Origin of the sequence: Pseudonocardia yuanmonensis (assembly GCF_039542425.1) — a bacterium.
Taxonomy (GTDB): domain Bacteria; phylum Actinomycetota; class Actinomycetes; order Mycobacteriales; family Pseudonocardiaceae; genus Pseudonocardia; species Pseudonocardia yuanmonensis.
On sequence record NZ_BAABIC010000005.1, the window covers coordinates 171,691 to 227,518 of the forward strand.

Here is a 55,828-nt window from a genome sequence, read left to right on the forward strand (position 1 = left end):
GTCGCCTCGTCGAGGGCCGGACCGTCGAACCCGGTCCGCTTCGCCCACCGGGCCACCCGCCGCCCGATCGTCTCCTGCATCGCGGTGTCGAGCTCCAGCTCCGCACCCACGAACGCGGCGACGATCTCGACGGTGATGTCGTCGGCGGTGGGCCCGAGCCCGCCGCTCGTCACGACCAGGTCGACCCCGCCCTCGGTCACCTGCCGTAGCGCGGCGGCCAGGTCCTCCGGCCGGTCCCCGACGATCACGACCTGCGCGACCTCGAACCCGAGCTCGCCGAGCTCGCGGGAGACCCACGGCCCGTTGGCGTCCCGGACGGCCCCGGTGAGCAGCTCGCTCCCGGTCACGACGATGCCGGCACGCGGCCGGCGGACCCTTGATCCCTCACCCACGCGAGGACCCTACCCCGGCCCGGGCGTGTCCTCACGGAATCGACACGGAGCGTGACCGCGAGGAGTCGACCCACCCCGTGCTGCCCCCTGGAGGACGTCACCGACCTGGGGAAGTGGCCGTTCTCAGGGTGGTCACAGCGCGCGCAAGGAGACTCGTGGTCGTCCCTCCCGTGACACCCGAACGCCGGGTGCAGGGCGGGGACGGAAGGGACGCGAGATGACGGACGAGCACGGGCCCACGTGGGTCGGTGAGACCGACGTCGACGACGTCGCGGGCCTGCACGTCGACCCCCGCTACACCGCCGCGCGGCTGCTGGTGACCGCAGGCGGCGACGCCGTCGGGCAGGTCACCGTGCCGCTGCACGCGGGCGTGGCCGACGCGGTGACCGTCGCCGAGGCGGTCCGCGCGCAGCTCGGCACGCTGCCGGCGCCGCGGCGGGTGCCGACCTCCGTCGAGCCGGTCACCGTCGTGATCGCCACCCGCGGACGTGCCGAGAGCCTGGGTCGCGCGGTGCGCGCGGTGCTGGCCGGCGACCACCCCGCCGTGACCGTGCTGGTGGTCGACAACGACCCGGCCGACGACGCGACCGAGCGGGTCGTCGCCCGTCTCGGCGACCCCCGCGTCCGCTACCTGCGCGAGGCGCGCCGCGGCACCTCCGCCGGCCGCAACCGGGGCCTGGCCGAGGCGGAGACCCGGCTCGTCCTCTTCACCGACGACGACACCGAGGTCGACACGGCCTGGGCCCGCCGGCTGGCCGGGGCCTTCGCCGCGGATCCCGCGGTCGTCTGCGTCAGCGGGCCGGTCCTGGCCGCCCGCCTCGACACCGAGCAGGAGCTCGTCGCCGACGCGACGCTGGGCTGGGCCAAGGGCTTCCGCCCGCGGACCTTCTCGCTCGCCGCGCCGCCCGAGGACTCGGCGATCTTCCCCTTCGCGCCCGGCCTGCTGGGCATCGGCGCGAACCTGGGCGTGCGGGTGGACATCGCACGCGGGATCGGCGGGTTCGACGAGGCCTTCGGCCCCGGCTCCCCCACCCGCAGCGGCGAGGACTGCGAGTTCCTGGTGCGGCTCGTGCTCGCCGGGCACGTGCTGGCCTACGAGCCGGCGGCCTGGGTGCGCCACCACCACCGCAGCGACCTCGCCGGGCTGCAGGAGCAGGTCGAGGGCTACGCCGTCGGCCTGGCCGGGTTCCTGACCAAGGTCGCGCTCTCGCCGCGCGGCCGGGCCGCGGCGCTGCGCCGCATCCCGGCGGCCGTCCGCCGGCTGGGTGCGATCGCCGACCGCGACGCCGGGGTGACCGCCGCCGAGACCGCCGGCCCGGGCGCCGGGCGACGGCACCGAGCCCTGCTCTCCGGCCCCTGGCTCTACCTGCGGTCCCGCCGGCGGGCGATGCGGTCCGGCGGCCGGGTGCCCCCGCTGGTCGTCGACGCCGTGCCGCCGGCCCGCGCGGCGGAGCGCCCGCGCGAGGCGGTCCTCGGCGTGCACTGAGCGCGTGCACCGAGCCACTCGCGAGTGGTGCTATCGGGCCTCACGGGAGCCCGTGGCCCACTCGCGGTCGCTTATCCGCAGCGCGCGGACCCCGACGACCACCATGAACAGGCCCAGCAGCGCGCCGCCCGCGATGTTCGCCGAGGCGAGGTACCGCAGCCCGGGCACCATGATCAGGCCGACGGAGGCCACGACCGTGAGCGCGAGGGTCCAGTGCAGGAAGCGGGCCCGCCACGCGGCGACCGTGCCCAGGCCGAGGAACACGAGCATGACCGCCGGCCCGCCGAGGAAGGCCGCGAGCGGCAGGTTCTGCGCGGCCTCGGACACCCGGACGGCCGTCCCCGGATCGAGCTGCTGACGGATCGCCAGGTCGTAGAAGTCGGTGACCAGCAGCCGGGCAGGGCGAGCGTGCCGATCCAGGACAGCGCCAGGCCACGTCGCCGAGCACCCGGCCGCGGCGGCGGGTCATCGCGGCGAGGGTCAGCAGCGTCGGTGTGATCCCCATGTAGCCGAAGAACAGCAGGACCGCGGCGACCTGGCTGCGCAGCGGGTCCACCGTCAGGGAGTCCAGGTAGGCGAGCGTGCCCTCGCCGGTCTCCCAGACCGTCGTCGCGAAGCCCGCGGCGACGAGCAGCCCGCCGACCGCGGCCGAGACGCCGACGACGCGGCGCCGGAAGCCGGCCGCGGGCGGGACGGCGGCCGGGGTGAGGGTGTGGCCGGCGTAGTCGTCGGCCGTGAGCGGGAGGGTCATCGTCGGCTCCTCGGGCGCGGGACGGATGCCCGGAACCCTCGTCCGACGACGCCGCCGGGACACCGGTGTCAGCCTGCGTCCCGCGCGGGTCACCGCCCGGCAACGGTGTGGTCAGCACACCCCCACACCGCCGGGGCGCCCCTCTAGGCTGGGCGCGTGAAGATCCGAGTGGTCCTGGCGGAGGACAACGCCCTGCTCCGGCACGGACTGGTGCGCCTGATCGACGGCGCCGAGGACCTCTCGCTGGTCGGGGCGGCCCCCGACCTGCCCACGCTGACCGCGTTGATCGACGAGCACGACCCGGACGTCGTCGTCACGGACATCCGGATGCCCCCGACGAACTCGGACGAGGGTCTCTCCGTGGCCGCGGACCTGCGCGTCCGCAAGCCGGGGACGGGCGTGATCCTGCTGTCGCAGTACGCCGAGGCGCAGTACGCGCTGACCCTGCTCGCCGACGGCACCGCGCGGCGCGGTTACCTGCTCAAGGAGCGGGTGGCCGACGGCGACGAGCTGGCCGAGGCGGTCCGCCGGGTGGCCGAGGGCGGCTCGGTGATCGACCCGACGGTGATCGAGGGCCTGGTCGCGGCCCAGCGGGCCAAGCCCTCGGAGCTCGACGCGCTCACCCCCCGCGAGCTCGAGGTGCTCGGCGAGATGGCACAGGGCAAGAGCAACGCCTCGATCGCGGCCTCGCTCGTGCTGTCCGAGCGGGCGATCGAGAAGCACACCAACTCGATCTTCTCCAAGCTCGGGCTGTCCGAGGAGCGGGACCTCAACCGCCGCGTCTCTGCGGTGCTGGTGTACCTGCAGAACAGCTGAGCGGCGTCACGCGGGAGCGGTCGGGGGCCGGGCAGACGCAGGTTCCTTCGGCCCTGCCCGGGGGTGCGGTCCGGCCACTAGCGTCCCGCCCCCGTCCGCCGGATCTCGGGGAGAGGTCCGACACTGCCGAAGGGGTGGTGCCGATGCCATCGGCGACGTCCGTCGACGGGGCGCTGCACGCCGACCTCGCCGAGCTGTACCGGGACTTGCACCGCCATCCCGAACTGTCGTTCCAGGAGACGCGCACCGCCCGGATCGTGGCCGAGCGGTTGCGGCGGACGGGCTTCGAGACGACGACGGAGGTCGGCCGGACCGGGGTGGTCGGCGTTCTGCGCAACGGGGACGGGCCGACCGCTCTGCTGCGCGCCGACATGGACGCGCTCCCGGTGCCGGAGGCGACCGGACTGCCGTACGCCAGCGCCGCACGCGGGCGGAACCGGGACGGGCAGGAGGTGCCGGTCATGCACGCCTGCGGCCACGACATGCACATGACGTGCCTGCTCGGAGCAGCGAGCGTCCTGGCCGGCGACCGGGCGTCGTGGTCGGGGACGGTGCTGCTGGTGTTCCAGCCCGCCGAGGAGATCTGGGCCGGGGCGCGGGCGATGGTCGACGACGGGCTGTTCGACCGGTTCGGACGTCCCGACATCGTCCTCGGGCAGCACGTCGCGCCGATGCCGGCCGGCACCCTGGGCCTGCACGCCGGCCCCGCCCTGGCCGCGGCCGACTCGGTGCGGATCACGCTGTTCGGACGCGGTGGCCACGCGGCGGTCCCGCAGGCGACGGTCGATCCGGTCGTGATGGCCGCCTCGGCCGTGCTGCGCCTGCAGACCCTCGTGTCCCGCGAGGTGGCGGGGACCGACTTCGCGATCGTCACGGTCGGGGCGCTGCACGCGGGGACGAAGGAGAACATCATCCCCGACCACGCCGACCTCCTGGTGAGCGTGCGCAGCGCCGATCCCGCCGTCCGCCGACGCCTCCACGAGGGGATCGACCGGATCGTCCGGGCCGAGGCCTCCGCGTCCGGCGCGCCCCGTGATCCTGAGGTGGTCCTGTTCGACCACTCCCCGGTCCTGGTCAACGACGAGCAGGCGACCGCCCGGACCCGCGCGGCCTTCGCGGAGCTGATCGCGCCGCGCCCGGTGCTGGATCCCGGCCTGGTCGGCGTCACGGAGGACTTCGGCCTGTACGCGACCGAAGCCGGCGTCCCGGGGGTCTTCTGGTGGCTGGGAGGAGCGGACCCGGCCGCCTTCGAGGAGGCGAGCGGTCCGGAGGAGGTCCTCCGGCTGATGACTCGGCTCCCGACCAACCACTCCCCGCTCTTCGCCCCGGTGATCGAACCGACACTGGCCACGGGCGTGGCCGCGCTGGTGTGCGCGGCGAGGACCTGGCTCCCACCCGGAGGAGCGCAGGAGGCTCGCTGAGCGCCGGCCGGGTCGACCCGTGTCCTGCGTCGCCGGCCGGGAGCCCGTGTCCCGACCTGGTGGGCGGCGCCCCGCCAGTAGCCGCAGAACATGATCCGGTTCTTGGGCACGCCGTTGCGCACCCAGTGCCGGCGCATGCCCGTCGGCAGCGCCTGCTCGCCCACCGTCCAGCCGTAGAAGGGCTCGGTCGGCACGGGCAGGGCGGTGCCGGCGGCGAGGGCGGCGCGGCCGGGCGTGGCCGCGGGGTCCTGCCGGACGACCCACGTGACCTCGACGCCGGACGGGGCCGGGAGCTCCTGCCGGTCCTGCGCCGCCGGTACCTCGATCACCGCCCGGCCGCGGGTGCCGACGGGCAGCGAGGCGAGGATCCCGGCCGCCGCCGGCATCCCGCTCTCCTCCGCCACGAGCACGACGCCCTCATGTTCGTGCGGGCCATGCCACCCCCTCTTGGGCGGTGAACCAACCACAGGGGGAGGGGTGGTCAACGGTCACCGCCGCGGGCGGTAGGTGGACTCGACCACGCGGCCGTCGAACACCCGGGTACCGACCAGGTCGAAGCCCAGCCGGGTACCGCCGGTCTCCAGCACGGCGTGCGGTCCGCCGAGGACGACCGGATGCACACAGATCCGCACCTCGTCGACCAGTCCCGCCGCGGCCAGCGAACCCGCGAGGGCGGCCCCGCCCATCAGCACGATGTCCTTGCCGGGGCGCTCCTTGAGCGCGGCGACGCGGGCGGGCACGTCGTCCCGGATCAGGGTGGTGTTCCCGGCGTCGACCCGCTCGAGGGTGCGGGACACCACGACCTTCTCCGTGGCCCGCCACCGGGGCGCGTACGCCCGGTCGTGCGGGTGGTCGGAGACCTGGTCGGCGGTCGGCCAGTAGGCGGCCATCATCTCCCAGACGCGGCGGCCGTAGAGCAGGGTGTCCAGCTGGTCGTTCAGCTCGAGGGAGTAGGCCGACAGCTCCGGGCCCATCTCGGGCCAGTCGAACTCGCCGTGCGGGCCCTGGATGCGGCCGTCGAGCGAGGTGTGGACGAAGTGGATCAGGGTGCGCACGATGGTCCTCCTGCGTCAGGGCGCCCTCGTCGGCGCCGCTCGCGGGGTGGTCGGAGCGGCACCCACATCCTCGACGCGGCTGCGGGAGATTTCTTCCGCGGAACGGCCGAGGGCCGGCCCGGACGTCCGGGCCGGCCCTCGGGTCGGTCGTGCGGATCGGTGGTGGCGTCAGCTCTGGCGGGTTCCGCAGGTGGGGCAGAAGATCGCGCCTGGGGTGACGGTGGAGCCGCAGTTCGCGCAGCTCCCGGCCTTCGGGATGGAGACGACCGCGGTGGGCGCGGCGGCCTCCTCACCCGACCCGTTGACCGGCTGGGGGGCCGGGGCCGGCGGCGGCGTGGGCGCCGTCGGGGGCTGCGGAGCGATCGGGGGGACCGGCACGCCCGGGTTCACGAACGGGGCGGCCGGCGCGGGGCGCTGCGAGGCCATGATGTCGGCCGGGGTGACGACCGTGGTCGGGCCGTCGGCGGGACCGGCCGGCGCGGTGGGCCGGACCGGCTGCTGCCACGCCGGCGCCTGCGGGGCCGGCCGGGCCGGCTGGGGCATCGGCGTGCTCCCCCACGGCGCCTGCGGCATCCGCGGCGCCTGCGCCCCGGGCGTCCAGTCCGCGTAGCCGTCGAGGCGCGGGTCGCGCGGGGCCGGGATGTCCGCGGCGACCCGACCCTCGTCGCCCTTGCGCCGGCGCAGCACCGCGACCAGCAGCGCGATCCCGCCGATCACCAGCGCGGCGGCGCCGCCGACGATCGTCCAGAACAGCCACGGGGCGAGACCCCAGATGCCGGTGTCGTCGCTCTGCTGCGCGGCGGGCACGACCGGCGTGTCGCCGAAGCGCTCCTTGGCCTTGGCGGCCTCGGTCTTGAACTGCTGCGCCTGCCCGTGGTCGGGGTCGACGAGCAACAGCCGGTCGAAGCCGGCGATGGCGTCCGTGTAGTGGCCGGCGTAGTAGTCGGCCAGCGCGTCCCGGTAGAGGGTGTCGTTGGGGCCCAGCTGGTTCTGCACGCCGTTGCGCGCGAGCAGCTCGGTCAGCCCGTTCGCCGGGGCGATGAAGTTGAAGGCCTGGTCGTTGGGCAGGTGCGCGCTGTTGATCCCGAGGACGTCGCCCTGCATGTCCACGGTCGGGCCGCCGCTCATACCGGGCGAGAGGGAGGCGGAGGTCTCGTAGTAGGGGACGCTGCCCATCGTGCGCTTGGTGCTGATCTGACCGTCCTTGTTGGACGGTTCCAGCGTCGGGTCGGTGACGGCGTCGGCCGCGGCCGGGTAGCCGATCGACAGGACCGGCGTGCCGATGGCCGCGTCGGTGTCGGTGCCGAGCTGGACGGACGGCAGGTCGGTGCTCTCGATCTTCAGCAGCGCGACGTCGCCCTGGGCGGGCGGGCGGAAGTCGACCAGCCGGGCCGGGACGGCCTGGCCCTTGGCGCCGTTCCCGGTGCCCGAGCCGATGACGGCCGAGTACTGCGCCTCGATCGGCGAGTTCTTCGCCTGGCCCTCGACGGTCCAGTTGGCGAGGCCGTAGGCCACGACGTCCTGCAGCGCGAGCCGCGGGTCCGCGGTCACGACCTCCTGCGCCGCCATCGCGATGAACGTGGCCCGCACGCCGTCCGGGCTGGTGGTGTCGACGCAGTGGCCGGCGGTGGCGATGTAGCCTTGCGGGTTCACGCCGAAGCCGGTGCACGTGGCGTCCACGGTGTACGGCTGGCCGTTGTTGAAGTACAGGCCGGTGCCGTCCCCGACGTAGGCGCTGAACGTCTCGGTCAGGTACACGATCGCCGGGCGTACCTCGGCGGCCGCCTGCTCGGTGGGCGAGGCCTGCTGGGGCGACGTCCCGGGGCCGGGTGGGGCGCCGGGCTCGGCGGCGAGGGCGGTGCCACCGGTCGCGACGGTCGCCAGGGTGACCGAGGCGGCGACGGCGACTGCGGCGGCGGCTCGGGCGATGGTGCCGGTCATGGAGGGTCCTCTCGGGTGTTGGCGGTCCGGGCCGTCGGCCCTCGCCCGGGGCCGTCGCTCGGCACGGCCCGTGGATGACGAGGAGAACTGTGCCGCCGGGGGCGCCGTGGCCACGAGGGGTTCAACCCGCGAGTGGGGGTGGGGTCAGCACCACCATCGGATCAGGAGGTGGGCCCCGGCGGGGTCACGGGGCCGCATCCTCGGCGGATCGGGCGCCGGCGGGGCAGACTGTCCCGCATGGAGGAACGAGTCGCGTCGACGGCGCAGGTGCGCGTGCTGGTGGTGGACGACCACCGGCCGTTCCGGTTCGCCGCCGCCGCGGTCATCGGGCGGATGCCCGGCTGGGAGGTCGCCGGCGTCGCGGAGACCGGCGAGGACGCCGTCGACGCGGTCGCCGAGGTCCATCCGGATCTCGTGCTGATGGACGTCAACCTGCCCGGCATCGACGGCGCCGAGGCGGCCGCGCGGGTCTCCGCCGCCGTGCCCGGCACCCGCACGGTGCTGTGCTCGACCTACCGCCTCGAGGACCTGCGGATCGACCCGCACGGCCCCGGCATCGCCGGCTACCTGCACAAGGAGGAGCTCGGCGCCCCCGTGCTGCGGGCCCTCTGGGACAGGATCAGCACCGCGGCGTAGCCGCGCATTGGCACCGCGGCGTAGCCGCGCATCGGCACCGCGGCGTAGCCGCGGGGAGCGCTACCCCGTGCGCAGCGAGGCCGCGACCGGCTCCCGGGCCATCCGCACCGCCGGCACCGCGCCGAGCACCAGCGAGCCGACGAGCACCGCGGGGATGATCAGCGCGATCGGCCACACCGGCACCGCCACGTCCGGCGCCACGCCGGTCTGGCTCGCCACCTGCCACCACAGCAGCCGGCCGCCGCCCAGCCCGAGCAGGACCCCGAAGGCGACGCCGGGCAGCACCGTCGTCCCCGCGAGGACACCCAACGCCGCGCGCACCTGCGCGGGCGTCGCGCCCAGCACGGACAGCAGCGCCGCGTCCCGGGTGTGCCTGCGGACCGCGCTGATCAGCGTGTGGACCAGCCCCGCGACGGCGACGGCGGCCAGCAGCATCGCCAGGATCTCCGGCAGCCGCAGCAGCCCGGCAAGGGTGTCGATCTCCGGCGGCATCCCCGGCAGGTGCACCTCCAGCCGTCGCGCGAGGTCGGCGTAGAGCGCGCCCGCCTGCCCCGGCGCGGCCAGGACGTGCGCCGACGCGAGGGGCTGCCGGAAGAGTTCGGACAGCTGGTCCGGCGTCATGAGCAGGCCCTCGCCGAGGGGCGCGCCGCGCTCGGGCTGCGGGACGGCCACGCCGGTCACGGTGAGCCGGGCGGTGTGGCCGTCGGACGAGGTGACCTCGACGGAGTCGCCGATGCCCAGCTGCTCGCGCACGGCGACCCGCGCGCCGACGGCCACCTCCCCCGGCACCGCCGGCAACCGCCCCGAGACCAGCGAGACCGGGATCTCGCCCTTGCGCTCGACGTGGGCGTAGGCGTCGATCTGCCGGGAGCGGGCCGGGTCGATCGTCACCCGCCCGGTCTCGACCTCGGTCAGCCCGGCGACGCGGGGGTCCGCGACGAGCGCGGCCATGTCCGGCTCGCGGGCGTCGGCGATCGTGAGGTCGGAGGTGAAGCCGTACCGGGCGGGGGTGTCGACGAGCCGCTGCAGGCTGGCGCCGAGCATGGTCGAGGCGACGATGCCCGCGACCGTGACCGCGATCCCGGTCGCGGTGATCGCGGCGGGCAGGCCGATGGTCCCGGGTACCGCGCGGCCGCGCAGCGCGAGCCGCAACCCCACGAACAGTGGCGGCCAGCGCACCGCCCAGCGGGCGGGCCGGTGCCGGCCGGGCAGCGGCCGGGTGACGGCGGCGCGCCCGGCGAGGGCGGCAGTGCCGGCGGCCAGGGCGAGGAAGCAGAGCAGCACCACCGACGCGCCGCCGAGGATCGTGCCCCAGACCGGCCGGAATCCGGTGTCGGGTTCGAAGCGGGCCTGGCTGCCGATGGGTTCGATCGCCCCCGCGGCGAGCGTCATGCCGCCGGCGACGACCGCCGCCACCCCCGCCCCCGCGGAGGCGGCCAGCACCCGCGCGCCGATCCGCTCGGCGGTCGTCATGCCCAGGGCGTTCTCCACCCGCTGGTCCCCCGCGCCGCGGGCGTGGTGGCGCACCAGCCCCTGCCCGACGACGACACAGCCGCCCACGGCGACGACCAGCGCGAACCCCCAGAGGCCGATGCCGAGCACGCGTTCGGCCGCGGCGACCGCGGGATCGGCGTCCGTGGTCGGGAAGACCGGCACCTCCGGGACGTAGTTGCCGACGATCAACGGCCGCGGGAGGCCCTCGTAGCTGCGGGCGAGCGCCGCGACGAACCGGTCCCGCAGCGCCGCGTCGGCGACGGCGTCGCCGGTGTAGGCCAGCCGCGCGAAGCCGGACCGCCCGCCCGCGGCGCCGGCGTTCTGCGCGGCGAAGGCCGGGGTGGACATGGAGTCGCCGAGCGGGCCGTTCCAGGACGGCATCCGCCCGATGCCGACGACCGTCATCCGCCGGGTGGCGCCCTCCGGCTCGCCGAACCCGACGTCGAACCGGGCGACCTGGCGCAGGGTCAGCATCTTCAGCGTGATGCGGTCGCCGACGTGAAGCCCGGCCGCGGCGGCGAGGGGCTCGCCGACGAGCAGCTCGTCGGCCGCCTCGACGCGCGGGGCGCGACCGGCGACGATCACCGGGGTGACCAGGTCGTCCGGCCGCTCGGGCCCGGCGATCACCGAGGTGTACTGCAGCGTCGGCCCGGCGATCTGCGCGATCCAGGCGTAGGCGGTCCAGCTCTCCTCCACGCCGGGGAGCGAGGCGAAGCCGGCGGTGACCTCGGGGAGGTCGGCCGGGAGGTAGGCGCGGGCGTCGTCGAGCCCGCTGCGCTCGACCAGCCGGGGGTAGGCGCTGCCGGTCCGGTCGGCGACCACCGCGGCGCCGAGCAGCAGCCCGCCGACCACGCCGGCGATCAGGCCGAGGGCCAGCAGCGCGCGGAGCCCGGAGCGGAGCTCCGCGAGGGCGACCGCGCGGATCCCGAACCAGCCCCCGCCGCTCCCCGTCCCGCCGACCTTCACAGCGCCGCTCCTCACCCCGCCGCTCCTCACCCCAGCGCTCCTCACAGGGCCGCCAGGGCGGCGACCGCGGGCGTGCGGGCCCGCAGGGCCGGCACGGCCGCGACGAGCGCGGCGCCTAGGGGCACGGCCGCGATCAGCAGGGCGATCGGCCCGACCGGCACCGCGATGTCCCCGCCGACCCCGATCGCCGAGGCGACCTGCCACCAGAACAGCCGGGCCACCCCCAGCCCGACCGGCACGCCCAGCACCACGGCGGGCACGGCCGTGGCCGCGGCCAGCACGCCGAGCGTGGTCCGCACCTGCCCCGGGGTGGCTCCGAGCACGGAGAACACCGCCATCTCGCGGGCCAGCCGGCGCGCGCCGACCAGCAGCGAGTGCGCCAGCCCGGTCCCGGCGACGACCGCGAGCACCACCGCGAGGACGTCCGGCAGCCGCCCGAGGTCGCCGAGGTTGCGGATCGCGTCGGGGACGCTCTGCGGGGCGAGCTCGAGCCGGCCGCCCAGCTCCGCGGCGAGCGCGGCCGCGGTGCCGGGCCGGGCGTAGACGTGCGTCGTGAGCAGCGGGAAGTTCCGCTCCGGGCTCACCGAGAGGAGCCCGTCGCCGGTGGCCAGGAGGTCCTGGCCGAGGGGGCCGTGGTTCTCGTTGGGCACCACCGCGATCCCGACGACGGTCATCGGGTGCGGCGCCCCGTCCGTCGCCAGCGTGTCCAGCCGGTCCCCCGCGGACAGCCCGCGCTCGGCCGCCAGCCGGGGGTTGACCGCCACCTCGTCCGGCGCGGCCGGCAGCCGGCCGGACACGAGCTCGACCGGCGGCGCGCCCTTGCGCGCAGCGATGCTCACGATCCCGAGCGTGTCGCCGGAGGCGAGCCGGGCGTACGCGGTGTCGGTGATCGCCAGCGCCGCGACCCGCGGGTCCTCGACGAGGGCGAGGACGTCGGGCTCGCGGCTGTCGGCGATGGTGATGTCGGCGCCGCCCGCCCACCGCTCCGGGGTCGCGACGAGCCGGTCGAGGCTCGCCCCGACGGTGACCGTGGCGACGATCCCGGCGACGGCGGCCGTCGCGGCGAGGACCGTCACCACCGGCGGGACGCCGCGCCGCGTGCCGGCCTGCGCGAGCCGGCTGCCGAGCAGCAGGGTGGGCCGCCGGCACAGCGACCCGCCCACCGCGGCGGCCAGCGAGCCCGGCCGGGCCGCCGCCGGGTCGGGCACCGCCAGCGCGCGACGCCGCCAGGCGAACGCGGCCGTCACCGCGGAGACCAGGAGGAACAGGACCGCGAGGGTCGCGCCGCCGGCGAGGGCGAGCGCCCACTGCGGCCGGAAGCCCGGGTCGGGCTCGAAGCGGGCCTGGCTGCCGAGCGGTGCGAGGCCGCCGGCGGCCACCACGACGGCGGCGCCGAGCAGCGCCGCCACCGCCGCGGCGGGCAGCGCCGCGAGCACCCGGGCGGCCACGCTCTGCGCCCTCGTCATCCCCAGTGCGGCCTCCACCGACCGTGCCGCGCGGGCGGCCCCCGCCGTGCGCAGCAGCCCGAGGCCCACGACCTGCAGCACGCCGAGCCCCACGACCAGCGCGAACAGGCCGACGCCGATGAGCAGGGCCCGTTCCGAGGCGCGCACCGCGGGATCGGGCGTGCGCGGGAACTCGACGCCGGGCGTGAGGTAGTCGCCGACGATCGACGGCTGCCCCGCGGACACGGCGGCGACGGCCTCGTCGAAGCGGGCGGCGGCGTCCGTGGCGGGGGCGAGCCGGACGTAGGCGGCGTGCCCGATCCCGGTACCGGCCAGCGCGCGGGCGAACCCCGGCCCGGCCAGGACGTCCGGCAGCGCCTGCCCCCACCCGGGCATCCGGGCGACGCCGACGACGCGGACCGACGCGGCCGGGCCCTGCGGGGTGAACCCGACGGCGAACTGCGCCATGTCCTCGAGGGTGAGCATCCGCAGCGGCAGGGTCGAGCCGAGGGGGAAGCCGTGCTCGGCCAGACGTTCGGAGACCACCACCTCGTCGGCGGCGGCCGGGTCGACCCCGCGCCCCGCGACGATCACCGGGGTGACCAGCTCGGGATGCGGCGCGGTGCCCGCGGCCAACGAGACGTACTGCAGCTGCGGGCCGTCGACCTGCGCGACCCACGCCTCGGTCAGCCAGAGGTCGGCGACGCCGGGCAGGGTCGGCAGCGCCGCGGTCACGGCGGGGCGGTCGGCGGGGACGATCAGCCGGGCGTCGTCGAGGTGGACCGCCTCGACGAGCCGCGGGTAGGCCGTGGCGGTGCGCTCGCCGAGGGCGACCGCCCCCAGCACGACACCGCCGATCAACCCCAGCACCACGCCGAGGGCGAGCAGGCCCCACCGCCGTTCACGCAGCTCGGCCCGCGCGACGAGGTGGATCGCGCCGCGCGTGCCCGGTGCGCCGGGCTCCCGCGCGGGCACGCTCAGCCCGCCACGACGGTCGGCCGCGAGGCGACCGGCGGGGCCGGTGGCCACGCTCGCGCCCCGTCCGCTCCCCCGGCCGGGACCGGGATGCGCCCGGTGAGCGTGGTGCCCTCGCCCGGCGCCGACACGAGCTCGACGGTGCCGCCGATCGCGCCGAGCCGGTCCGCCATGTTCTGCAGCCCACCGCCGCCCGCGACCCGGGCGGGGTCGAAGCCGGGCCCGTCGTCGGCCACGACCACGGTCAGCTCGTCGCCGTCCGCGCCGGCCTCGACCTCCAGCGTGATCGTGACGTGCGCGCCCGGGGCGTGCTTGCCCGCGTTCTGCAGCGCCTCCAGGCAGCAGAAGTAGACGGCGGCCTCGGCCTGCTCGGGCATCCGGCCGACGCCGTCGGCGTGCACCTCGACCGTGAGCGGGCTGCGCTTGGCCGCGGCGCGCAGGGCGTCGCCCAGCCCGGCGTCCCGCAGCAGCGGCGGGTAGATGCCGTGGGCCAGGTCCCGCAGGGCCTGGATGGAGTCCCGGACGCCGCGGTCGAGCTCGTCGAGCAGCTCGGCGTTGGGGTCGTCCGGCGAGGTCAGGGTGTCGCGGACCAGCCGCAGCCCGACGGCGAGGGCGACCAGGTGCTGCTGGGCGCCGTCGTGCAGGTCGCGCTCGATCCGGCGGCGCTCGGCGTCCGCCGCCGCGACGAGGCGGGTGCGGGAGGCCTGCAGGTCGGCGTTGGTGCGGCGCAGGTCGGCGAGGGTCGCCTGCAGGGCCTCGTCGAGCGCGCGGTTGCGCAGCACGATCGCCAGCCGCCGGACGACCTCGGCGAGCGCCCGCTCGTCCGCCTCGCCGAAGGTGTCCGCGTCGGCGTCGCGCTCGATCACCACCAGCGCGAGCACCTCGCCACCGTGGACCGCGGGGGCGAGCCGCAGCTGCCCGCGGCGGGCCGGCCCGTCCTCCTCGACCAGGTGCGGCAGCCAGAGCTCCAGCCACCCCGGCCCCGCGACCCCGGCGCGCTGCAGCGTGGCGAGCTCGTCGGCGTCGAGCGGGAGCGGTTCGGGACCCGGCTCCACCGGCTGCGGGACGACCAGGCTGCGCCCGAGGCTGCGCGGCGCGTCGCCCCGCTCGGCCCAGATCTGCACGCGGGAGAGCCGCCAGTCCTGCCGCATGGTCTCGGCGAGCTGGCGGAGCAGGTCGTCGACCGGGGTACCGCGGCCGGCGCGCTCGGCGAAGTCCGCGAGCAGCTCGTCCGGCGAGCGGCGGACGCCCTGCAGCGCCGCCCGGGTGGTGCGCGCGGCCCGGCGGCCGAGCGGCCCCGCGACCACGGCGACGACCAGCATCCCGACCAGGGTGGGGTTCACCAGCGCGCGCTCGGCCCCGAGCGGCGTGCGGCCGAGGACCAGCAGCACGACGAGCAGGCCGGCGCAGACCGCGACCGACAACCCGCCGAACTCCGAGGCCCCCACCAGCACGGACGTGCTGGCGCGTCGGGCCGCGGCGCTGACCATCAGCCCGATCCCGATCGCCAGCACGACCGCGGCGATCAGCGCCGTGACCCACCAGGCGGGCCCGCCGCCCAGCAACCCGACGACGACGCCGGGCGCGATCACCCCGGCCGCGCCGATCAGCCCGGAGAGCAGCAACGAGCTGCGGGCACGGCGGCCCGTGCCGACGCCGACGCGCCGGTACGTGCGGAACCCGGCGCCGGCCGGGAGCGGGGTGCGGTCGCTCACCGGGCCACCCGCAGCCCGGCGGGCACCTCGACGGGAGCGGACGGCTCGCCGTCGGCGAGGATGCGGCCGTCCCGCATGCGGACCAGGCGCTGCGCGCCCTCGGCGACCTCGCGGCTGTGCGTGACCATGAGGATCGTCTGGCCCTGTGCGTGCAGGCGCTGGAACAGGTCGAGGACCTCGGCGGCGCCGTCCGAGTCCAGGGCTCCGGTCGGCTCGTCCGCCAGCAGCAGGGTGGGGCGGTTGGCCAGCGCGCGGGCGATCGCGACGCGCTGGCGCTGGCCGCCGGACAGCGCGGCCGGCAGCTCGCGGGCCTTGTCGAGCAGACCGAGCTGGTCCAGCAGGTCCCGGGCCCGCGCGGTGGCCTCGGCGGGCTTCGCGCCCGCGACGAGCGCGGCGAGCGAGACGTTCTCCAGCGCCGACATGTGCTCGATGAGGTGGAAGAACTGGAAGACCAGGCCGACGCTGCGGCGGCGCAGCCGGGCGAGGCGCTGGGCGCCGAGCTCCTCGATGCGGGTGCCGTCCAGGGCGATCGTGCCCTCGTCCGGCCGGTCCAGCCCGGCGAGCAGGTGCAGGAGCGTGGACTTGCCGCAGCCGGAGGGGCCCATGAGCGCCACGAACTCGCCGGCGCGCACGGTGAGGTCGACGCCGCGCAGCGCCCGCACCGGCGCCGTGCCGGCCTCGTAGGTCTTGCGCAGACCGCGGACGACCAGGGCGGGGCCGGGCGCCGTGCCGCCGCGGGCGCCGACTGCACCGGACTCGGTCTGCTGTGTCACCTGCTCACCCTAGGGAGGGCCGGGTCCGCGCCGGGAGGGTCCGCGGCGAAGAGACCGGCTGGCACGCCGGAGGAGGGTGGTACTGGCACCACCCCCGGCCTGTCCTCGCCGCGCGCGGCCCGGGCGTTACGACGGCCCGTGGATCACCCCAACCGGCCCTCCGCGAGGTAGCGCTCCGACTCCTGCTTGTGCATCCGCTCGTCGTGCCCGATCTGGCGGAGCAGGTCGGCGACGGTGGCGTGCGCGCCGTAGCGGTCGGCGAAGGCGGAGCGGTGCGGCACCGTCTCCAGCTCCGGGTGCTCGGTGACGTACTCGGCGTACTCGTGCTCGGCGTGGTCCTCGAAGTCCGCGTTCAGCCGGTAGCTCCAGCGCGGCGCGAGCACGAACATCAGCCAGGCCACGTGGTAATAGGACAGCGCGAGCAGCAGCGGGAGCACCCGGAAGCGGACCCGGCCGAGTCGCTTCCCCGACGCCCGCACGAGCTCGCCGACGATCAGCAGGTGCCACTGCTCGTTGTCCTGCTGTTCCCGGTTCTCCTCGATGCGCTCGTGGACGCGGCGGGCCAGGGCGCCGTCGCGGTGCCGGCGGGTGAGCAGGCGGTAGGCCGCGTTCTCCCAGATCTGGTACGGGATCCGGGCGACGATCTCGAGCACCTGGAACTTCTCCAGGGTGCGCCGGCGGCCGTAGAGCAGGTCCGTGGTCACGAAGAGCAGCCGGGCGAGGAGCGAGTAGCGGCGGCGGGGCGCGGCCAGGGTGGCGAGCTGCTCGCGGCGCAGGGCGCGCCGGCCCAGGCGCGGGGTGGCGGCGGCGGTCAGCGGGTGGCCGGGCTCGTGGGCCCCGTCCGGGGAGGGAAGGCGTCGGGAGGCGGTGCCGTCGCCGCCGGGACGCGGATCACGGACGGGAGACGGGCCCGCGGGGCGCGGTCCGGGGTGCCGCGGCAGGGGGTGGAGCGGGCCGGGGCGCCGGAGCACGTGGTGCGGGTGGCCGGGTGCGGGGCGCACCGGGCCGGGGTGTGTCTGGCCGGGGTGTGTCTGGCCGGGGTGCGTCTGGCCGGGGTGGACGGGGTTGGGGTGCAGGGGGACGGCGGGAGCGGGCCGGGGTGTCGGGCGCGAGGTGGGGCGTGGCGCGGGTCGGGGCGGGGCGGCGGCCTGCGCCGGCTCGGGACGGCGGGGCGGCGGCACGCTCCCGACCTGCACGGGGACTCCGTGCTCGAGGCCGGTGGGGGTCGGGGCGGGGCGCATGCGGGGTCCTCCGGGTCGGCCCGGCGGGGGTTCCGGGCGGTCGGGAGAACCCTGTCGTCGCCCGGCACGCGGGACGACCGTGCTGCCCGGTGGAGCGTGCGCGGCACCCACACCTCGAGGCGGGGAGGCCAGCACCACCTCCGGTGCGTCGCGCCGCCGCAGCGGGACGGCGCCCGGTCAGCGGATCCGGTCGAGGACGTCCACCAGCCGGTCGGGCATGGAGAGCATCGGCGCGTGCGACGAGGGCAGCCGCTCGACGTGGTCGGCGGACGCGGCCATCGCCTCCTGGGCGGTGAGCGGGACGCTCACGTCGTTCTCGCAGATCACGTAGGTGGCCGGGTGGGCCTGCTCCGGGGCGGAGCTGGGCATGGCGACGCTCGCCGCGGACTGGGGGCGGGTGCGGCGCAGCAGCGGCGCCGCACGCTCGATCGGCACGTCGGCGCAGACCCAGGCGTGCAGCATCTCGATGTCGTCGACCGTGCGCAGCGTCCCGTCGTCGCCGGGCACGATCCAGGGCAGCGGCGGCAGCGTGGACAGCATGTCGAAGGCGGACGCGCCGCGCGCGGGCCACATCGCCGTGATGTACACGCTGTGGGCCACGTCGGGATGATCGGCGAGCTCGGTGATCACCATGCCGCCGTAGGAGTGCCCGACGAGCACCACGGGCTCGCCGTGCTCCTCGGTGGCCGCCGCGACGTGCCGGCGCACGACCTCGGCGTCGTCGGCGAGATCACCGAGCGCCGCGGGGTCCGGCCCGGAGCTGGGCAGCTGGGGCACGACCTCCACGGCGTGGCCGGCCTTCTCCAGCCGCGGCCGCAGGTCGTCCCAGTACCACCCGCCGACGAACGCGCCGTGCACGAGGACGTAGGTCGCCATGGGGCCGAGAGTGGCCCGCGTCACACCGAGCGACAACCGCCGAACGGCGGCGGGAGGTCAGGCGTCGCGGGCGCCGTCGTCCGCGTGGGCCCGGTCCGCCCCGGCGGCCTGGACCCCCGGCTGCTGCCGGTACCCCGGCCGGACGGGCGGGAGCAGGCCGAGCGCCACGCCGATCGAGACGAGGTCGGGGTAGGTGCCGACCGGCAGCGACCAGAGCTGGCCGGCGCTCACCGAGTCCGCGCCGTAGTGGTCGGCGTGCGCGATGATCTGCCACTTCGCGGCCGGGTAGGACAGGCCTGCCAAGACGTGGCCGAGGCGCGCCAGGTCGGCGCGGGACGTCCGTCGGTACACGGGTTCCTCCTGGTCGACGCGCTCCGGGAGGGGCACCGGGCGAGTCGCCGCAGAGTGCCCTGGATCACACCGGGTCAAACTCGGATGTTGCGCGACCCGCCCGAGGGGGCGTCTGTTGTGCGGTCCCGGCGCGCCACCGTAGGGTTGGCGGGCGGTTGAGGCGACAGTCCGCAGCACGCGTCCGCGGAAGTCGAGGAGCACGGTGCGTAATGAGCAGTGAGACCCCCGCCGAAGACGGCGGCGTCGAGATCGAGGACGTCGTCCGCTTCGAACGAGCCGGCGAGGGTGACGGGACGTCGTTGGTCGCGCACGTCCACGGCGAGATCGACACGTTGACGGCGCCCCTGCTGCGCACCGAGCTCGACGCGCGGCTGCCGGAGGCCCCGCTGGTCGTCCTCGACCTGTCCGGGGTGACCTTCCTGGGGTCCGCCGGGCTCGCGGTGCTGGTCGCGGCGAAGGACGCGGTGGAGCGGCGCGGGCACACCCTGCGACTGGTCTGCGGATCGCGGATCGTGACCCGGGCGCTCGAGGCGACCGGCCTGCTCGCGCTGTTCGACGTGGCCGACGGCGTGTCCGACGCGCTGCGCCCCACCGGCTGAGCCGCTCCCGCAGCAGGGAGGCGTACGGGCGCCTGGTGGCCCCCGCGGTCTTCAACACCGACGTGGCCGAGCATCTCGGTCAGGCGGGTTCGATTCCCGTCCGCCTCCGCCATCTTCCCCATGGTGTCCGGCCGCGCGTGGTCACCGGCTGACGCGGATCCGTCCGGTCCCCCCGCGGACCCGTCCGACGACGGCCGCGCCCGGCAGCTCCGCCACCGCGGCCGCCGCCCGGTCCGGGGCGGCGCCGAACAGCAGCCCGCCCGAGGTCTGCGCGTCGGCGAGCAGCAGCACGTCCGTCTCGCTCACATCCGGCCCGAGGTCGAGCACGTCGGCCACCCAGTCCCGGTTGCGCCGGGTGCCGCCCGGCACCGTGCCCGCCTCCGCCAGCTCCCGCACCCCCGGCAGCAGCGGCACGTCGCCCACGACGAGCTCCGCGTCGACCCCGGACGCGGCGACCATCTTGCGCAGGTGTCCCAGCAGGCCGAACCCGGTCACGTCCGTGCAGCCGGTCGCGCCGGCGGTGAGCGCGGCGGCCGACGCGGCGGCGTTGGGCGTGCACATCGCGTCGACGGCGCGGGCGAGCAGGTCCTCGCCGGCCGTGCCCGCCTTGACCGCGGTGGTGGCGATGCCGACACCGAGGGGCTTGGTCAGCACCAGGGCGTCCCCCGGGCGGAGGCCGGTGTTGGTGAGGATGCGGTCCGGGTGCAGCTCGCCCACCACGGCCAGGCCGTACTTGGGCTCCGGGTCGTCGATCGAGTGCCCGCCGACCACGGCGAACCCGCACTCGCGGCCGACGTCCGCGCCGCCCTCCAGCACCTCGCCGAGCATCTCCGGCGGCAGCGTCTCGGACGGCCAGGCCACGATGTTGAGCGCGAAGAGCGGGCGGCCACCCATCGCGTAGACGTCCGACACGGCGTTGGTCGCGGCGATCCGGCCCCAGGTCCGCGGGTCGTCGACGACCGGGGTGAAGAAGTCCGTGGTCGCGACGAGTGCGCGGTCGGCCGAGAGCCGCCAGACGGCGGCGTCGTCACCCGTCTCGGTGCCGACCAGCAGATCGGGGTGACTGGGCGGGGTGACGCCGGCGAGGACCTCGGCGAGCCGGCCAGGCCCGATCTTGCACCCGCAGCCCGCACCGTGGCTGAACTGGGTGAGCCTGCGCGCCTGCTCGGTCGTCACCTGCGTCATGGTGCGACCGTAACCTCTCCGCCCGCCGCACACGGGCTCCCACTGACCGACCCCGGCGGACCCCGTGGGGAGATCGCCTTCGCGGGCATTCACACTTCGGAGGCGTGACACCCGTTCCGGAGCGTGACGCCGACCCGGTCAACCGGTCCGGCGCGTTCGAGGTGGTGCGCCGCGGCTACGCGCGCGACCAGGTCGACGCGCTGGTCCGCGAGCTGGAGCGGCGGGCCCGGGCCGCCGAGAACGCCCGCCGCATGGCCGAGCAGCACGCCGCGGGCCTCGCCGAGGAGCTGCGGACGCTGCGGGCCGGCACGCCCGCGGAGGGTCTGCCGGCGGTGCCGCAGAGCTTCGGCTTCCGGGCGGAGAAGGTGCTGCGGCTCGCCGAGCGCGAGGCCTCGGACATCCGCGCGGCCGCGACTCGCGAGGCGGCCGAGATCCGGGCCGCCGCCACCCGCGAGGCCGCCGAGCTGATGGAGCGCGCCCACGCGTCGGCGGGCCGGGCCAGGGCCGAGGCGGAGACCGAGCGGGCGGTGGTGGCCGCGGAGCGCGCGCACCTGGCCACGCAGGTGACCGAGCACGTGCGGCAGGCCGAGGAGCTCGCCGGGCTGCGGGTCGCGGTCCGGGGCGAGCTGGCACGGGTGCACGCCGCGCTCGGTGCCGAGCTGCGGGCGCTCGACGGCACGCCGTCCGGGGACCCGGCACAGGTTCCCGGCGCGCCGGAGCCGGCGACGCCGGCCGAGGGCGCGGCCCTGCCCGTCGGACCGCCCGAGGACGGGGTCGAGACCGCGGACCTGCCGGGGGAGCCCGCCGGGGACGCTGCGGACGCGTCCACCGAGGCCGCGACCACCGAGGCCGGGACCACCGACGCCGCGACCACGGACCGCATCCCGGTCGAGGCCGAGCCCGACCAGGCCACCGAGCCGGAGGCCGCCCACCCGGCGGCCGCCAACCCGGCGGCCGGGAACGCCGACGAAACGCGCGCCGTCGGGACCGCGCCGGAGGTCACGGGCGAGGACCCGGCCGCGGATCCGGAGACCCCCGGCCCGGCCGTCTGGACCCCCACGCCCGGTACCGCGGACCTGTTCGCGGCCGAGCAGGACCGGCAGGCCGCCCGCTCAGGCGAGGACCGGGCCGAGGACCGGGCCGAGGACCCGGCGGACCGCCGGGGCGTCCGGGTCCCGGAGCAGCGTCGCGAGCAGAGCACGGAGAGCAGACACGCCCTGCGCTCCGGCTGACGGGCACGGCATGCTCTCCCCATGACGGACGCCTCGGTCCGCGGCACGACCGCTCCCCCGCCCGACCCCCGCCGCGCGGTGCCCCGCACGGACGCGGTCCTCGCCGACCCCCGCCTGGCCGAGGCCGTGCACCGGCTCGGCCGCGCGCTGGTGAAGCGCGCGGTCGTCGACGCACAGCAGCGCGCCCGCTCGGGTGCGATCGCCCCGGCCGAGGTGGCCGACGTCGCGCTCGCCGCCCTCCCCCGCACCGCCACCCGGCTGCGCCCCGTCCTGAACGCGACGGGCGTGCTGCTGCACACCAACCTCGGCCGCGCCCCGCTGTCCGCCGCCGCCCGGGAGGCGCTCGCCGTGGCGGCGGGCACCTGCGACGTCGAGCTCGACCTGACCACCGGCACCCGCGGCCGTCGCGGGGCCGGGGTGATCGACGCCCTGCTCGCGGCCGTCCCCGGGGCCGCCGCCGCGCACGTCGCGAACAACGGCGCGGCCGCGCTCGCCCTGGTCGCCGCGACCCTGGCGACGGGCAAGGAGATCGTCGTCTCGCGCGGCGAGCTGGTGGAGATCGGCGACGGTTTCCGCATCCCCGACCTCCTCGAGTCGACGGGCGCCCGGCTGCGCGAGGTCGGCACCACCAACCGCACCCACCTCGCCGACTACGAGCGCGCGATCGGCCCGGAGACCGGGTTCGTGCTCAAGGTGCACCCCTCGAACTTCACCGTCAGCGGCTTCACCAGCGCGGTCGACCCGGAGGAGCTGTCCGGACTGGGCGTGCCGGTCGTCGCGGACATCGGATCCGGGCTGCTCACCCCGCACCCGCTGCTGCCGGACGAGCCCGACGCCGCCGGCATGCTCGCCCGCGGCGCCACCCTGGTCACCGCCTCGGGCGACAAGATCCTCGGCGGGCCGCAGGCGGGGCTGGTGCTCGGCGGCGCCGGCGAGGGCGCGGATCTCGTCGAGCGGATCCGGCGCTTCCCGCTGGCCCGAGCCATGCGCGTCGACAAGCTCACGCTCGCGGCGCTCGAGGCCACGCTCCGCGGCCCCGGCACCCCGGTCCGCGCCGCGCTGGACACCCCGGTCGAGGACCTGCGCCGCCGCGCCGCCCGGCTGGCCGCCGAGCTGAACCCGACGCTCGGCGGCGTGGCGGAGGCCGTCGACTCGGTCGCCACGGTCGGCGGCGGGGGCGCGCCGGGCCTCACGCTGCCGAGCGCGGCCGTCGCGCTGCCGGAGCGGTTCGCCGCGGCCCTGCGCGCCGGCGACCCGGCCGTCCTGGGCCGGCTGGAGGGCGGGCGCTGCCTGCTGGACCTGCGCGCCCTGGACCCGGCCGACGACGTCGATCTCGCCGCCGCCGTCGCCGCGGCCGTCACGGCCGCCGGGACCTGACGTGCCCGCTCGCGTGATCGCGACGGCGGGGCACGTCGACCACGGCAAGTCCACCCTGGTCCGCGCGCTGACCGGGATGGAGCCCGACCGGCTCGCCGAGGAGCGCCGCCGCGGCCTGACGATCGACCTCGGGTTCGCCTGGACCCGGCTCGACTCCGGCACCGACCTGGCGTTCGTCGACGTGCCCGGCCACGAGCGGTTCGTCACCACGATGCTCGCCGGGGTCGGCCCGGTCCCGGCGGCGATGATCGTGGTCGCCGCCGACGAGGGCTGGATGCCCCAGTCCGCCGAGCACCTCGACGCCCTCGACGCCCTCGGCGTCGACCGCGGGCTGCTCGTGATCACCCGCTGCGACCTGCTCGACCCCGAGCCCGCCCGGGAGGACGCGCAGGCCGCGCTGGCGCGCTCGTCGCTCGGCGAGCTGCCGATCGTCCCGGTCTGCGCGCCCCGCGGCGACGGGCTGCCCGAGCTCCGCGCCGCCCTCGACGCCCTGGTCACCGGCCTGCCCGACCCCGATCCGGCCGCCGACGTCCGGCTGTGGGTGGACCGCGCCTTCACCATCCGCGGCGCCGGGACCGTCGTGACCGGGACCCTCGGGGCCGGCACGATCCGGGTCGGCGACGAGCTGGAGCTCGGCGGACGCCGCGTCGGCGTCCGGGCGGTGGAGAGCCTGGGCGAGCCCCGGGAGGAGGTCACCGGAGTGGCGCGGGTGGCGGTGAACCTGCGCGGGCTGCCGAAGGAGGCAGTCGGGCGCGGGGACGCGCTGCTGACCCCGGACGCGTGGCTCACCGCGACGGAGATCGACGTCCGGCTGCGGGCGCCGGGGAGCCGCACGGCGCCCGCCGTGGCCGCGCCCGTCGAGCTGCCCGGGCACCTCATGCTCCACGCCGGCGCCGCGGCGACCGGCGCCCGGGTGCGCCCGCTCGGGCCGCACCACGCCCGCCTGCGCCTGGAGCACCCGCTCCCGCTGCGGATCGGCGACCGCGCGGTCCTGCGCGACCCGGGGCGGCGCGCGGTCCTCGCCGGGGCGGTGGTCCTCGACGTCCGGCCGCCCGCGCTGACCCGCCGCGGCGCCGCGCGACGCCGGGCCGACGAGCTGGCCGCCCCCGGCTTCGCCACCGCGGCGGGCGACCTCGTCCGGCGCGGCGTCGCCCGGGGCGCTGACCTGGTCGCGATGGGCGTCCCACCCGCGGAGGTCGCGGCGCTGCGCCTGCCCGCGGCCCACGGGTGGCTGGTCGACCCGGCGCGGGCCGCGGGTGCCGCCGCGGCCCTCGCCGAGGCCGTCCGGACGCACGACGCGGCCGAGCCGCTCGATCCCGGGCTCACCACCGAGGCCGCACGGCGAGCCGCCGGCCTCCCCGACGCCGCGCTGCTGCCCGCGGTCCTCGCGGCCGTCGGTCCCGGCGAGGTCCCCCTGGTGCTGCGGGACGGTCGCGTGCGGCTCGACCGGGCCCACGCCCTGCCCGCGCCCGTCCGGGACGCCCTGGGGGCGCTGCGCGCCGATCTGGTCGGCGCCCCGTTCGCCGCCCCGGACGCCGACCGCCTCGCCGAGCTCGGTCTCGGCACCAAGGAGCTCGCGGCGCTGGTGCGGGCGGGCGAGCTGGTGGAGCTCGCCCGCGGCGTCGTGCTGCTCCCGGACGCGCCGGACCGCGCGGTCGCGGTGCTGCGGACCATCGGGCCGGTGTTCACCCTCAGCGAGGCCCGCCAGGCGCTCGGGACCAGCCGCCGCGTCGCGGTGCCACTGCTCGAGCTGCTGGGCCGGACCGGGCACACCCGGCGGCCCGACGACAGCCACCACGAGCTGCGCTGAGCCGGCGCCGGATCGGCACCGGATCAGCACCGGGTCGACGACGCGGGCCCGCGGCGACCGCGCCTTCGTCGCGGCCCGGGGACCGTTCGCCGCGCCGCCGGAGACGGGAGGCACAGGGGCCCCGCTCCGAGTGGCAGTGAGGTCGGGCAGCCCTTACCGTTCCGCCAATGCAGCACACGCACGACACCTCCGGCGCCGCGGTCCGCCGCGGCGAGTCGGACGACCAGATCACCGTCTCCACCCGGCCCGCGGGCGACGGGCAGGTCGTCGTCGAGGTCGGCGGCGAGGTCGACATGCTGACCTCCCCGCAGCTGCGCTCGGTCGTGCTCGGCCAGCTGTCGGACGGCGCCCAGCTCGTGGTGCTGGCGCTCGACGGCGTCACGTTCCTCGGCACCAGCGGCCTCGCCGTGCTCATCGAGGTCCGGGAGGCGGCGCACCAGGCCGGGGTGGAGCTCCGGCTCGCGTGCACCGGTCGCCGGGTGCTGCGCCCGCTCTCGATCGCGGGCCTCGTGCCGATGTTCGACATCCACGATTCCGTGGAGCAGGCCCTCCAAGCCACCTGACCCTCCTCGACCCGCTGTGAGGAGAGTCACAATCATGGTGTGTCGAGATGCGCCCCGGCGCCGTTCGGGGGATCCTCGCCGACCGCTCTGAGCTGCACGGACGTTCGTACCGTCGGGCCCGTCGAGCCTCGGCCGCCCGCCTCCGCGTCCGGCGACTTCCGCCCGTTCCACTGTGTTCCGGCCGATCCGGCGTTTGGCCACGAAAGGCTCGGGGAACGCCGCGGCAGATCGCCCGGCACGTGGTCGGGCCCTCCCACGAGAGCGAAGGTGAGCCGAGTGAGCGACGTGTCCCGCCTCCCTGGGCCCATGGACCACGCCTGGCAGTGGCAGCGCCTGGGCGCGTGCCGCGGCATGGACAGCGCGGTCTTCTTCCACCCGGACGGCGAGCGCAACCCCTCCCGCGCCCGCCGGACCGCCCAGGCGAAGGCGGTGTGCCAGCGCTGCCCCGTGATCGACATGTGCCGTGAGTTCGCGCTCGAGACGCGCGAGCCGTTCGGCGTCTGGGGCGGCCTCGGCGAGTCCGAGCGTCGCGTCCTGCTGGAGCGCCGCGACCAGCAGCAGAAGCGGCTCGCCTCCGCGAGCTGAGGAGTGCTTCCCGCGGCGTCGGGGGGCCGCGGGAAGGGCCGACGCGTCGAAGGGGCGGTCCCGGTTCTCCGGGACCGCCCCTTCGTCGTGTGCGATCGGGCCTGGACGTGCCCGAGGTCGTGCTCGGAGCGGGGCCCAGCCCCTCGTCGGTTGCGGTCGGGCGCGGACGGTGCCCGCGGTCGTGCTCGGAGCGGGGCCCAGCCCCTCGTCGGTTGCGATCGGGCGCGGACGGTGCCCGCGGAGGTGCTCGGAGCGGGGCTCAGCCCTCGCCGACCACGCTGAGCTCGAGGCAGCGGTAGCGCAGCATCGGCAGCCCGTAGACGCGGACGACCCGCTGGACGGCGGCGACCACCGCGGACCGCTCGGGGTCGGCGGGCGAGGGCAGCGGGGCCACGCAGTACACGCCCGGCTCGGGGTCGAAGCCGACGAGCTCGGAGAGGGCGGCGACCAGGTCGTCCTCGGCGGCGGGGCCGATCCGGCCGGGCAGCCCGAGCCGGTGGACGTGCAGGTCCTGCAGCCCGAGGGCCGCGACCGCGGCGGGAAGGCCGTCCTCGTCGTCCTCGTCGTCCTCGTCGTCCCCGAAGTCCTCGTCCAGGTCGTCGAGGGCGTCCAGGTCGACGCCGCCGAGGTCGAGCGCGGCCCACCCGTCGCCGCCGAGGGGCGCCGCGGGCAGGCGCACGTCCGTGTCGGCGAACCCGATGTCGACCTGGTCGAGGGCGGCGGGCAGATTCGCGACGGTGTCGCCCGGTGGGACGGCCGGCGGCGCGGCGAGCGCGTCCTCCCGGGCGAGGAGCAGGTCCACCCGCCCGGCGTCGGCGACCAGCCGGGCCAGGTCCGACTCCGGCCGCAACAGCTCCATGGGGCTGACCGCGACGGCGACCAGGCGCCGTCGCGCGGGCGGGATGCGGACGGGCCCGCCGCGCCGCTGCGCAGGCGTGCCGATGCCCTCGATCTCCGGCACCGCCACCATATGAAACTCGCCCCCCTGCCGACCGGCCCCGTTGCCGACCGTCTCGCTCCGGCCTCGTCAGCCGGTGTCAACGGCATCGTTTCCTGTCGCAGTCCCGGAATGCGGCCCCGCACGCCGAACGGGCGTCACGGGTCCGTGAGCGGGCGCCGGGAGCGGGCGGTCGGTTCCCCCGATCAGGTGCAGCGGTCGCCGGCGCGGGACGAACGGGACGCATCGGACCACGGACCGGGTTCTCAGACCTCCAGCCGCACGGCGAGCACGGCGATGTCGTCCCGCAGGTGGTCCGGCTCGCAGGCGGCCAGCACCCGGTCGACGACCTCCTCCGCGGGCGAGTCCGCCGGGACCTCCCGCAGGGTGCGTTCGAGCAGCTCGGCGCGCTCGTCGGCGTCCTCCCCGGCGATGTCGGTGAGGCCGTCCGTGTAGAGCAGCAGCAGGGCGCCCGCGGGAACGGTGAGCGTGGCCTCGGTGCGGCCCTCTTCGCCGGCCCGGCCGAGGGTCGGGACGACGCCGATCATCGGCGAGAGGTGCTCGTCCAGCCGGCGCAGCTCGCCCTCGCGGGTCAGCAGCAGCGGCGCGGGGTGCCCGGCGTTGGCGTAGTGCAGCACCCGGTCGCCGGAACCGTCCGGCGGCTCGAGCCGCGCGTAGACCGCGGTGGCCATCGACGCCATCTCCAGCCCCTGCACGAGCTGGTCGCAGCGGTCGAGCACCGAGCCGGGGCGACCGCCGTCCCAGGCGTAGGAGCGCAGCACACCGCGCAGCTGGCCCATCGCCGCCGCGGCCGACAGGTCGTGCCCGACGACGTCCCCCACCGCGATGCCGACCGCCCCGTCCGGCAGCGGCAGCACGTCGTACCAGTCCCCGCCGACCTGGTTGCCGTCTGTGCCGACGCGGTACCGCGCCGCCATCTGCAGCCCGCTCACCTCGGGGACGGCCGGCAACAGGCTGTGCTGCAGGGTCGCCGCCGCGGCGTGCTCCTGCTCGTAGAGCCGCGCGTTGTCGACGGTCAGCCCGGCCCGCCCGGCCAGGTCGGTGGCCAGGTGCAGGTCGCGCTGGCCGTAGCGGCGGCCGTAGGGGTGCTGGGTGGCCAGGGTGACGGCGCCGAGGACCCGGCCGCGGGCGCGCAGCGGCACCACCATCGCCGAGCGCAGCCGGAGCCGGTCGTAGAGCCCGACCGCGTCGGCGTCCCCGTCGCCGAACCGGTCGGCGCCGTGCTCGGGCAGGTCCGAGAGCAGGACGGGCTCACCGGTCGCCAGCACCTGGCCGGTCGTCGTGCCCTGGCCCGGCCGGTAGTTGCGGAGCTCGGCCATCCGCGCGATGCGGTCCTCGTCGGCCCTGTCGCGGGCCGCCACGGCGACCCGCCGCACACCGGATCCGGGGCGGTCGAGCAGGTCCACCGCGCAGACGTCGGCGAGCTCCGGCACGACCAGCCCGGCCAACCCGTGGCAGGCGTCGTCGACGCCGAGCGCCTCGGTCATGTGCGTGGTCGCCTCGGCGAGCAGCCGCAGCTGGCTGCGGGCCTCCTCGGCGTCGGCGAGGGCCGCCCGCCGCTCCTGCTCGACGAGCACCCGCTCGGTGACGTCGTTCTGCACACCGACGAAGTTGACGAGGTCCCCGGCGCCGTCGACCACCGGGGAGATCGACACCTGGTTCCAGTAGGCGGTGCCGTCCTTGCGGTAGTTCAGCAGGACCTCGGTGATCGGCTCCTGCGCGCGCAGCGCCGCGCGTATCCGCTCCACGGCCGCGCGGTCGGTGTTCGGGCCCTGCAGGAACCGGCAGTTCCGGCCGACCGCCTCTTCCACCGTGTACCCGGTGAGCCGGGTGAAGGACGGATTGACCCAGATCAGCGGGTCGTCCTCACGCCGCGGGTCGGTGATGGTGAAGGACATGTCGGTCGCGACGACCGCGCGGTCGCGCAGCACCTCCAGCCGCCGACGGTCACCGTGCTCGCTGCCGGACAGCTGCAGGAACACCACCAACGCGCGGGACCTCAGCTCCTCGGGGACCGGCAGCTCCTTCCCCGCCTCGGCCGGCCCGCCCGACCCCAGGACGAAGCCGGTCACCCACAGCAGCCGGCCCTCCGCGGCGTCGCGCTGCTCCTCGGTGACGCTCGAGCCGCGCCGGGCGGCGTCGTGCACTGCGACGGGCTCGCCCGCGACCGGAATGCCCGCCGCGACCAGCGACAGGGGCGAGCTGGTCTCGCTCATCCGCTTGCCGCCGAGGTCGGTCAGGCCCGCCGCGTCGCCCCAGGCGTCGATGTCGACCGGCAACGACACGCGGTGTCCGGTCAGCTCCACCGCGGCGGCGTTGGCGTAGACGACGGCCCGCCGCTCCAGGTCGATCACCAGGACGGCCGCGGGCGCGTCGTAGAGGACCTGCGGCAGCTCGGCGGGGGAACCGGGCAGACCGTTCCCCGCGACCCCGTGGGCCACCTCCTGGGCCAGGTCCTCGGCGAGGCCCCGCGCGTCCGTCGTCTCCACGCGCCGAGCGTAATGGGCACGCGGCCCACCCGCGCCCCGGCGGCGCCCACCCCCTGGGTAGGGTGCGCCGGGATCGGTTGAGCCCCCAGCCGTCTCGCGCCCACGCGTGCCCGCGACCGACCGTCGGCACGCCGACGCCGGAGGTGAGTGCCCTGTCGTTCCCCGCCTCGCGTGGTCCGTCCCGCCCCGGCGGGCTCGACACGAGCCTCACCCGACCGGCGCCCGGCGTGCACGTGCTCCTGGTCGACGGGGAGGTCGACACCCTGACCGCCCCGATCCTCGGTGAGGCGCTGGGCGGACTGCTCGCGGCCGAGCCGGCCGACGCGGTGGTCGCGGTCGATCTCTCGGGCGTCGGGTTCCTGGCGTCGAGCGGGTTGGCGGTGCTCATCCGGGCCGCGCACACGGCGGGGTCCCAGGGCCGCGTGCTGCACCTGCTCGGGGGCTCGCGGGCGGTCACGAGGCCGCTCGAGGTCACCGGGTCCGACCAGTTGTTCACCCTGCTCCCGGCCCTGGACGAGCTCCTCGCCCGGATCGACGGCGACCGGCCCGCCGGTTGACCACGCCGGCCGGATTGATAAGAACGCACCCCGGGTAGCACGATGGGGATCGAGGGCCCGAGCGGGTCCGTGACGAAGGGAAGACGTCGCGTGTCCGAAGTGGATCCCGTGGGTGCCGGAGACGGCCCGGGGACGGTGGAGACGCCGGGATCCGTGGTGGAGGTGCGCACCAGCGCCTCGGCCTCGCTGATCCCGACCATCCGTGCCGTCGCCTCGGACCTGGCCGCCCGCGCGGACTTCGACCTGGACGCCATCTCGGACCTGCGGATGGCCGTCGACGAAGCGTGCGCGACCCTGGTCGACGTCGCTGCGCCGGGCTCGTCGCTGCGGTGCACCTTCGACGTGCGCGAGGAGCTCATCCGCGTCCACGCCGAGGTCGACACCGCCGACGCGGCGACCCCCGTGTCCACGGACACCTTCGGCTGGCGTGTGCTGCAGACGCTGGCCGACGAGGTGGAGCTCGAGGCGAACGGCAGCGGCACGGTGGGCATCCGCCTGCACAAGCGCGCCGACGCAGCCCCCCGGTGACCGCGGCCGACTCCGAGTACGGTCACCTGACCCCGCTCCTGGCGGAGTACGCCGGGCTCGACAAGGACGATCCGCGCCGCGAGGCGCTCCGGGACCGGCTGGTGACCGGCTTCCTGCCCATCGCGCAGCACATCGCGCGGCGCTTCGCCCACCGCGGCGAACCGCTCGACGACCTGGTCCAGGTCGCGACGGTGGGACTCATCAACGCGGTCGACCGCTACTCCCCGGAGAAGGGCACGGACTTCTTCTCCTTCGCCGTGCCGACGATCAGCGGCGAGGTCCGCCGGCACTTCCGGGACCAGGGCTGGTCGATGCGGGTGCCGCGGCGGCTCAAGGACATGCACGTGTCCATCAACGCCGCGGTGTCGGACCTGTCCCAGCGGCTCGGCCGCGCGCCTCGGCCGTCCGAGATCGCCGAGCAGCTCGGCGTGCCGGTCGCCGAGGTCCTCGAGGGCCTGGAGGCCTCGGAGGCCTACCGCAGCTCGTCGCTCGACGAGATGCTCTCCTCCGAGCAGGGCAGCGCCACCGTCGGCGAGCTGGTCGGCGCCGCGGACGCCGAGCTCGACCGCGTCGACCACCGCCAGGCCCTGCGGCCGGTGCTCGGCGAGCTGGCCGAGCGCGAGCGCACCATCGTCATGCTGCGGTTCTTCGGCAACATGACCCAGACCCAGATCGCCGAGCAGGTCGGCATCTCGCAGATGCACGTCTCGCGGCTGCTCGCCCAGACCCTTGACCGGTTGCGCTCGCGACTCGACCCGGACACCCGCACCGGCTGACGTCGCAGGCGGCGGTCGGACGCCGGAGCACCGCCGGCCCTCACCGGTCCCGTTGTGGGGCGCGCTACAGAGCGCGGGGGCCCCGAGACATCGGCCCCACCCGTCGGCGAGGATGGCCGCGTCGCCGGCCGGGCGTCGGACGGCGCCCGGGCAGTCGCCGAGCACAGGAGCGTGGACGTTGAGCGGTGGGCCGGAGCACGTGCTGGTCGTCGGGGCGGGCCTCGGCGGCATCCGGACCGTGGAGCAGTTGCGGCAGGCGGGCTACGAGGGCCGGATCAGCCTCGTCGGCGCCGAGGTGCACCCGCCCTACGACCGTCCCCCGCTGTCGAAGCAGCTGCTCGCCGGCGACTGGGAGGCCGAGCGGCTGGCGCTCAAGGAGCAGGCCGCGCTCGAGGACCTCGGCGTCCGCATGTACCTGGGGCTGCGCGCCGTCGCGCTGCGGCCCGGCGAGGTCGAGCTGGCCGACGGCGCGGTGCTCACCGCCGACGCGATCGTGCTCGCCACGGGCGTGGAGGCGCGCCGGCTGCCCGGCCAGCCCGAGGGCGTCCACACCCTGCGGACCCTCGACGACGCCCTGGCCCTGCGGGACGAGCTCGACAAGGCCTCGACGCTGCTCGTCGTCGGTGCCGGATTCATCGGCGCCGAGGTCGCGAGCACGGCGGTCGGCAAGGGCGTGCAGGTCACGATGGTCGAGGCCGCGCCGGTGCCGCTGGTCCGCGGGCTCGGCGAGGAGGTCGGCGCGCTCGCGGCCCGGCTGATCCGCGAGGGCGGGGTGGACCTGCGCACGGGCGTCGCGCTGACCGGGTTCGTCGACGCGTCCGGCCCGGGCGTGGCCGTCGAGCTGGCCGACGGATCGCGGATCGAGGCCGACGTCGCGCTCGTCGGGATCGGCGGGCGGCCGGACCTCGACTGGCTCGCCGGCTCCGGACTGGACCTCGTCGACGGCATCCCGTGCGACGCGCAGGGGCGCGTGGTCGGGCTCGACGGCGTGTGGGCGGTGGGCGACGCCGCCGCCTGGGACTACCCCGCCCTCGGTGGCCGGCACCGGCACGAGCACTGGACCTCGACGACCGACCAGGCCACGGTCGTCGCCCGGGCGATCACCGGCACCGAGCCCCCGCCGGCCACGGTCCCCTACTTCTGGTCGGACCAGTTCGGACTCAAGATCCAGCTGATCGGCCGACCGGACCTGGCCGACGCGATCCTGCCGCTGCACGGCGACGGGCTCGCCGGCGGCACGATCAAGGGCACCGTGGTCGGTTACCTGCGGGGAGACCGGCTGGTCGCGGTGGCCGGCTTCGGCGCGGCCCGCTACATCGCGCGCTACCGCGCGCTGCTGCTCAACGAGGCCGACCGGGCGCAGGCGCTGGAGTTCGCGGCCTCGCTGCAGAAATGAGGTGCCGGGGCCCCTCGGGGCCCCGGTGACCGGTCAGGAGAACAGCTTCTTCAGCACGGCGAGGGCGAGGATCGCGCCCACGCCGATCAGCGCGTACCGGATCTTCGGGTCCTCGAGCTTGACCGCGATCTGCTGCTTGCCCGTGTCCACGAACCGCTTCGGGTTCGCGCGGTCGGCCAGCGCGTCCAGGCTGTCGGCGAGCGCGTCCCGCGTCTTCTCGATCTCGCTCTGGATGCTCTCGGGGTCGCGGGCCACGACACACTCCTCGGTGCTCGTCATCGGACTCTGACTCGGCCACACCGTAGACGAGCGGTCCGACGGGAGCCCGGCGGGCGTCCCGGTGTCGGGGGGAACTGACAGGATCGGGGCATGACGACACGCCTCGCGCCGGGCGACGCCGCCCCGGACTTCACGCTGCCGGACGCCGACGACAAGCCGGTCTCCCTAACCGACCTGCGCGGCCGCAAGGTCATCGTGTACTTCTACCCGGCCGCGTCCACGCCCGGCTGCACCAAGGAGGCGTGTGACTTCCGGGACAACCTCGCCGAGCTCAACGGCGCGGGCGTCGAGGTCCTGGGCATCTCCCCGGACAAGCCGGCCAAGCTGGCGAAGTTCCGGGACAAGGAGGGCCTGACCTTCCCGCTGTTGTCCGACCCGGACAGGAAGGTCCTGCAGGAGTGGGGCGCGTTCGGCGAGAAGACGATGTACGGCAAGACGGTCACGGGCGTGATCCGCTCCACCTTCCTCGTCGACGAGGAGGGGAGGATCGAGGTCGCCCAGTACAACGTCCGCGCCACGGGCCACGTGGCCAAGCTCCGCCGGGACCTCAAGATCTGACCCCTGTGGACAACTCCCCCGGGTTCGAACACATGTTCGCCACGGTCGGATCATGCCGAGAGCCCGCAGGTGGACGGACGAGCAGCTGGTCGAGGCGGTGGCGTCGAGTCGCACGCTGAGCGAGGTGTGCCGGAAGCTCGGGCTACGGCCCGGGAAGTACGACGTGATCCGGGGGCACATCGCGCGGCTGGGGCTCGACGCCTCGCACCTTCCGCGGGCGACCGCGGGCTCGCCGCGGAGCAATCGCCGCTATACGGACGAGCAGTTGGTCGACGCGGTCCGAGCGGAGGTGACGGTGCACGGGGTGCTCCGGCGCCTCGGCTACACGCCCAACGGCGGGATGTTCCGTGCAGTGTCCGGACACATCCGGCGGCTCGGACTGGACACCTCGCACTTCACCGGTCAGGGCTGGGCAGCGGGATTCACGTTCCCAGGTCGCTCGACGCGTCCTCTGCAGGAGATCCTCGTGAAGAAGTCGACCTACACGACGAGCGGCAACCTCCGACGGCGGCTCGTCGCAGAAGGCCTCAAGCCGAACCACTGCGAGGAGTGCGGCCTGCGCGAATGGCGTGGCCGACCGCTCCCGCTCGCGCTCGATCACGTCAACGGCGACCACACGGACAACCGCATCGAGAACCTCCGTATCCTGTGCCCCGACTGTCATGCCATCACGGAGACGTGGTGCAGGCCGAAGGACAAAAGCAGAGCCGGCGTAGCCCAACGGCAGAGGCCCATGGCTTAGAACCATGCCAGTGCGGGTTCGAATCCCGCCGCCGGCACTCCTGACCAGCGACGACGTCGTGAAGCCCAAAGGGCACAGGCGCTCAGCGGGTCCGCTGCCCGGTCTCGCCCACCTCGTCGGCCGAGACCTCCTCGGGGATGGGTTTCCGGGCCGCCACCACGATCCCCGCAAAACCGATCAACCCGCACACCACCGACACCGCGACGAGCGCCGGTGAAGGGCGTCCGCTCACCGCGTCGCCCAGCACCACGATCGCGACCGTCCCGGGGATGATCCCGATCACGGTCCCGAGCAGGTACGGCACGAAGCGCACCCTCGACAGCCCGCACACGTAGTTGAGCGCGGCGAAGGGCACCAGCGGCACGAGCCGCATCGAGGTCACCGCAAGGGTGCCGTGATGGTCCAGACGCCGACGCACCCAGCTCACCGCCGACCCGCGGACGTACCGCTCCACGAGCGCACCGCCCGTCGCCCGCACGAGCGCGTAGGCGAGCACTCCCGCGAGGGTCGTGGCCGCGAGCGTGACGAGCAGCCCGACGACGGACCCGAAGAGCACCCCGGCCGCCAGCGTGAACACCGTCCGCGGCACGGGCGCCACGCACAACCCCGCCTGCAGGCCCAGGAAGAGCAGCGGCGCCCACGGCCCGGCCTCCGCGGTCATCCGGCGCAGGTCGGCGAGCCCGGGCACGCCGTAGGTGCGCACCACGACCAGCACCGCCGCCACCAAGGCCAGCACACCGACGGCGGCGAGCAGGGGGCGCCACCATCTCACTCCCCCGACGGTACCGACCGCAGCCGCCCCGCCCGCGTCACACCCGCCCACACGTGGCGCCGACTGGTCCGACATGACGACCACCGCAGCCCCGCCGCGCAAGCACGATCGACACGGGACCGACAGCGCCACATCCGGCGCCCACCGGTCCGCAGCGATGATCACCGCCAGACCACCCCGACCCGTGATCGCGGCCTCCGGCCGATGAGCGACGCTTCTGACGGCTCCGGGATCACACGCGACGATCACCGGCCGCCTTCCGATCACCGGAACCGACCCCGGCCCGCATGACGCGCCCGGGCTACCGTGCGGCCGTGAGTACCGAGAAGCGCGAGCTGGACCTCGACCCCGCGGGCCTCGCCGTCCGCCGCGAGGTGCTGGGCGCCACGCACGTCGACGCCTCCCTGGAGAAGGCCGACGACGTCACCGCCGAGTTCCAGGAGATGATCACCCGGTACGCCTGGGGCGGGATCTGGACCCGGCCGGGCCTCGACCGGCGGATGCGCAGCGCGATCACGCTGACCGCGCTCGTCGCGCACGGTCACCTCGACGAGCTGGAGCTGCACCTGCGGGCCGCCCGCCGCAACGGGCTGACCCGCGAGGAGATCGTCGAGGTGCTGCTGCAGAGCGCGATCTACTGCGGCGTCCCCGCCGCGAACAGCGCCTTCGCCCGCGCGAAGAAGGTCCTGGCCGAGGACGCCCCGACCGACTGACCCGCACGAACGGCGCTCTCGCTCACACCTACTGAGCGAGAGTGCCGTTCGTCCGGTTCAGGACAGCGCCTCGAGGTGCGGGAGGAGGGCGCGGAAGGCCCGCCCCCGGTGGCTGGCCGCGTCCTTCTCCTCCGGGCTGAGCTCGGCGGAGGTGCGCTCCTCCCCCTCCGGCACGAAGATCGGGTCGTAGCCGAAGCCGTTGGACCCGCGCGGCGCCCGCACGATCCGCCCGCGCCACTCCCCGTGGACGACCTCCTCCGCCCCGCTCGGCACCACCAGCGCCGCCGCGCACACGAAGGCGGCGCCGCGACGCTCGTCGGGGACGTCGCCCATCTGCCCGAGCAGCAGGTTCAGGTTGGCGAGGTCGTCGCCGTGCCGCCCCGCCCAGCGGGCGGAGAGGACGCCGGGCATGCCGTTGAGCGCGTCGACGGCGAGCCCGGAGTCGTCCGCGACGGAGGGCAGCCCGGTCGCGACGGCGGCGTCGCGGGCCTTGGCCAGGGCGTTCTCGGCGAAGGTCGCGCCGGTCTCCGGTGCCTCCGGGAACTCGGGGACGTCTGCGAGCCCGAGCACCTCGACGCCCGAACCCTCGGCCAGCCGGCGCAGCTCGACGAGCTTCCCGGCGTTGCGGGTGGCGAGCAGGACCTTCACGACTCGAGCGCCTCGGTCTGGAGGCGGGTGAGCTGGGCGATGCCCGCGAGGGCGGTGTCGAGCATCGCGTCGAGCGTGCTGCGGGTGAAGGTGGCCCCCTCGCCGGTGCCCTGGACCTCGATCAACGTCCCGGTGTCCGTCGCGACGACGTTGGTGTCCACCTCCGCCCGCGAGTCCTCCTCGTAGGGCAGGTCCAGGCGCACCCGGCCGTCGACGACGCCGACGCTCACCGCCGCCACCTGGCACGAGATCGGTTTCGGGTCGGCCAGCTTGTTCCGCTCGCCCAGCCAGGTCACGGCGTCGACCAGCGCCACGTAGGCACCGGTGATGGCCGCGGTGCGGGTGCCGCCGTCGGCCTGCAGGACGTCGCAGTCCAGCGCGATCGTGTTCTCGCCGAGCGCCTTGAGGTCGATGCAGGCGCGCAGGGACCGCCCGATCAGCCGGCTGATCTCGTGCGTCCGGCCGCCGATCCGGCCCTTCACCGACTCGCGGTCCGAGCGGGTGTTGGTCGCCGACGGCAGCATCGCGTACTCCGCGGTGAGCCAGCCCAGCCCGGAGCCCTTGCGCCAGCGCGGCACACCCTCGGTCACGCTCGCCGCGCACAGCACCTTGGTGTCCCCGAACTCGACGAGCACCGAGCCCGCCGGGTGCTTCTGGAAACCGCGGGTGATGCGCACGGGGCGCAGCTCGTCGTCGCTCCTGCCGTCTGCTCGCGTCACCCCGACATCCTAGGAACCCGCGTCGTGCCGGGAATGGGGGCTCACACCTCGTACTCGCCGTCCGGGCGGACCAGCTCCACGGGCCCGTCGAACTCCGCCTTGGCCTCCGCGAGCATCGCGTCCGGGTCGGTCCAGATCGGGACGTGGGTGATCAGCAGCCGTCCGACGCCCGCGGCGGCGGCGTGCTCGCCCGCCTGCCGGCCGGACAGGTGGACGCCCGGAGGCATGTCGTCGGTGTGCGGCCAGGACGCCTCGCAGAGCAGGACGTCCGCGCCCCGGGCCAGGTCGACGAGCCCCTGGCAGGGCCCGGTGTCGCCGCTGTACACCAGGCTGCGGCCCGCGTGCTCGACGCGCAGCGCGTAGGCCTCGCACGGATGGTCGACCGCCGCCGCCCGCAGCACGGCGCCGCCGACGGTGGCCTCGCAGCCGTCGGCCAGGACCTGGAAGGCGAAGACGTCCGTGAGATCGGTCGCAGCGCGCTCGGAAGCGGAGGGCGCGTAGGCCGCCCCGAGCCGCTCCGGTGCCTCCACCGGCGCGAACACCGGCAGCCGGGTGCGGGTGGGGTCGTAGGGCGGGCTCGGGTGGTAGCGCCGCCACACGGCCAACGCCGAGAAGTCGGCGCAGTGGTCGGGATGAAGGTGGCTGAACGCCACGGCGTCGAGCGCCCAGGGGTCGAGGGCGCGCTGCAGGGCGCCGAAGGTGCCGTTGCCGAGGTCGAGGGCCAGCCGGGTCTCCCCCGCCTCGACGAGATAGCCCGACGCCGGCGAGCCCGGCCCCGGTCCGCTGCCGGAACAGCCGAGCACGACGACCTTCATGTGAGGAGGCTAACCCTTGGGCGACGTGCGTCGCAGCCACCACAACCCGACGAAGGGCAGCACCAGCGGGATGAACCCGTAGCCGCGCCCGTACACGGACCAGACCGTGTCGTCCGGGAAGTCACCGGTGTCGAAGACCGTCAGCGTGCCGACGACCAGCACGCCGACCAGCTCGAAGACGACGGCGCCCCACGCGAGCCGCCGGTACCCGGGCCCGCGCCCGGCCAGCCCGATCGTGGCCAGGATGTAGACGACGCCGGCGAGGCCCGAGAGCAGGTAGGCCACCGGGGCCTCGGCGAACTTCGCCGCGATCTGCACGCCCGCCCGGGCCGTCGCGGACAGGGCGAAGATGGCGTAGACGGCGATGAGGACCCGGCCGGGCCCGCTCGACGTCGCGCGCGGCTCCCGGCGCTGTTCCCCGCTGGGCTCAGGCATTGCCCGCGAGCCACAGGTCGTGCAGCCGCCAGACGGCCACCCCGGTCCCGATCGCCCCGACGGCGATCACCGTGCCGCCCCAGCGGGTGGGCTCGGCCGTGGCGAACTGCAGCGCGATGGGCATGACGCACACGCTGACCAGCAGGTAGATGAGGAAGGTCGACTGCTCGGGCAGCTGGACGCCGCCGAACACGCGGATCGCCGCGATCACCGCCTGGACGAGCAGGACCGCCTCGAACACCCCGACCGCGATGCGGTGCGTGCGGTCCGGCGGGCGGTTGCGGACCGTGGTGAACACGCCGTACAGCGCGACGGCCGCCGCGGCCACGTAGGCCACGACCTCCAGGACGCCGATCACGCTCCGACGCTACCGGAGCGCCTCCACGGCCTCGCCCGGCACCTGCTGCACCCGGCCGATCTCCGGCCCCAGGAAGCGCCGGCCGAGGCGCCGGAAGGGCTCCGGGTCGCCGGTGGCGAGGAACTCGTGCGGGCCGGGCGGCGGGTCGGCCTCCGGGTCCCGCGCGAGGTCCGCCGCCATCAGGGTCCGGACGACGTCCTTGGCCGTCTCGTCCGCGCTCGACACCAGGGTGACCTCGGGTCCCAGCACGATCTGCAGCACCCCGGTGAGCAGCGGGTAGTGCGTGCAGCCGAGCACCACGGTGTCCACCCGCGCCCGCTGCAGCGGCTCCAGGTAGCTCTGCGCGAGCCCGAGGACCTGCCGCCCGCTCGTCATCCCCCGCTCGACGAAGTCGACGAACCGGGGGCACGCGACCGCCGTGACCTCGACGTCCCGGGCCGCGGCGAAGGCGTCGACGTACGCGCCCGAGGCGATGGTCGCCTTCGTGCCGATGACGCCGATCCGACCGTTGCGCGTGGCCGCGACGGCGCGCCGGACGGCCGGGAGGACGACCTCGACGACGGGCACGGGGTAGCGCTCCCGTGCGTCCGCCAGGCAGGCCGCGGAGGCCGTGTTGCAGGCGATGACCAGCAGCTTCACGCCCCGGTCGACCAGGTCGTCGCCGATCGCGAGCGCGTGCCGGCGGATGTCGGCGATCCGCAGCGGGCCGTACGGGCCGTGGGCGGTGTCGCCCACGTAGACGATGCGCTCCGCGGGGAGCTGGTCGATGACGGCGCGGGCGACGGTCAGCCCGCCGACGCCGGAGTCGAAGATGCCGATGGGGGCGTCACGATCGCTCACGGGTGTCCTGCGGTGCTCGGGGGCGGAGGTGAGGGGCGGAGCCGGTCGTCTACAGCGGCGCCTGTGTCCGGTCGGCCCGCGCGACGAGCCACGCGGCCAGGATCCCGAACAGCGCCCCGAACAGGTGCGCCTGCCACGAGATCCCGGGGGTGCCGGGGAGCACGCCGAACAGCATCCCACCCTCGAGGAAGAGCAGGACGACGGCCAGTGCGATCTGCCGCCCCGAGCGCGCGAAGAAGCCCCTGGCCAGCAGGAACAGCAGCCAGCCGAAGATGACGCCGGACATGCCGATGGTCGACGCCATGCTCGGCCCGACCAGCCACACCGCCGCGCCGCTGCCGAGCCAGATCAGCGCCGTGACACCGAACCACTGCCGGATCCCGCCGGCCATCGCGAGCCAGCCGAAGACGAGGAAGGGCAGCGTGTTGGCCCACAGGTGCGGCCACCCGCCGTGCAGCAGCGGCGCCCAGAGGATGCCCCAGGCCCCGTCGGCGTTGCGCGAGATGATCCCCTCGTTGTCGAGGTACGCGCCCGACATCTGGTCGTAGAACTCCACCGCGTAGAGCACCGCGGTGAACAGGAGCATGACCGCGGCCGCGCGCAGCGGGTGCGGCGGGACGATGCGCGCCATACCGCGCGACGACGGGGCGGGGCGGGAGCTCGGGACCTGCGGCAGGGCCATGTGATCGAGCGTACGCGGAAACACGGTCACCCGGTCGTGGGCCGGAATCGGGCGGGAAGTGCCGGTCCCCTTCCGCACCATGATCCCCGAGACCCCGACCCCCGGAGAGCCGAGCAGGGATCCCCGCTCAGGGCTCTCACCAGGGCGTCAGGGCGCCATGACGCGTGGTCAGGCCCAGAGGTGGCCCTCGATGCCCTCCGCGGCGTCGTCGAGCGCGCCGGAGTAGGCGCCGGTGGAGAGGTACTTCCAGCCGCCGTCGCAGACCACGATCACGATGTCGGCGCTCTCGCCGGACCCGGCGGCCTTCTCGGCGACGGCGAGCGCGGCGTGCAGGATCCCGCCGGTCGAGATGCCGGCGAAGATGCCCTCCTTCTCGACCAGCTCGCGGGTGCGGCGCAGGGCGTCGTAGCTGCCGACCGAGTACCGGCCCGTGAGGACCGAAGGGTCGTACAGCTCGGGGACGAAGCCCTCGTCGAGGTTGCGCAGGCCGTAGACGAGCTCGCCGTAGCGCGGCTCGGCGGCGATGATCTGCACGTCCGGCTTCTGCTCACGCAGATAACGGCCGGTGCCCACCAGGGTGCCGGTGGTGCCCAGGCCCGCCACGAAGTGCGTGATCGTGGGCAGGTCGCGCAGGATCTCCGGGCCGGTGGTCCGGTAGTGCGCGTCGGCGTTGGCCGGGTTCCCGTACTGGTAGAGCATCACCCAGTCCGGGTGCTCCGCGGCCAGCTCCTTCGCCATCGCCACGGCCTGGTTCGAGCCGCCCGCGGCCGGCGAGGAGATGATCTCGGCGCCGTACATGGTGAGCAGCTGCCGCCGCTCCTCCGAGGTGTTCTCCGGCATCACGCAGACGAGCCGGTAGCCCTTGAGCTTCGCGGCCATCGCCAGCGAGATGCCGGTGTTCCCCGAGGTCGGCTCGAGGATGGTGCAGCCGGGCGTGAGGGTGCCGTCCGCCTCGGCCCGCTCGATCATGGCCAGCGCGGGGCGGTCCTTGATCGAGCCGGTCGGGTTGCGGTCCTCGAGTTTCGCCCACAGCCGGACGTTCTCCGCGGGCGACAGCGACGGCAGGCCGACCAGGGGCGTGTCCCCCACGGCCTGCAGCAGGGAGTCGTAGCGCGCCATCGCTCCTCCAAGAGCGGGCAGGGGGCGGCGGGGTTCGGGTCCCGCCGCCCGGTGCCGTCAGCTCAGCGCATGCCGCCGGCGACGGCCGGCAGGATCGTGACGGTGGAGGTCTCCTTGACGGGGGCCTCGAGCCCGCCGGCGAAACGGACGTCCTCGTCGTCGACGTAGATGTTGACGAAGCGGTGCAGCTTCCCGTCCGAGATGAGGCGGTCCTTCAGGCCGGCGTGCCGCGACTCGAGGTCGTCGATCACCTCGGCGACGGTGCCCCCCTTGGCCTCGACGGCCTTCTCGCCCCCGGTGTGGGTGCGGAGGATGGTCGGGATGGAGACGGTGACGGCCATGGTTCTTCGAAGCTCCTGCTCGGGTTCGTTCGGTAGGGGTGGCGAGGACGGGTCAGCCGAGGTCGGGGACGTCGTCCGCGCCGGTGTGCGCGAACATATAAGTCTCCACGACCTCGACTTCTTCCTCGGTCACCACACCGTCGACGATCCGGAAAGACCGGAACTCGTGGCCCGTGTGGTTCGTCTCCGCCGAGTCGCGCGTGGAGACCAGGACGTAGTGCGCCTCGGGCTCGGAGGCGTACGAGATGTCGGTGCGCGACGGGTAGGCCTCGGTCGCGGTGTGCGAGTGGTAGATCACCACGGGCACCTCGTCGCGCGAGTCCATCTCGCGGTACAGCCGGAGCAGGTCACCCGAGTCGAACTCGTAGAACGTGGGCGAACGCGCCGCGTTCAGCATCGGGATGAACCGCTCCGGCCGGTCGGAGCCCTCGGGACCCGCGACGACACCGCACGCCTCGTCCGGGTGGTCCCGGCGGGCATGGGCGACGATCTCGTCGAGGAGATCCTTCCGGATGACCAGCACGTGACAAGCGTACGTAACGCGTCCGACCGGAGCACAGCCCGCCCGGTGAGACTCACACCTCGGCTCCGTCGCCCTCGGCCGGGCCCGGCGACCCGGTCGTTCAGGGACCCGCGCACCGGTCCTCGCCGCGGAGGACGGCCGGGCCGTACGCCGGGACGTCCGCCAGCCACACCCCCTCCGGATCGTCCTCGACCAGCCAGTCGGGGCGCGGGTGGGGCTCCGCACGGCGGCCGCCCACCCCCGCGGGCAGGTACGGGAGGTGCGACGACGGGGTCCGCGCGGCCGCACCCGTGCGTGCCGGTTCGGTGAGGGGCTCGGCGGCCCGGAGCCGCTCGCCCGCGGCGGATCGCGGGAGGGGCTCGGCAGGTGCGGACCGAGGAAGGGGCTCGGTGGGCGCGGGCCGCGGGAGGGGCTCGGCGGTTCGTGGGGTGACGGAGCGGACGCTCTCACCCAGCCGGTTCGATGGCACCGCCAGGCCGGTCCGGTCAAGGGGGCGTGCGCCGGTCGTCCTCGGTACGGAGGGACTCAGGACGCCCGACCGGAGCTCGATCGGTGCCCGGCGCGGCAGTGGCCGGTCACCGGATGGGAGCGGCAGCGCAGCGGAGCCGGTCGGCGGGCGGTTGAGGCCCGCGACGGGGGTGGGCGCGAGGTCGGCGGACGCCGTGGCCGCGGGCGCACCCGCGGCACTCACTCCTCCGCTGCGGACGGAGCGTGTGGCGGCCGGTGCACCGCTCGCCGGGGTGGCGGCCGGGGCGATGCCCGCGGCGAGGGCGTTCTGCGGACCAGTCGGGATCGGAACGGGCGCCCCGGGCGGTATGGCGGGCGTCGCGCCGGCTCCGGGCGCGACGGTCGCGGTGCCGCTGGGTGTGCCCGGCAGGGCAGCGCCGCCGCCCGGCCAGCCGGGTGCCGCGGCGGGGGCGACGGCGGAGGTGTCGGGGGTCGGGAGCGTCAGCGGGGTGAAGGCCTGGAAGGCGGACGACAGGTTCGCGTTCGAGTTCTCCTGGTAGCGGGTCGCGACGTGGGCGGCCGACTGCTGCCGCTCCAGCGCGAGCTGCGAGGTGGCGGAGTTGCCGATAGGCGAGTCGGTGGGTTGCAGAGCGGCGAGCTCCCGGTGCGCGACCGTGTAGTACTCGGCCTGGTCGCCGAGCGCCCGCGCCGCCAGCTGGAACATCGCCGTGCCGACCCGCCCCGGCTCCCCCAGCTTCCGCAGGTACATCCGCGTGACCTCGGCAGCCTCCCCCTCGTGCGCGTCCGCGTACTCCCGCTCGAGCGCCTCGAGCTCGGCGTTGACGTCCGCGAGCTTCCGCGACACCTCCGCCAGCGCCTGCTCCGCCGCCCGCATCGACCCCGGCCCCGGCCCGCTCGCCACAGGATCCCGGATCTCCGGCAGGGTCATCCCCTCGAACGCCACCGCCGTCCCGCTGTAGGTCCGTTCCGCCACGACTCCCCCTCAGGACCGATTACGAAGCGCGTCGATGACCTCGGACGCAAGCGCCTCCGCCTTCTCACACAACGGCGGCGCCGTATTAAGGAGACTGCTTGCTCCCGCACTGAAGGTCTGACTACTAGCGATTCCTACCCAGTAGCGACAGGTCGGGCCACCCTCAACGTCTACCCGAACTGCCGGGTATCCGTCTACCTCCTCAGGAACATGCGTTTCCATTTCGGCCGAGCGCTCGAGGCCGACGGCCTGATTAATTACCAAGTTGAGTTCGAAGGACCTATCGAGACTGATCCACGCACACCTAGTCGCGAACTCGTTCGAGTCGCGGCCAACTGGAGCCCTAGCAACCCCCATCCGACCAGCAGCATCTGAGCCTACAACCTCACACGAATCCACCCCTTGCGTATCAAGAGGCCTAGAAATGGGCGGGACGGAAGTGGCCCACTCCACTGGGTTGCCGTCGACGTGCGGCGATGGTGTGACTTCGCCAGAACATCCAGCCAAGAGCACCGCGAGCAGCGCCAGAAAAGGCGAGGTCAGCCCATTGATTACTCTAGGTGAGGCTCGCAAATGCATCCTCCGTCGCAACATATCCATGTGACTGCGAGGCAAGCGCTGCACCGGCAGCAATCAAAGCTTGGCGCCACTTCGCCAGGTAACTTCGAGCATTATCGATCATGGCCGATGACTGGTTGGATGCGTTCCTACTGATGGGGTCATTCGCTGGGGCAGCTACGAAGAGCACATCTAGCGATCTCTCAACCTCAGCGACTTTCCGGATCACCCCCTCCAGCCTCCTCACCAACCCCTCCACCCGCTCCGGGTCGACCCGGAGCACCGGCGAGTAGCTGAGGGACTGGCTGGAGCGGGGCACGACGGGACCCGGGTCGTCCCACCGAGGAGCGGTCATGCCGGGATGATCGCAGCGAACCGCCCGGGCCGGGCCCGACCGCGACGAACCCGTTGCGATCGTGAACACGATCGGGTCCCCGTGCTCCGCCAACCCTGCCCATGATCACCGACCGCGGACCGGGACGGTCGGAAATCGACCTCCCCCGTCCACAACGAGCGATCATGGCCCCACGAGCGAGCCAGCCGTCTGAGAGATCACCGATCCTGGACGCACACGGTCGGAAGTCGACCGTCCCCGTCCACGACGAACGATCATGCCCGGCCGACCCGCACAGCCCCCCAGGACCGCCAGAGCCGGGAGGAGCCCAGCTTCGACACGCGCGACCCGGCCGCTGAAAGATCACCAATTCTGGACGTAGACGGTCGGAGATCGACCATCCCCGTCCACGACGAGCGATCATGCCCCGGCCGGACCTGCACAGGCCCAGACGACCGCAGAGCCGGCACGAGCTCCAGCTCCGGCACGAGCTCCAGCTCCGGCACGAGCCCTCAGCACCGGCACAAGCCCCAGTCCCGGCACAAGCCCTCAGCTCCGGCACGAGCCCTCAACACCGACACGAGCCCCCAGCCGGCCCGAGCGACACAACCGGCATCCGGGACCCAGCCGCCACGAGCGCCAGTGCCCGCAGGAGCAGCAGGCCCGCGAGCGAGAGCGCAGGACCGCCTACAGCACCTGCATCCGCGCCTGGACGAGCGAGTCCTGCACGAAGGTGAGCCAGTGGTACACCCCGAGGTGCGGGGCGCGGGGGTCGTCGTCCGGGAACTCCTCCGGCGTCTCCTCCGAGACGTCCAAAGCAGTGCCGAGCGCGAGCCGGACGTCGTTGAGCGCGGCCAACCACTCGTCGGCCTGCTCAACGGTCAGCTCGACGCGCCCGCCCCGCGGCGGCAGCGCGGAGAGCACCGCGTCGGCGGCGTGCTTCTTGGCCTGGATGAGCTCGGGCTCGTGCAGCGAGCGCAGGCCGGCGGCGAGGTCGGCGTCCTCGGAGGTGAAGTCCGGCAGCAGGCGGGCGAGGACGCGGTCGTCCGGGCGGGAGGTGGGGCCCGTGCGCATGCCGGTCAGCTCGGCGAGCTCGTCCTGCGGGGTGTCGGCGGCGCGTCCCTCGAGCATCTGGGTGACCTCGGTGACCAGGCCGCGCAGGACCGTCGACTCCTGCTCCTCGAGGCTCGCGACGAACCGGGCCCGGGCGCCGCGCCCCGCGCGCTTCCACCCGTTCACGAGCGCTGCATGGTGGCCCACAGGCCGGCCGCGTGGAGCTTGGCGACGTCGCCCTCGATCTTGTCCTTGTCCCCGCTGGACACCGCGGCCTTGCCCTTGTGGTGCACGTCGAGCATCAGCGCGGTGGCCTTCGGCTCGGGGTAGCCGAAGATCTTCTGCAGCACGTAGGTGACGTACGACATGAGGTTGACCGGGTCGTTCCAGACGACGGCCTGCCACGGAGCGTCTCCCGCGACGTCCTCGTCCAGGGCAGGGTCCACCTGGGTGGTGGGCGAGCTCAGCGGCGCGGACATGTGTCCATGGTGGCACGCGCGGGCACGCGGGCAGAACGGCGCATAGGCTCTCTGCGCATGAGCGGCCCCGCGGGTTCGAGCGCCAGCACCGCGCTCCTCACCGACATGTACGAGCTGACGATGGTCGCCGCGGCCCTGGCCGACGGCACCGCCGAGCGGCAGTGCGTGTTCGAGCTGTTCGCCCGCCGCCTGCCGGACGGCCGCCGCTACGGCGTGGTCGGCGGCACCGGTCGGGCGCTCGACGCGCTCCGCGAGTTCCGCTTCGGGGACGCCGAGCTCGCCTCCCTGCAGGGTGCCCTGGACGAGCGCACGCTCAAGTGGCTGGCGGACTACCGCTTCGCCGGCGATGTCGACGGCTACCCCGAGGGCGAGCTGTACTTCCCCGGCTCCCCCATCCTCACGGTCACGGGCACCTTCGCCGACGCCGTCGTCCTCGAGACGCTCTTCCTCTCGATCCTCAACCACGACAGCGCGATCGCCTCGGCCGCCGCCCGCATGGTCACGGCGGCGGGCAGTCGTCCGTTGATCGAGATGGGCTCGCGGCGCACGCACGAGGAGGCCGCGGTCGCGTCGGCCCGCGCGGCGTACCTCGCCGGCTTCGGCGCGACGTCGAACCTCGAGGCCGGGCGGCGCTACGGCGTCCCGACCGCGGGCACCGCCGCGCACGCCTGGGTCCTCCTGCACGACGACGAGGTGTCCGCCTTCCGCAGCCAGGTCGAGGCCCTGGGCACGAACACGACCCTGCTGGTCGACACCTACGACATCCGGCAGGGCATCGAGCGGGCGATCGAGGCGGCCGGCCCGGGGCTCGGCGCGGTCCGGATCGACTCCGGCGACCTGGGCGTCCTCGCCCGGCAGGCCCGCGAGCAGCTCGACGCCCTGGGCGCCACCGACACGAAGATCGTCCTGTCCGGCGACCTGGACGAGTACGCCATCGCGTCGCTGCGGGCCGAGCCCGTCGACTCCTACGGCGTCGGCACGAGCCTCGTCACCGGGTCCGGCGCGCCCACCGCGAGCATGGTCTACAAGCTCGTCGAGGTGGACGGCCGGCCGGTCGCCAAGCGCTCCAGCAGCAAGGAGTCGCGGGGCGGCCGGAAGTCGGCGCTGCGCCGCTACAAGCCGACGGGGACGGCGGTCGAGGAGGTCGTGTACCCCGTCACCACCGCGCCCGAGCGCGGCCTGCACGACCGCGTGCTGCCGATGCCGCTGGTCCGCGAGGGCGAGCCCGTGGCGGACCTGCCGGGCCTCGAGGAGGGCCGGGAGCGGCTGCGGGCCGCTCTGGTCTCCGTGCCCTGGGAGGGCCTCAAGCTCTCCCGCGGCGAGCCCGCCATCCCGACCGTCTTCCCGGAGGCCTGAGATGCCCCGCGCACTGCTCGTCGTCGACGTCCAGAACGACTTCTGCGAGGGCGGCTCGCTGGCCGTGACCGGCGGCGCGGCCACCGCCGCCGCGATCTCCGAGTACGTCCGGCAGGCCGACTACGACCACGTCGTCGCCACCCGGGACATGCACGTCGCGCCGGGTGGGCACTTCAGCGACACCCCGGACTTCGTCGACACCTGGCCGGTGCACTGCGTGGCCGGGACGCCGGGGGCGAGCTTCCACCCCGCGCTCGACGTCGCGCGCATCGAGGCCGTGTTCGACAAGGGCCACCACGCCGCGGCCTACTCCGGCTTCGAGGGCCACGAGCCCTGCGGGCGGACGCTCGTGGAGTGGCTGCGCGCGCACGGGGTCGACTCGGTCGACATCGCCGGGCTCGCGACGGACCACTGCGTGAAGGCCACCGCCCTCGACGCCCGCCGGGCCGGCCTCGACACAGGGGTCCTGCTGGAGCTGTGCGCGGGCGTGCTGCCGGCGACCACGCAGCTTGCCCTGGTCGAGATGCGCGAGGCGGGCGTGGTGATCGCCTAGCGTCCTGCACCCGAAGTGCGGTGCAGGAGGCTAGATCGTGCCGCGGCGCCAGGCCGTGGGGGTGACCCGGTGGGCCGTGCGGAAGCGGCGGACGAAGTAGCCGGCGTCCCGGTAGCCGATGCGGCGGGCTATGTCGGCGACGGTGAGGTCGGTGTCGGCGAGCAGCCGGCGCGCCTCCCGCATCCGCCGCTCGGTGATCCACTGCTGCACGGTGCGTCCGGTGGCCCTGCCGACCACGGTGGTGAGGTGCCCCGGCGTCAGCCCGACGGCGGCGGCGACGTCCCGCAGCGAGATCGCCTCGTGGTACCGGTTCTCGACGACCTCGAGCACCTCCGCGACCAGCGGGTCGACGCCGAGCTCGGCCGGGCCGTCGATGCCCAGCCGGCCGAGCCGCACGAGCAGCAGGGTGAGGTGGGCGCGGGCGGCGTCGGCGTACCCGTCGCGGCGGCCGCGCAGCTCTGCGTCGAGGTCCGTGAGGTGCGCGAGCCAGGCCGCGCGGTCCTCGGGCGGGACCCGCAGCCGTTGCCCGCCTCCGCGGTGGTTGCCGACGAACGGGGCGAGCAACGGGTGCCCGCGCCAGGAGACGAGCGGGGCGGCGGCCGCCGGGTCGACCGTGTCGGGCGGGAAGGAGACCGCCCAGACCTCGCCGTCGGGATCCGGCCGCCCGGGCGTGACGACGGCGCCGGGCGCGATCACGAACGCGTCGCCCGTGGCGATCGTCCGGTCGCGCCCGTCCACCCTCGCGACGAGGCTGCCGCACGCGACGTAGAGGAGCAGCAGGAAGTCGTGGGCGTGCTCCCCGCTGAACCGCGGGCCCTCGGACGGGTGGTCCCCGACCCAGTGCTGCACGGTGACCGCCGGGAGCCCGGGCCGACGGACGTAGTCGAGCAGCGGGACGTCCTGCGCGGTCCGGCGCACGACCTCACCCGAAGAACGTCCCCCTGCAGCCACAGTTCGTCCCTTGTCCGCAGCTCATGACCTCGGGAACCTAGCAGGGAACCACCGAACTTCGTACGACTTCCGGAGCGCACCGTGCCGACGACCGAGACGCGGGACTACCTGCCCGCCATGATCAACCCCCGGTTCCTGCCCTTCTACGACCGTTTCGGCAAGATCGCCGGGGTCGGCGACTCCTACTGGCAGCTCGTCGCGCAGGCCGCGATCGAGCCCGGCGCGACGGTGCTGGAGATCGGCTGCGGGACCGGGAACGTGCTGCTGCTCGCGAAGCGCGCGGTGCCGACCGCGACGGTGATCGGGACCGACCCCGACCCGGAGGCGCTGGCCCTCGCCCGGCGGAAGGCCGAGCGTGCGGGCCTGGTGCTGCAGCTCGACCGGGCCTACGCGCAGTCCCTCCCGTACGCCGACGGGAGCGTCGACCGGGTCCTGTCCTCGCTGATGCTCCACCACCTGCCCGAGGACGAGAAGGTGGCCTCGCTGCGCGAGGTCCGCCGGGTGCTCGCGCCGGGCGGGAGCCTGCACCTGATGGACCTCGACCACGACCCGCGGGAGTCGGGCGGCGCCCTCGCGGTGGTGACCGGGCTGCACGGGCTCCTGCTCCGGCTGCGCGGCGGCGGACACGGCCACGGGCAGGGGCACGGGCACGGTCACGGACAGGGCCACGGGCACGGCGGTCCGTCGGTGCTCGAGCTGCTCACAGAGGCCGGGTTCGCCGAGCCCTCCGTCGTGAGCCGCGGCCGCACCCGCCTCGGCGGGCTGACCTTCTACCGGGCCGCGGCGTAGCCCGGCCGGGCGGGCGTCGGACCCACCGCCTTCGGCCCGGCGCCCTCAGCCCCGCATGCGGAACGGCTCGAACGCGGCCCGCAGGTCGACGTCCCGGCCCTCCGCATCCACGGCGCGGACCGCCCCGGCGGCGTCGGCCAGCCCGATGCACCGCTGCCCGTCGAAGAGGGCGCAGGCGTACCGGACCTCGTGGTCGTCGAGCTCCCGGACGCCGACCCGCAGCTGGTAGATGCCCGGGTAGTGCACCTGGTTGCGGTACTCGACGTGCAGCGAGCTCGGGGACAGCCCGTCGAGCGGGCCGCCGAGGGGGTAGCCGAGGACGTCCGTGTGCAGCTCGGCGAGGCCGTCGAGGTACCAGCCGGCGAGGGCGACGTTGTTGACGTGCCGGTTGGTGTCGATGTCGCCGAAGCGGGTCCGGACGTCGTAGCGGAACGGGTAGTTCTCGCGCACCAGCCGCGACTCGTCGACCTCCCGGCGTGCCGTCGCGGCGGCCTCGGGCAGCACGAGGCTCTCGAGGGCACCGCGCATCTCGCCGGGCAGCGGCGCCGGCCGCCCGCCCTCGACCCACACGCTGGTGGACTCGCCGGTGGCGACGAGGTCGTCGCCGGTGAAGACGCCGTAGCTGTAGCTGAAGGAGGAGCCGCCGACCCGGTTCACGGCCATGCCCACCCGGTAGTCGTCCGCGATGCGCAGCGGGGCGAGCACGTCGACGTGGACGGAGGCGAGCAGCTGCCCGGTGCCGCTCGGGCGGTTGCCGAAGGTGCGCTCGGGGAAGGCGCGGTGCTCGGTGGTCACCCGGGCGTCCTCGAACCAACGGACCAGGGCCTCCCGGCCGACGCGGCGGCTCGGGTCCAGGTCGCTGTAGCGCGGCATCACCTCCAGCACCATGGGGTACCGGTCGGCCTCGGGTCGGATCTGCGTGGACGTCACCCGCTCCATCCTGCCCACCTACCCCCGTGTGAGCTGGCGTAACGGGCCGAGATCACGTGTGACACGGCCGACCCGCCGCGGTTCCCCGCGCCGGACCGGGGCCGGATCGCGGGTCCTGTCGGGGGCGGCGGCTATCGTCGGGCGGTGCCCCTCGCCCCCGCCTCCCCGCCCGTCCGTGCGCAGGACCTGCCGGGCGTGGCCGAGCTGCTCGAGGTGGCCGTCACGGCCGTCGGCGGCACCCGCCGCGAGGGGCAGGACGCGATGGCCCAGGCCGTGCGCAAGGCCCTGTCGAGCGGCGAGCACCTCGCCGTGCAGGCCGGCACCGGCACCGGCAAGTCGCTGGCCTACCTGGTGCCCGCGATCCGGCACGCGATGGCGCGCGACACCACGGTCGTGATCTCCACGGCCACGATCGCGCTGCAGCGCCAGCTGGTCGACCGGGACCTCCCGCGGCTGGCCAGGGCGCTCGCGCCGGCGCTCGGGCGCGAACCCACGTTCGCGATCCTCAAGGGCCGGCGGAACTACCTGTGCCTCAACAAGCTCCACGGCGACGAGGAGATGGCCGACCCGGCCGAGGAGCAGCTGTTCGACGCGTTCGCGATCTCGGCCATGGGGCGCAACGTCAGGCGGCTGCACGACTGGGCGTCGGACACCGAGACCGGGGACCGGGACGAGCTGGTCCCCGGCGTGCCCGACGCGGCCTGGCGGCAGGTGTCCGTGACCGCGCGCGAATGCCTCGGGGTGTCGCGCTGTCCCGTCGGCGAGGACTGCTTCGCCGAGAGGGCGCGCGCGGAGGCCGGCCGGGCGGACGTCGTCGTCACCAACCACGCGCTGCTCGCGATCGACGCGATGGGCGAGGCCCAGGTCCTGCCGGAGCACGACGTCGTGGTGGTCGACGAGGCCCACGAGCTGGTCGACCGGGTCACCGGCGCCGCCACCGCCGAGCTCACCGCCGGCACGGTCGCGGCGGCGGCCCGGCGCTGCGGCAAGCTCGTCGACCAGGCGGTGGCGGACCGGCTCGCCGAGGCGGGCGAGGGCCTGGGCATGGTGCTCGAGGACCTGCCCGACGGGCGCTGGGAGGTCATCCCGCAGGCCGCGACGGGTGCGCTCACCGTGATCCGGGACGCGGCCGGCATGTGCCGGCAGGCCCTGGGCGGGGAACGCCGCGAGGACCCCGAGGGCGCGACCGGGCGCAAGCTCGCGCTCGCGCTGCTCGACGAGGTGTCCGAGACCGTCGTGCGGGTGCTCCGGACCTTCGAGGAGCCGGACCCCGCCAAGCGGTACGACGTCGTGTGGCTGGCCGAGCAAGGCCCGGACGGCGCCCGGCACAAGGTGCTGCGCGCCGCGCCGCTGTCCGTCGGCGGGCTGCTGCGCGAGCGGCTGTTCGGGCAGCGCACCACCGTGCTGACCAGCGCGACCCTGGCCCTCGGCGGCTCGTTCGACGCGCTGGCCCGGCAGTGGGGCCTGCCGCCGGAGAAGATCGTGTCGACCCGGCCGGAGGGCGGGGTGGAGTCGGCGGGCGGCGACTCGGACGACCCGGTCCGGGACCCGGACGCGCCGCGCTGGAAGGGGCTCGACGTCGGGTCGCCGTTCGCGCACGCCCGCAGCGGGATCCTCTACGTCGCCAAGCACCTGCCGCCCCCGGGGCGGGACGGGCTGGCGCCGGAGTACCTCGACGAGATCGCCGGGCTGGTCGAGGCGGCCGGGGGGCGAACCCTGGGGCTCTTCTCCTCGATGCGTGCGGCAAAGCAGGCCACCGAGGCGCTGCGCGGGCGGCTGTCCGTCCCGCTGCTCTGCCAGGGCGACGACTCCACGATGCTGCTGGTCAAGCGGTTCGCCGAGGACACCGAGACCTGCCTGTTCGGCACCCTGTCGCTGTGGCAGGGCGTCGACGTCCCGGGGCCCTCGCTGTCCTGCGTGATCATCGACCGGATCCCGTTCCCGCGGCCGGACGACCCGTTGGTCGCCGCCCGTCAGAAGGCGGCCGACTCCCGGGGCGGCAACGGCTTCCTCACGGTCTCCGCCACCCACGCCGCGCTGCTGCTGGCGCAGGGTGCCGGGCGGCTGCTGCGCGGGACGGCGGACCGGGGCGTGGTCGCGATCCTGGACCCGCGGATCGCCACCGCCCGCTACGGCGGTTTCCTCCGCGCATCGCTGCCGCCCTTCTGGCAGACCACCGACCCCGAGAAGGTCCGCGCCGCCCTCGCCCGCCTGCGGGACGCGTGATCAGCGGGCGGGCACCGCGGCGCAGGTGATGGTGCCGGGGTCGACCTCGGTGAAGCCGGCGTCGCGCACGCACACGACGTCCTCCCGGGCCAGCAGGGCCTCCCACAGCTCCTGGTCGCGGCGCACCGCGAACCGCGGCGCCTCGGTCCACCCGCGCACGGCGCCGAGGATCATCGACGCGTGCCCGACCTGCGCGGCGGCCTTCCCGACCGTCATGTCGACGGCCGGGTTGACCACGATCAACGAGGCGGCGTCGGGGACCGGACCCGGCTCGTCCGGCGGCAGGTCCGTGCCCCCGATCTGCAGCCGGGACACGGTCTTCGGGACGGCGTCGACCGGGCCGGGCAGCAGGGCGCGCGCCTCGGCCCCGTCGACCTCCACGGTCACGCCGGGCAGCTCCTGCACCGCGGCCCAGTGCGCTCCGCGGGCCCGTCGGGCGATCTTGCGGATGCGGCCGTCGACCCAGGCGGCCAGCGACTCGTACCACTCCCCCTGCGCCCGCGGGTCCACGCACACGGCGAGCGCGGCCTGCGCCGCGGCCTCGAGAAGCGCGCTCCGCGGGGGCAGCTCGCGCTCGATCCGCAGGATCACGGGCATGGCCCGGACCACGCCGTCCGCCTCCGGCGGGATCACCGCGGGCGCCCCGGAGTAGCGCGCCCCGAGCGGGGCGAGCACCGGCTCGCGTACGGCGGCCTCCTCCGGCTGGGCGCTCACGCGATCGGCACCCGCCGCAGGACGCCCTCGGCCGCGTCGGCGCGCTCCACCTCGTCCCGCGTGATGCCCAGGACGAACAGCACGACGTCCAGATAGGGGTGCGAGAGCGCGGTGTCCGCGATCTCGCGTAGAGCGGGCTTGGCGTTGAACGCGATGCCCAGCCCGGCCGCGGAGAGCATGTCGATGTCGTTCGCCCCGTCGCCCACGGCCACGGTCTGCTCGATCGGGATCTCGTACTCCTCGGCGAAGCGGCGCAGCGCGTCGGCCTTGCCCGGCCGGTCGACGATGTCGCCGACCACCCGGCCGGTGAGCCGGCCGTCCTCGATCTCGAGGGTGTTGGCGGCGCAGAAGTCGAGCCCGAGCTCGGTGACCAGCCCCTCGATCACCTGCGTGAAGCCGCCGGACACCACGCCGGTGCGGAACCCGAGCCGCTTGAGCGTGCGGATGGTGGTCCGGGCGCCGGGCATCAGCTCCAGCTCGGCGGCGACCTCGTCGATGACCGACGCCGGCAGCCCCTTGAGCGTTGCGACGCGCGCCTGCAGGGACTGCGCGAAGTCCAGCTCGCCGCGCATGGCGGCCTCGGTGACCCTGCGGACCTCGTCCTCGGCCCCGGCCCGCGCGGCCAGCATCTCGATGACCTCGCCCTGCACGAGCGTGGAGTCGACGTCGAAGACGATCAGCCGCTTGCTGCGCCGGGACAGCCCGACGCGCTCCACGGCGACGTCGACCCCGGCCTCGCGGGCGACCTCGACGAGCTTGGCGCGCAACGTGCCGTGCGGCTGCTCGGGGTCGTCCGGGTTCGGCGAGACCTCCAGCTCCAGGCCCGTGACGGGGTAGTCCGCGACGCGCCGGATGGAGTCGATGTTCGCCCCGACGTCCGCGAGGGCCTGCGCCACCATCCCGAAGGCCCGCGCGGTGACCGGCCGGCCCAGCACGACGACGGCGTGCGTGGACTGCCGACGCTCCAGCCCGTTCGTGCCGATCGAGGTGTGGACCTGCATCCCGATGCTGTGCATCGCGGCCTCGACGGCCTCCTGCAGCTCCTCCGGATCGTGCGCGACCGCGACGAGGGCCCCGAGGGTGAGCCGGCCGCGGATCACGACCTGCTCGACGTCCAACAGCTCGACGGCGTGCCGGGTCAGCACGGTGAACAGCACCGAGCTGACACCGGGACGGTCGGGCCCGGTCACCGTCACGAGGACGGTGGACCGGGCCTGATCGGACTGCGGCACTTACCGGGAGCGCGGGTCGTCGTCGGGCTGGGTCTCCCGCGAGACGCCCTGCGCGGCGATCTCCGACGGGGCCGGGTGCCCGCCGACGTGCGCCTCGGCCCGGACCCGCTCCACCAGGTGCGGGTAGTGCAGCTCGAACGCCGGGCGCTCGGAGCGGATCCGCGGCAGCTCGGTGAAGTTGTGCCGCGGCGGCGGGCAGGACGTGGCCCACTCGAGCGAGTTGCCGAAGCCCCAGGGGTCGTCGACGGTCACGACGCGGCCGTAGCGGTAGCTGCGGAACACGTTGTAGATGAACGGCAGGGTCGAGGCACCCAGGACGAACGCGCCGATCGAGGAGATCGTGTTCAGCGCGGTGAAGCCGTCCGTGCCCAGGTAGTCGACGTACCGGCGCGGCATGCCCTCGTTGCCCAGCCAGTGCTGGACCAGGAAGGTCATGTGGAAGCCGATGAACGTGGTCCAGAAGTGGAACTTGCCCAGCGTCTCGTCGAGCATCCGGCCGGTCATCTTCGGGAACCAGAAGTAGATGCCCGCGTAGGTCGCGAACACGATCGTCCCGAAGAGCACGTAGTGGAAGTGCGCCACCACGAAGTACGTGTCGGACACGTGGAAGTCGATCGGCGGCGAGGCCAGCAGGACGCCGGTGAGCCCGCCGAAGAGGAACGTCGCGAGGAAGCCGACGGAGAAGAGCATCGGCGTCTCGAACGTGAGCTTGCCCTTCCACATCGTGCCGATCCAGTTGACGAACTTGATGCCCGTCGGGATCGCGATGAGGAACGTGGTGAACGAGAAGAAGGCGAGCAGCACCGCGCCGGTCGCGTACATGTGGTGCGCCCACACCGCGACGGACAGCGCCGCGATGGCGATGGTCGCGAAGACCAGCGTCTTGTAGCCGAAGATCGGCTTGCGGCTGAACACCGGGAAGATCTCGGACACGATGCCGAAGAAGGGCAGCGCGACGATGTAGACCTCGGGGTGGCCGAAGAACCAGAACAGGTGCTGCCAGAGGATCACGCCGCCGTTGGCCGGGTCGAACACGTGGGCACCGAGGTGGCGGTCCGCCGCGAGGCCGAACAGGGCCGCGGTGAGCACCGGGAACGCGATCAGGATCAGCAGCGACGTGATGAAGATGTTCCAGGTGAAGATCGGCATCCGGAACATCGTCATGCCCGGGGCCCGCATGCAGACGATCGTGGTCACGAAGTTGACGCCACCGAGGATCGTGCCCAGACCGCCGACCGCGAGACCCATGATCCAGAGGTCGGCGCCGGCACCCGGGGAG

General features: G+C 74.9%; 57 protein-coding genes, 2 tRNA genes and 1 pseudogene (2 of these 60 running past the window's edge). 23 read left to right on the forward strand and 37 right to left on the reverse strand.

What is annotated here, in order from left to right; genetic code table 11:
- Positions 1-392 carry the beginning of a competence/damage-inducible protein A gene (locus ABD990_RS09210; RefSeq protein ID WP_345379760.1) on the reverse strand. 907 nt of this gene lie to the left of the window's left edge, so the window shows 392 of its 1,299 coding nt (coding positions 1-392); its start codon is at positions 390-392; its stop codon lies off the left edge, out of view.
- A 217-nt stretch (positions 393-609) separates the two neighbouring features.
- Between ABD990_RS09210 and ABD990_RS09215 the strand changes: the two genes are divergently transcribed.
- Positions 610-1,878 carry a glycosyltransferase family 2 protein gene (locus tag ABD990_RS09215; RefSeq protein WP_345379761.1) on the forward strand — a complete coding sequence of 423 codons (1,269 nt, stop codon included), beginning with the start codon at positions 610-612 and terminating at the stop codon, positions 1,876-1,878.
- 30 nt (positions 1,879-1,908) lie between these two features.
- Here ABD990_RS09215 and ABD990_RS09220 read toward each other — a convergent pair whose 3' ends face one another.
- Positions 1,909-2,205, reverse strand: a complete 297-nt coding sequence (locus tag ABD990_RS09220; RefSeq protein ID WP_345379762.1) for a hypothetical protein — start codon at positions 2,203-2,205, stop codon at positions 1,909-1,911.
- Positions 2,206-2,791: 586 nt separating this feature from the next.
- On the opposite strand from ABD990_RS09220, the gene ABD990_RS09225 reads away from it, so the two are divergent.
- On the forward strand, positions 2,792-3,445 hold the full coding sequence (locus tag ABD990_RS09225; RefSeq protein WP_345380023.1) for a response regulator transcription factor: 654 nt from the start codon (positions 2,792-2,794) through the stop codon (positions 3,443-3,445).
- A 143-nt stretch (positions 3,446-3,588) separates the two neighbouring features.
- Positions 3,589-4,866: an amidohydrolase gene (locus ABD990_RS09230; RefSeq protein WP_345379764.1), complete on the forward strand. Its 1,278-nt coding sequence runs from the start codon at positions 3,589-3,591 to the stop codon at positions 4,864-4,866.
- 83 nt (positions 4,867-4,949) lie between these two features.
- On the opposite strand, the pseudogene ABD990_RS09235 reads toward ABD990_RS09230, so the two are convergent.
- From ABD990_RS09235 to ABD990_RS09245, 3 genes and pseudogenes are all read right to left on the reverse strand, one after another.
- Positions 4,950-5,333, reverse strand: a pseudogene (locus tag ABD990_RS09235) (siderophore-interacting protein); the annotation flags it as partial.
- Between the two features lie 21 nt (positions 5,334-5,354).
- Positions 5,355-5,921, reverse strand: a complete 567-nt coding sequence (locus tag ABD990_RS09240; RefSeq protein ID WP_345379765.1) for a dihydrofolate reductase family protein — start codon at positions 5,919-5,921, stop codon at positions 5,355-5,357.
- Between the two features lie 168 nt (positions 5,922-6,089).
- Complete coding sequence (locus ABD990_RS09245; RefSeq protein ID WP_345379766.1) at positions 6,090-7,862, reverse strand: trypsin-like peptidase domain-containing protein; 1,773 nt, start codon at positions 7,860-7,862, stop codon at positions 6,090-6,092.
- Positions 7,863-8,099: 237 nt separating this feature from the next.
- Here ABD990_RS09245 and ABD990_RS09250 point away from each other — a divergent pair, with 237 nt between their 5' ends.
- The gene (locus ABD990_RS09250) at positions 8,100-8,498 is read left to right on the forward strand and encodes a response regulator (RefSeq protein WP_345379769.1); all 399 of its coding nucleotides are present in this window, start codon (positions 8,100-8,102) and stop codon (positions 8,496-8,498) included.
- A 60-nt stretch (positions 8,499-8,558) separates the two neighbouring features.
- On the opposite strand, the gene ABD990_RS09255 is transcribed toward ABD990_RS09250, so the two are convergent.
- The 7 genes from ABD990_RS09255 to ABD990_RS09285 all read right to left on the reverse strand — a co-directional run bounded on the left by ABD990_RS09255 (position 8,559) and on the right by ABD990_RS09285 (position 18,334).
- Positions 8,559-10,973 (reverse strand): FtsX-like permease family protein, encoded by a 2,415-nt coding sequence (locus tag ABD990_RS09255; protein ID WP_345379771.1) that lies wholly within the window; start codon positions 10,971-10,973, stop codon positions 8,559-8,561.
- Positions 10,974-10,999: 26 nt separating this feature from the next.
- Complete coding sequence (locus tag ABD990_RS09260) at positions 11,000-13,432, reverse strand: FtsX-like permease family protein (protein ID WP_345379773.1); 2,433 nt, start codon at positions 13,430-13,432, stop codon at positions 11,000-11,002.
- Positions 13,381-15,093, reverse strand: coding sequence for a sensor histidine kinase (locus ABD990_RS09265; protein WP_345379774.1), 1,713 nt, complete (start codon positions 15,091-15,093; stop codon positions 13,381-13,383). Before ABD990_RS09265 ends, ABD990_RS09260 begins: the two co-directional genes overlap by 52 nt.
- Positions 15,090-15,866, reverse strand: coding sequence for an ABC transporter ATP-binding protein (locus tag ABD990_RS09270; RefSeq protein ID WP_345379775.1), 777 nt, complete (start codon positions 15,864-15,866; stop codon positions 15,090-15,092). Before ABD990_RS09270 ends, ABD990_RS09265 begins: the two co-directional genes overlap by 4 nt.
- Positions 15,867-16,009: 143 nt before the next feature.
- A complete protein-coding gene (locus ABD990_RS09275) occupies positions 16,010-16,867 on the reverse strand; it encodes an alternative oxidase (protein ID WP_345379776.1) in 858 nt (285 codons plus the stop codon).
- Positions 16,868-17,284: 417 nt separating this feature from the next.
- Positions 17,285-17,983, reverse strand: a complete 699-nt coding sequence (locus ABD990_RS09280; RefSeq protein WP_345379777.1) for an alpha/beta hydrolase — start codon at positions 17,981-17,983, stop codon at positions 17,285-17,287.
- A 57-nt stretch (positions 17,984-18,040) separates the two neighbouring features.
- A complete protein-coding gene (locus ABD990_RS09285) occupies positions 18,041-18,334 on the reverse strand; it encodes a DUF2795 domain-containing protein (RefSeq protein ID WP_345379778.1) in 294 nt (97 codons plus the stop codon).
- Positions 18,335-18,543: 209 nt separating this feature from the next.
- On the opposite strand from ABD990_RS09285, the gene ABD990_RS09290 reads away from it, so the two are divergent.
- On the forward strand, positions 18,544-18,933 hold the full coding sequence (locus tag ABD990_RS09290) for an STAS domain-containing protein (protein WP_345379779.1): 390 nt from the start codon (positions 18,544-18,546) through the stop codon (positions 18,931-18,933).
- 16 nt (positions 18,934-18,949) lie between these two features.
- Positions 18,950-19,045 (forward strand) — tRNA-Sec (locus ABD990_RS09295).
- A 29-nt stretch (positions 19,046-19,074) separates the two neighbouring features.
- On the opposite strand, the gene selD is transcribed toward ABD990_RS09295, so the two are convergent.
- Positions 19,075-20,118, reverse strand: coding sequence for a selenide, water dikinase SelD (gene selD / locus ABD990_RS09300; RefSeq protein WP_345379781.1), 1,044 nt, complete (start codon positions 20,116-20,118; stop codon positions 19,075-19,077).
- A 104-nt stretch (positions 20,119-20,222) separates the two neighbouring features.
- Here selD and ABD990_RS09305 point away from each other — a divergent pair, with 104 nt between their 5' ends.
- The 5 genes from ABD990_RS09305 (at position 20,223) to ABD990_RS09325 (ending at position 25,685) form a co-directional block, all read left to right on the forward strand.
- Entirely contained in the window at positions 20,223-21,350 is a 1,128-nt protein-coding gene (locus tag ABD990_RS09305; protein WP_345379782.1) for a hypothetical protein, read from the forward strand.
- A 21-nt stretch (positions 21,351-21,371) separates the two neighbouring features.
- The gene (gene selA, locus ABD990_RS09310; protein WP_345379784.1) at positions 21,372-22,727 is read left to right on the forward strand and encodes an L-seryl-tRNA(Sec) selenium transferase; all 1,356 of its coding nucleotides are present in this window, start codon (positions 21,372-21,374) and stop codon (positions 22,725-22,727) included.
- Position 22,728: 1 nt separating this feature from the next.
- Positions 22,729-24,537 (forward strand): selenocysteine-specific translation elongation factor, encoded by a 1,809-nt coding sequence (gene selB, locus ABD990_RS09315; RefSeq protein ID WP_345379786.1) that lies wholly within the window; start codon positions 22,729-22,731, stop codon positions 24,535-24,537.
- Between the two features lie 167 nt (positions 24,538-24,704).
- The gene (locus ABD990_RS09320; RefSeq protein ID WP_345379788.1) at positions 24,705-25,100 is read left to right on the forward strand and encodes an STAS domain-containing protein; all 396 of its coding nucleotides are present in this window, start codon (positions 24,705-24,707) and stop codon (positions 25,098-25,100) included.
- A gap of 276 nt (positions 25,101-25,376) precedes the next feature.
- On the forward strand, positions 25,377-25,685 hold the full coding sequence (locus ABD990_RS09325) for a WhiB family transcriptional regulator (protein ID WP_345379789.1): 309 nt from the start codon (positions 25,377-25,379) through the stop codon (positions 25,683-25,685).
- Between the two features lie 259 nt (positions 25,686-25,944).
- Here the strand turns inward: ABD990_RS09325 and ABD990_RS09330 are convergent, their stop codons facing one another.
- A complete protein-coding gene (locus ABD990_RS09330; RefSeq protein WP_345379792.1) occupies positions 25,945-26,646 on the reverse strand; it encodes a hypothetical protein in 702 nt (233 codons plus the stop codon).
- A gap of 242 nt (positions 26,647-26,888) precedes the next feature.
- Positions 26,889-29,132 (reverse strand): SpoIIE family protein phosphatase, encoded by a 2,244-nt coding sequence (locus tag ABD990_RS09335; protein WP_345379794.1) that lies wholly within the window; start codon positions 29,130-29,132, stop codon positions 26,889-26,891.
- Positions 29,133-29,275: 143 nt separating this feature from the next.
- On the opposite strand from ABD990_RS09335, the gene ABD990_RS09340 reads away from it, so the two are divergent.
- The 4 genes from ABD990_RS09340 to ABD990_RS09355 all read left to right on the forward strand — a co-directional run bounded on the left by ABD990_RS09340 (position 29,276) and on the right by ABD990_RS09355 (position 32,389).
- Entirely contained in the window at positions 29,276-29,689 is a 414-nt protein-coding gene (locus ABD990_RS09340) for an STAS domain-containing protein (protein ID WP_345379796.1), read from the forward strand.
- A 108-nt stretch (positions 29,690-29,797) separates the two neighbouring features.
- Complete coding sequence (locus tag ABD990_RS09345; protein WP_345379798.1) at positions 29,798-30,217, forward strand: ATP-binding protein; 420 nt, start codon at positions 29,798-29,800, stop codon at positions 30,215-30,217.
- Positions 30,214-30,993 (forward strand): SigB/SigF/SigG family RNA polymerase sigma factor, encoded by a 780-nt coding sequence (locus ABD990_RS09350; protein ID WP_345379800.1) that lies wholly within the window; start codon positions 30,214-30,216, stop codon positions 30,991-30,993. The genes ABD990_RS09345 and ABD990_RS09350 overlap by 4 nt, the downstream gene beginning before the upstream one ends.
- Positions 30,994-31,171: 178 nt before the next feature.
- Positions 31,172-32,389 (forward strand): NAD(P)/FAD-dependent oxidoreductase, encoded by a 1,218-nt coding sequence (locus tag ABD990_RS09355; RefSeq protein ID WP_345379802.1) that lies wholly within the window; start codon positions 31,172-31,174, stop codon positions 32,387-32,389.
- Positions 32,390-32,422: 33 nt separating this feature from the next.
- On the opposite strand, the gene ABD990_RS09360 is transcribed toward ABD990_RS09355, so the two are convergent.
- The gene (locus ABD990_RS09360) at positions 32,423-32,644 is read right to left on the reverse strand and encodes a DUF3618 domain-containing protein (RefSeq protein ID WP_345379803.1); all 222 of its coding nucleotides are present in this window, start codon (positions 32,642-32,644) and stop codon (positions 32,423-32,425) included.
- Between the two features lie 114 nt (positions 32,645-32,758).
- Here ABD990_RS09360 and bcp point away from each other — a divergent pair, with 114 nt between their 5' ends.
- The 3 genes from bcp (at position 32,759) to ABD990_RS09375 (ending at position 34,005) form a co-directional block, all read left to right on the forward strand.
- Positions 32,759-33,226, forward strand: coding sequence for a thioredoxin-dependent thiol peroxidase (gene bcp, locus ABD990_RS09365; protein ID WP_345379804.1), 468 nt, complete (start codon positions 32,759-32,761; stop codon positions 33,224-33,226).
- Between the two features lie 52 nt (positions 33,227-33,278).
- On the forward strand, positions 33,279-33,968 hold the full coding sequence (locus ABD990_RS09370; RefSeq protein ID WP_345379805.1) for a hypothetical protein: 690 nt from the start codon (positions 33,279-33,281) through the stop codon (positions 33,966-33,968).
- Positions 33,933-34,005 (forward strand) — tRNA-Leu (locus tag ABD990_RS09375). Before ABD990_RS09370 ends, ABD990_RS09375 begins: the two co-directional genes overlap by 36 nt.
- 45 nt (positions 34,006-34,050) lie before the next feature.
- On the opposite strand, the gene ABD990_RS09380 is transcribed toward ABD990_RS09375, so the two are convergent.
- Positions 34,051-34,740 carry a TVP38/TMEM64 family protein gene (locus tag ABD990_RS09380; RefSeq protein WP_345379806.1) on the reverse strand — a complete coding sequence of 230 codons (690 nt, stop codon included), beginning with the start codon at positions 34,738-34,740 and terminating at the stop codon, positions 34,051-34,053.
- Positions 34,741-35,054: 314 nt separating this feature from the next.
- On the opposite strand from ABD990_RS09380, the gene pcaC reads away from it, so the two are divergent.
- Positions 35,055-35,453, forward strand: coding sequence for a 4-carboxymuconolactone decarboxylase (pcaC, locus tag ABD990_RS09385; protein WP_345379807.1), 399 nt, complete (start codon positions 35,055-35,057; stop codon positions 35,451-35,453).
- A 57-nt stretch (positions 35,454-35,510) separates the two neighbouring features.
- Here the strand turns inward: pcaC and rdgB are convergent, their stop codons facing one another.
- The 15 genes from rdgB to clpS form a co-directional block, all read right to left on the reverse strand.
- Entirely contained in the window at positions 35,511-36,101 is a 591-nt protein-coding gene (gene rdgB / locus ABD990_RS09390; RefSeq protein WP_345379808.1) for an RdgB/HAM1 family non-canonical purine NTP pyrophosphatase, read from the reverse strand.
- On the reverse strand, positions 36,098-36,820 hold the full coding sequence (rph, locus tag ABD990_RS09395) for a ribonuclease PH (protein ID WP_345379809.1): 723 nt from the start codon (positions 36,818-36,820) through the stop codon (positions 36,098-36,100). The genes rdgB and rph overlap by 4 nt, the downstream gene beginning before the upstream one ends.
- Positions 36,821-36,861: 41 nt before the next feature.
- Entirely contained in the window at positions 36,862-37,635 is a 774-nt protein-coding gene (locus ABD990_RS09400) for an MBL fold metallo-hydrolase (RefSeq protein WP_345379811.1), read from the reverse strand.
- 9 nt (positions 37,636-37,644) lie between these two features.
- Positions 37,645-38,070 carry a hypothetical protein gene (locus tag ABD990_RS09405; protein ID WP_345379813.1) on the reverse strand — a complete coding sequence of 142 codons (426 nt, stop codon included), beginning with the start codon at positions 38,068-38,070 and terminating at the stop codon, positions 37,645-37,647.
- A complete protein-coding gene (locus ABD990_RS09410; protein WP_345379814.1) occupies positions 38,063-38,428 on the reverse strand; it encodes a hypothetical protein in 366 nt (121 codons plus the stop codon). Before ABD990_RS09410 ends, ABD990_RS09405 begins: the two co-directional genes overlap by 8 nt.
- A 9-nt stretch (positions 38,429-38,437) precedes the next feature.
- Positions 38,438-39,268, reverse strand: a complete 831-nt coding sequence (gene murI / locus ABD990_RS09415) for a glutamate racemase (protein ID WP_345379816.1) — start codon at positions 39,266-39,268, stop codon at positions 38,438-38,440.
- A 49-nt stretch (positions 39,269-39,317) separates the two neighbouring features.
- Positions 39,318-39,950 carry a rhomboid family intramembrane serine protease gene (locus tag ABD990_RS09420; protein WP_345379817.1) on the reverse strand — a complete coding sequence of 211 codons (633 nt, stop codon included), beginning with the start codon at positions 39,948-39,950 and terminating at the stop codon, positions 39,318-39,320.
- 168 nt (positions 39,951-40,118) lie between these two features.
- Positions 40,119-41,069 (reverse strand): PLP-dependent cysteine synthase family protein, encoded by a 951-nt coding sequence (locus ABD990_RS09425; protein ID WP_345379818.1) that lies wholly within the window; start codon positions 41,067-41,069, stop codon positions 40,119-40,121.
- A 62-nt stretch (positions 41,070-41,131) separates the two neighbouring features.
- The gene (locus tag ABD990_RS09430; RefSeq protein ID WP_037050058.1) at positions 41,132-41,410 is read right to left on the reverse strand and encodes a MoaD/ThiS family protein; all 279 of its coding nucleotides are present in this window, start codon (positions 41,408-41,410) and stop codon (positions 41,132-41,134) included.
- A gap of 52 nt (positions 41,411-41,462) precedes the next feature.
- Positions 41,463-41,933: a M67 family metallopeptidase gene (locus ABD990_RS09435; protein ID WP_037050057.1), complete on the reverse strand. Its 471-nt coding sequence runs from the start codon at positions 41,931-41,933 to the stop codon at positions 41,463-41,465.
- 100 nt (positions 41,934-42,033) lie between these two features.
- Positions 42,034-43,374, reverse strand: a complete 1,341-nt coding sequence (locus ABD990_RS09440) for a hypothetical protein (RefSeq protein ID WP_345379819.1) — start codon at positions 43,372-43,374, stop codon at positions 42,034-42,036.
- 9 nt (positions 43,375-43,383) lie between these two features.
- Entirely contained in the window at positions 43,384-43,974 is a 591-nt protein-coding gene (locus ABD990_RS34330; protein ID WP_425569561.1) for a DUF3558 family protein, read from the reverse strand.
- Positions 43,931-44,287, reverse strand: a complete 357-nt coding sequence (locus ABD990_RS34335) for a PE domain-containing protein (protein ID WP_425569562.1) — start codon at positions 44,285-44,287, stop codon at positions 43,931-43,933. Before ABD990_RS34335 ends, ABD990_RS34330 begins: the two co-directional genes overlap by 44 nt.
- A gap of 666 nt (positions 44,288-44,953) precedes the next feature.
- On the reverse strand, positions 44,954-45,505 hold the full coding sequence (locus ABD990_RS09445) for a DUF2017 domain-containing protein (protein WP_345379820.1): 552 nt from the start codon (positions 45,503-45,505) through the stop codon (positions 44,954-44,956).
- Positions 45,502-45,798, reverse strand: coding sequence for an ATP-dependent Clp protease adapter ClpS (gene clpS / locus ABD990_RS09450; RefSeq protein ID WP_345379821.1), 297 nt, complete (start codon positions 45,796-45,798; stop codon positions 45,502-45,504). Before clpS ends, ABD990_RS09445 begins: the two co-directional genes overlap by 4 nt.
- Positions 45,799-45,855: 57 nt before the next feature.
- On the opposite strand from clpS, the gene ABD990_RS09455 reads away from it, so the two are divergent.
- A complete protein-coding gene (locus ABD990_RS09455; RefSeq protein WP_345379822.1) occupies positions 45,856-47,154 on the forward strand; it encodes a nicotinate phosphoribosyltransferase in 1,299 nt (432 codons plus the stop codon).
- 1 nt (position 47,155) lies between these two features.
- Positions 47,156-47,707, forward strand: a complete 552-nt coding sequence (locus ABD990_RS09460; protein WP_345379823.1) for an isochorismatase family protein — start codon at positions 47,156-47,158, stop codon at positions 47,705-47,707.
- Between the two features lie 30 nt (positions 47,708-47,737).
- Here the strand turns inward: ABD990_RS09460 and ABD990_RS09465 are convergent, their stop codons facing one another.
- Complete coding sequence (locus tag ABD990_RS09465; protein ID WP_345379825.1) at positions 47,738-48,625, reverse strand: AraC family transcriptional regulator; 888 nt, start codon at positions 48,623-48,625, stop codon at positions 47,738-47,740.
- A 114-nt stretch (positions 48,626-48,739) separates the two neighbouring features.
- On the opposite strand from ABD990_RS09465, the gene ABD990_RS09470 reads away from it, so the two are divergent.
- Positions 48,740-49,447, forward strand: a complete 708-nt coding sequence (locus tag ABD990_RS09470; protein ID WP_345379827.1) for a class I SAM-dependent methyltransferase — start codon at positions 48,740-48,742, stop codon at positions 49,445-49,447.
- Between the two features lie 45 nt (positions 49,448-49,492).
- Here ABD990_RS09470 and ABD990_RS09475 read toward each other — a convergent pair whose 3' ends face one another.
- Positions 49,493-50,377, reverse strand: a complete 885-nt coding sequence (locus tag ABD990_RS09475; RefSeq protein WP_345379829.1) for an acyl-CoA thioesterase — start codon at positions 50,375-50,377, stop codon at positions 49,493-49,495.
- A 144-nt stretch (positions 50,378-50,521) separates the two neighbouring features.
- Between ABD990_RS09475 and ABD990_RS09480 the strand changes: the two genes are divergently transcribed.
- A complete protein-coding gene (locus tag ABD990_RS09480) occupies positions 50,522-52,603 on the forward strand; it encodes an ATP-dependent DNA helicase (protein ID WP_345379830.1) in 2,082 nt (693 codons plus the stop codon).
- Here the strand turns inward: ABD990_RS09480 and ABD990_RS09485 are convergent, their stop codons facing one another.
- The 3 genes in view from ABD990_RS09485 to ctaD are tightly spaced (at most 42 nt apart) and all read right to left on the reverse strand, a layout consistent with a single transcriptional unit that may run on beyond the window.
- A complete protein-coding gene (locus ABD990_RS09485) occupies positions 52,604-53,317 on the reverse strand; it encodes an aminoacyl-tRNA hydrolase (protein ID WP_425569563.1) in 714 nt (237 codons plus the stop codon).
- The gene (gene serB, locus ABD990_RS09490) at positions 53,314-54,507 is read right to left on the reverse strand and encodes a phosphoserine phosphatase SerB (RefSeq protein ID WP_425569564.1); all 1,194 of its coding nucleotides are present in this window, start codon (positions 54,505-54,507) and stop codon (positions 53,314-53,316) included. Before serB ends, ABD990_RS09485 begins: the two co-directional genes overlap by 4 nt.
- A gap of 42 nt (positions 54,508-54,549) precedes the next feature.
- Positions 54,550-55,828, reverse strand: partial view of an aa3-type cytochrome oxidase subunit I gene (gene ctaD / locus ABD990_RS09495; protein WP_345379832.1) — the 3' portion only. It continues 476 nt past the right edge of the window; the window shows 1,279 of its 1,755 coding nt (coding positions 477-1,755); the start codon falls outside the window, past its right edge — the gene reads right to left on this strand; it ends in the stop codon at positions 54,550-54,552.

Excerpts from the sequence above, each read along its gene's own strand:
- ABD990_RS09215 (WP_345379761.1), top strand. The coding sequence starts at position 610 with ATGACGGACGAGCACGGGCCCACGTGGGTCGGTGAGACCGACGTCGAC.
- ABD990_RS09230 (WP_345379764.1), top strand. The coding sequence starts at position 3,589 with ATGCCATCGGCGACGTCCGTCGACGGGGCGCTGCACGCCGACCTCGCC.
- ABD990_RS09245 (WP_345379766.1), bottom strand. The coding sequence starts at position 7,862 with ATGACCGGCACCATCGCCCGAGCCGCCGCCGCAGTCGCCGTCGCCGCC.
- ABD990_RS09250 (WP_345379769.1), top strand. The coding sequence starts at position 8,100 with ATGGAGGAACGAGTCGCGTCGACGGCGCAGGTGCGCGTGCTGGTGGTG.
- ABD990_RS09280 (WP_345379777.1), bottom strand. The coding sequence starts at position 17,983 with ATGGCGACCTACGTCCTCGTGCACGGCGCGTTCGTCGGCGGGTGGTAC.
- ABD990_RS09290 (WP_345379779.1), top strand. The coding sequence starts at position 18,544 with ATGAGCAGTGAGACCCCCGCCGAAGACGGCGGCGTCGAGATCGAGGAC.
- selD (WP_345379781.1), bottom strand. The coding sequence starts at position 20,118 with ATGACGCAGGTGACGACCGAGCAGGCGCGCAGGCTCACCCAGTTCAGC.
- selA (WP_345379784.1), top strand. The coding sequence starts at position 21,372 with ATGACGGACGCCTCGGTCCGCGGCACGACCGCTCCCCCGCCCGACCCC.
- ABD990_RS09320 (WP_345379788.1), top strand. The coding sequence starts at position 24,705 with ATGCAGCACACGCACGACACCTCCGGCGCCGCGGTCCGCCGCGGCGAG.
- bcp (WP_345379804.1), top strand. The coding sequence starts at position 32,759 with ATGACGACACGCCTCGCGCCGGGCGACGCCGCCCCGGACTTCACGCTG.
- ABD990_RS09370 (WP_345379805.1), top strand. The coding sequence starts at position 33,279 with ATGCCGAGAGCCCGCAGGTGGACGGACGAGCAGCTGGTCGAGGCGGTG.
- ABD990_RS09400 (WP_345379811.1), bottom strand. The coding sequence starts at position 37,635 with ATGAAGGTCGTCGTGCTCGGCTGTTCCGGCAGCGGACCGGGGCCGGGC.
- ABD990_RS09405 (WP_345379813.1), bottom strand. The coding sequence starts at position 38,070 with ATGCCTGAGCCCAGCGGGGAACAGCGCCGGGAGCCGCGCGCGACGTCG.
- ABD990_RS09420 (WP_345379817.1), bottom strand. The coding sequence starts at position 39,950 with ATGGCCCTGCCGCAGGTCCCGAGCTCCCGCCCCGCCCCGTCGTCGCGC.
- ABD990_RS09425 (WP_345379818.1), bottom strand. The coding sequence starts at position 41,069 with ATGGCGCGCTACGACTCCCTGCTGCAGGCCGTGGGGGACACGCCCCTG.
- ABD990_RS09430 (WP_037050058.1), bottom strand. The coding sequence starts at position 41,410 with ATGGCCGTCACCGTCTCCATCCCGACCATCCTCCGCACCCACACCGGG.
- ABD990_RS34330 (WP_425569561.1), bottom strand. The coding sequence starts at position 43,974 with ATGGATATGTTGCGACGGAGGATGCATTTGCGAGCCTCACCTAGAGTA.
- ABD990_RS34335 (WP_425569562.1), bottom strand. The coding sequence starts at position 44,287 with ATGACCGCTCCTCGGTGGGACGACCCGGGTCCCGTCGTGCCCCGCTCC.
- clpS (WP_345379821.1), bottom strand. The coding sequence starts at position 45,798 with ATGTCCGCGCCGCTGAGCTCGCCCACCACCCAGGTGGACCCTGCCCTG.
- ABD990_RS09455 (WP_345379822.1), top strand. The coding sequence starts at position 45,856 with ATGAGCGGCCCCGCGGGTTCGAGCGCCAGCACCGCGCTCCTCACCGAC.
- ABD990_RS09460 (WP_345379823.1), top strand. The coding sequence starts at position 47,156 with ATGCCCCGCGCACTGCTCGTCGTCGACGTCCAGAACGACTTCTGCGAG.